General features: G+C 66.9%; 53 protein-coding genes (2 of these 53 running past the window's edge). 24 read left to right on the top strand and 29 right to left on the bottom strand.

Going from position 1 to position 56,020, the window contains the following annotated elements:
- The 3 genes from G4Z14_RS03785 to G4Z14_RS03795 all read left to right on the top strand — a co-directional run.
- A protein-coding gene (locus G4Z14_RS03785) for a hypothetical protein (protein ID WP_164623401.1) crosses the window boundary here: on the top strand, positions 1-714 show its 3' portion. The gene continues 288 nt to the left of window position 1, outside the view; only the last 714 of its 1,002 coding nucleotides appear in the window; its start codon lies beyond the left edge, outside the window; the stop codon is at positions 712-714.
- A 253-nt stretch (positions 715-967) separates the two neighbouring features.
- The gene (locus tag G4Z14_RS03790) at positions 968-2,245 is read left to right on the top strand and encodes a calcium-binding protein (protein ID WP_164623402.1); all 1,278 of its coding nucleotides are present in this window, start codon (positions 968-970) and stop codon (positions 2,243-2,245) included.
- A 72-nt stretch (positions 2,246-2,317) separates the two neighbouring features.
- Positions 2,318-3,607, top strand: coding sequence for an O-acetylhomoserine aminocarboxypropyltransferase/cysteine synthase family protein (locus G4Z14_RS03795; RefSeq protein WP_164623403.1), 1,290 nt, complete (start codon positions 2,318-2,320; stop codon positions 3,605-3,607).
- A 120-nt stretch (positions 3,608-3,727) separates the two neighbouring features.
- On the opposite strand, the gene G4Z14_RS03800 is transcribed toward G4Z14_RS03795, so the two are convergent.
- The gene (locus G4Z14_RS03800; RefSeq protein ID WP_164623404.1) at positions 3,728-4,414 is read right to left on the bottom strand and encodes an SIMPL domain-containing protein; all 687 of its coding nucleotides are present in this window, start codon (positions 4,412-4,414) and stop codon (positions 3,728-3,730) included.
- Between the two features lie 277 nt (positions 4,415-4,691).
- Here G4Z14_RS03800 and G4Z14_RS03805 point away from each other — a divergent pair, with 277 nt between their 5' ends.
- Entirely contained in the window at positions 4,692-7,676 is a 2,985-nt protein-coding gene (locus tag G4Z14_RS03805; protein WP_164623405.1) for a hypothetical protein, read from the top strand.
- Between the two features lie 55 nt (positions 7,677-7,731).
- Here the strand turns inward: G4Z14_RS03805 and hppD are convergent, their stop codons facing one another.
- Complete coding sequence (gene hppD, locus G4Z14_RS03810) at positions 7,732-8,826, bottom strand: 4-hydroxyphenylpyruvate dioxygenase (protein ID WP_164623406.1); 1,095 nt, start codon at positions 8,824-8,826, stop codon at positions 7,732-7,734.
- A 131-nt stretch (positions 8,827-8,957) separates the two neighbouring features.
- Here hppD and G4Z14_RS03815 point away from each other — a divergent pair, with 131 nt between their 5' ends.
- Together G4Z14_RS03815 and G4Z14_RS03820 are read left to right on the top strand one after the other, a co-directional pair.
- Positions 8,958-9,413, top strand: coding sequence for an Lrp/AsnC family transcriptional regulator (locus tag G4Z14_RS03815; RefSeq protein ID WP_164623407.1), 456 nt, complete (start codon positions 8,958-8,960; stop codon positions 9,411-9,413).
- 21 nt (positions 9,414-9,434) lie between these two features.
- Positions 9,435-11,435, top strand: a complete 2,001-nt coding sequence (locus G4Z14_RS03820; RefSeq protein WP_164623408.1) for a cation:proton antiporter domain-containing protein — start codon at positions 9,435-9,437, stop codon at positions 11,433-11,435.
- Here G4Z14_RS03820 and cobT read toward each other — a convergent pair.
- Complete coding sequence (cobT, locus tag G4Z14_RS03825) at positions 11,387-12,394, bottom strand: nicotinate-nucleotide--dimethylbenzimidazole phosphoribosyltransferase (protein ID WP_164623409.1); 1,008 nt, start codon at positions 12,392-12,394, stop codon at positions 11,387-11,389. The genes G4Z14_RS03820 and cobT overlap by 49 nt on opposite strands.
- Before the next feature lie 70 nt (positions 12,395-12,464).
- On the opposite strand from cobT, the gene G4Z14_RS03830 reads away from it, so the two are divergent.
- Entirely contained in the window at positions 12,465-13,223 is a 759-nt protein-coding gene (locus G4Z14_RS03830) for an adenosylcobinamide-GDP ribazoletransferase (RefSeq protein ID WP_164623410.1), read from the top strand.
- 48 nt (positions 13,224-13,271) lie between these two features.
- Here the strand turns inward: G4Z14_RS03830 and G4Z14_RS03835 are convergent, their stop codons facing one another.
- The 5 genes from G4Z14_RS03835 to G4Z14_RS03855 form a co-directional block, all read right to left on the bottom strand.
- A complete protein-coding gene (locus G4Z14_RS03835) occupies positions 13,272-13,781 on the bottom strand; it encodes a CarD family transcriptional regulator (RefSeq protein ID WP_164623411.1) in 510 nt (169 codons plus the stop codon).
- A 289-nt stretch (positions 13,782-14,070) separates the two neighbouring features.
- The gene (gene fdxA / locus G4Z14_RS03840) at positions 14,071-14,409 is read right to left on the bottom strand and encodes a ferredoxin FdxA (RefSeq protein ID WP_164623412.1); all 339 of its coding nucleotides are present in this window, start codon (positions 14,407-14,409) and stop codon (positions 14,071-14,073) included.
- A 69-nt stretch (positions 14,410-14,478) separates the two neighbouring features.
- The gene (locus G4Z14_RS03845) at positions 14,479-14,796 is read right to left on the bottom strand and encodes an RNA-binding S4 domain-containing protein (RefSeq protein WP_164623413.1); all 318 of its coding nucleotides are present in this window, start codon (positions 14,794-14,796) and stop codon (positions 14,479-14,481) included.
- Positions 14,797-17,730 carry a helicase-related protein gene (locus G4Z14_RS03850; RefSeq protein ID WP_164623414.1) on the bottom strand — a complete coding sequence of 978 codons (2,934 nt, stop codon included), beginning with the start codon at positions 17,728-17,730 and terminating at the stop codon, positions 14,797-14,799.
- An 11-nt stretch (positions 17,731-17,741) separates the two neighbouring features.
- Positions 17,742-18,248, bottom strand: coding sequence for a tetratricopeptide repeat protein (locus G4Z14_RS03855; protein WP_164623415.1), 507 nt, complete (start codon positions 18,246-18,248; stop codon positions 17,742-17,744).
- Between the two features lie 128 nt (positions 18,249-18,376).
- Between G4Z14_RS03855 and G4Z14_RS03860 the strand changes: the two genes are divergently transcribed.
- Both G4Z14_RS03860 and G4Z14_RS03865 read left to right on the top strand, forming a co-directional pair.
- On the top strand, positions 18,377-18,667 hold the full coding sequence (locus G4Z14_RS03860; protein WP_164623416.1) for an SCP2 sterol-binding domain-containing protein: 291 nt from the start codon (positions 18,377-18,379) through the stop codon (positions 18,665-18,667).
- Positions 18,664-19,599 carry an alpha/beta hydrolase gene (locus tag G4Z14_RS03865; protein WP_164623417.1) on the top strand — a complete coding sequence of 312 codons (936 nt, stop codon included), beginning with the start codon at positions 18,664-18,666 and terminating at the stop codon, positions 19,597-19,599. Before G4Z14_RS03860 ends, G4Z14_RS03865 begins: the two co-directional genes overlap by 4 nt.
- Positions 19,600-19,654: 55 nt before the next feature.
- Here G4Z14_RS03865 and G4Z14_RS03870 read toward each other — a convergent pair whose 3' ends face one another.
- The 4 genes from G4Z14_RS03870 to G4Z14_RS03885 are packed head-to-tail and all read right to left on the bottom strand — an operon-like array spanning position 19,655 to position 23,595.
- Positions 19,655-20,386, bottom strand: a complete 732-nt coding sequence (locus tag G4Z14_RS03870; RefSeq protein WP_164623418.1) for a proteasome-type protease — start codon at positions 20,384-20,386, stop codon at positions 19,655-19,657.
- A gap of 28 nt (positions 20,387-20,414) precedes the next feature.
- The gene (locus G4Z14_RS03875) at positions 20,415-21,221 is read right to left on the bottom strand and encodes a transglutaminase family protein (RefSeq protein ID WP_164623419.1); all 807 of its coding nucleotides are present in this window, start codon (positions 21,219-21,221) and stop codon (positions 20,415-20,417) included.
- On the bottom strand, positions 21,221-22,165 hold the full coding sequence (locus tag G4Z14_RS03880) for an alpha-E domain-containing protein (protein WP_164623420.1): 945 nt from the start codon (positions 22,163-22,165) through the stop codon (positions 21,221-21,223). Before G4Z14_RS03880 ends, G4Z14_RS03875 begins: the two co-directional genes overlap by 1 nt.
- 17 nt (positions 22,166-22,182) lie before the next feature.
- Complete coding sequence (locus G4Z14_RS03885; RefSeq protein ID WP_164623421.1) at positions 22,183-23,595, bottom strand: circularly permuted type 2 ATP-grasp protein; 1,413 nt, start codon at positions 23,593-23,595, stop codon at positions 22,183-22,185.
- 194 nt (positions 23,596-23,789) lie between these two features.
- On the opposite strand from G4Z14_RS03885, the gene G4Z14_RS03890 reads away from it, so the two are divergent.
- The gene (locus tag G4Z14_RS03890) at positions 23,790-25,628 is read left to right on the top strand and encodes a M3 family oligoendopeptidase (RefSeq protein ID WP_164623422.1); all 1,839 of its coding nucleotides are present in this window, start codon (positions 23,790-23,792) and stop codon (positions 25,626-25,628) included.
- A 63-nt stretch (positions 25,629-25,691) separates the two neighbouring features.
- On the opposite strand, the gene G4Z14_RS03895 is transcribed toward G4Z14_RS03890, so the two are convergent.
- From G4Z14_RS03895 to G4Z14_RS03935, 9 genes are all read right to left on the bottom strand, one after another.
- A complete protein-coding gene (locus G4Z14_RS03895; RefSeq protein ID WP_164623423.1) occupies positions 25,692-26,978 on the bottom strand; it encodes a S1C family serine protease in 1,287 nt (428 codons plus the stop codon).
- Positions 26,979-27,161: 183 nt separating this feature from the next.
- A complete protein-coding gene (locus tag G4Z14_RS03900; protein ID WP_164623424.1) occupies positions 27,162-27,596 on the bottom strand; it encodes a host attachment protein in 435 nt (144 codons plus the stop codon).
- 121 nt (positions 27,597-27,717) lie between these two features.
- Positions 27,718-28,677, bottom strand: a complete 960-nt coding sequence (locus G4Z14_RS03905) for a capsular polysaccharide export protein, LipB/KpsS family (protein WP_164623425.1) — start codon at positions 28,675-28,677, stop codon at positions 27,718-27,720.
- Positions 28,674-29,663, bottom strand: coding sequence for a Gfo/Idh/MocA family protein (locus G4Z14_RS03910; RefSeq protein ID WP_164623426.1), 990 nt, complete (start codon positions 29,661-29,663; stop codon positions 28,674-28,676). Before G4Z14_RS03910 ends, G4Z14_RS03905 begins: the two co-directional genes overlap by 4 nt.
- Positions 29,664-29,716: 53 nt before the next feature.
- Positions 29,717-30,493: a CDP-alcohol phosphatidyltransferase family protein gene (locus tag G4Z14_RS03915; RefSeq protein WP_164623427.1), complete on the bottom strand. Its 777-nt coding sequence runs from the start codon at positions 30,491-30,493 to the stop codon at positions 29,717-29,719.
- A gap of 1 nt (position 30,494) precedes the next feature.
- Positions 30,495-31,187, bottom strand: a complete 693-nt coding sequence (locus G4Z14_RS03920) for a phosphatidylserine decarboxylase (RefSeq protein WP_407703786.1) — start codon at positions 31,185-31,187, stop codon at positions 30,495-30,497.
- Between the two features lie 199 nt (positions 31,188-31,386).
- A complete protein-coding gene (rpoH, locus tag G4Z14_RS03925; RefSeq protein ID WP_164623428.1) occupies positions 31,387-32,283 on the bottom strand; it encodes an RNA polymerase sigma factor RpoH in 897 nt (298 codons plus the stop codon).
- A 183-nt stretch (positions 32,284-32,466) separates the two neighbouring features.
- On the bottom strand, positions 32,467-34,455 hold the full coding sequence (locus tag G4Z14_RS03930; protein WP_164623429.1) for a potassium transporter Kup: 1,989 nt from the start codon (positions 34,453-34,455) through the stop codon (positions 32,467-32,469).
- A 198-nt stretch (positions 34,456-34,653) separates the two neighbouring features.
- The gene (locus G4Z14_RS03935) at positions 34,654-35,685 is read right to left on the bottom strand and encodes an RluA family pseudouridine synthase (protein ID WP_164623430.1); all 1,032 of its coding nucleotides are present in this window, start codon (positions 35,683-35,685) and stop codon (positions 34,654-34,656) included.
- On the opposite strand from G4Z14_RS03935, the gene G4Z14_RS03940 reads away from it, so the two are divergent.
- The 10 genes from G4Z14_RS03940 (at position 35,684) to G4Z14_RS03985 (ending at position 46,594) form a co-directional block, all read left to right on the top strand.
- A complete protein-coding gene (locus tag G4Z14_RS03940; protein WP_164623431.1) occupies positions 35,684-36,001 on the top strand; it encodes a DUF6476 family protein in 318 nt (105 codons plus the stop codon). The genes G4Z14_RS03935 and G4Z14_RS03940 overlap by 2 nt on opposite strands.
- 84 nt (positions 36,002-36,085) lie before the next feature.
- Positions 36,086-37,507 (top strand): sensor histidine kinase, encoded by a 1,422-nt coding sequence (locus G4Z14_RS03945; RefSeq protein WP_164623432.1) that lies wholly within the window; start codon positions 36,086-36,088, stop codon positions 37,505-37,507.
- Positions 37,491-37,868 (top strand): response regulator, encoded by a 378-nt coding sequence (locus tag G4Z14_RS03950; protein ID WP_164623433.1) that lies wholly within the window; start codon positions 37,491-37,493, stop codon positions 37,866-37,868. Before G4Z14_RS03945 ends, G4Z14_RS03950 begins: the two co-directional genes overlap by 17 nt.
- Positions 37,869-38,423: 555 nt before the next feature.
- Positions 38,424-39,860 carry an amidase gene (locus G4Z14_RS03955; RefSeq protein ID WP_164623434.1) on the top strand — a complete coding sequence of 479 codons (1,437 nt, stop codon included), beginning with the start codon at positions 38,424-38,426 and terminating at the stop codon, positions 39,858-39,860.
- Between the two features lie 71 nt (positions 39,861-39,931).
- Complete coding sequence (locus tag G4Z14_RS03960) at positions 39,932-40,996, top strand: ABC transporter ATP-binding protein (protein ID WP_164623435.1); 1,065 nt, start codon at positions 39,932-39,934, stop codon at positions 40,994-40,996.
- Positions 40,997-41,000: 4 nt separating this feature from the next.
- A complete protein-coding gene (locus G4Z14_RS03965) occupies positions 41,001-41,924 on the top strand; it encodes an ABC transporter permease (RefSeq protein WP_227751489.1) in 924 nt (307 codons plus the stop codon).
- Entirely contained in the window at positions 41,917-42,720 is an 804-nt protein-coding gene (locus G4Z14_RS03970; protein WP_164623436.1) for an ABC transporter permease, read from the top strand. Before G4Z14_RS03965 ends, G4Z14_RS03970 begins: the two co-directional genes overlap by 8 nt.
- 44 nt (positions 42,721-42,764) lie before the next feature.
- The gene (locus G4Z14_RS03975; RefSeq protein ID WP_164623437.1) at positions 42,765-43,790 is read left to right on the top strand and encodes an extracellular solute-binding protein; all 1,026 of its coding nucleotides are present in this window, start codon (positions 42,765-42,767) and stop codon (positions 43,788-43,790) included.
- Positions 43,791-43,921: 131 nt separating this feature from the next.
- Entirely contained in the window at positions 43,922-45,331 is a 1,410-nt protein-coding gene (locus G4Z14_RS03980; protein WP_164623438.1) for an amidase, read from the top strand.
- A gap of 48 nt (positions 45,332-45,379) precedes the next feature.
- On the top strand, positions 45,380-46,594 hold the full coding sequence (locus tag G4Z14_RS03985; RefSeq protein WP_164623439.1) for a 3-deoxy-D-manno-octulosonic acid transferase: 1,215 nt from the start codon (positions 45,380-45,382) through the stop codon (positions 46,592-46,594).
- Here the strand turns inward: G4Z14_RS03985 and thpR are convergent.
- Together thpR and G4Z14_RS03995 are read right to left on the bottom strand one after the other, a co-directional pair.
- A complete protein-coding gene (thpR, locus tag G4Z14_RS03990) occupies positions 46,576-47,121 on the bottom strand; it encodes an RNA 2',3'-cyclic phosphodiesterase (RefSeq protein WP_164623440.1) in 546 nt (181 codons plus the stop codon). The genes G4Z14_RS03985 and thpR overlap by 19 nt on opposite strands.
- Positions 47,118-48,245, bottom strand: coding sequence for an arginase family protein (locus tag G4Z14_RS03995; protein ID WP_164623441.1), 1,128 nt, complete (start codon positions 48,243-48,245; stop codon positions 47,118-47,120). Before G4Z14_RS03995 ends, thpR begins: the two co-directional genes overlap by 4 nt.
- Positions 48,246-48,384: 139 nt before the next feature.
- Here G4Z14_RS03995 and G4Z14_RS04000 point away from each other — a divergent pair, with 139 nt between their 5' ends.
- Both G4Z14_RS04000 and G4Z14_RS04005 read left to right on the top strand, forming a co-directional pair.
- Positions 48,385-48,867, top strand: a complete 483-nt coding sequence (locus tag G4Z14_RS04000) for an NUDIX hydrolase (protein WP_164623442.1) — start codon at positions 48,385-48,387, stop codon at positions 48,865-48,867.
- A gap of 44 nt (positions 48,868-48,911) precedes the next feature.
- Positions 48,912-49,337, top strand: coding sequence for a DUF1178 family protein (locus tag G4Z14_RS04005; protein WP_164623443.1), 426 nt, complete (start codon positions 48,912-48,914; stop codon positions 49,335-49,337).
- Positions 49,338-49,401: 64 nt separating this feature from the next.
- Here the strand turns inward: G4Z14_RS04005 and G4Z14_RS04010 are convergent, their stop codons facing one another.
- A complete protein-coding gene (locus G4Z14_RS04010; protein ID WP_164623444.1) occupies positions 49,402-49,725 on the bottom strand; it encodes a 2Fe-2S iron-sulfur cluster-binding protein in 324 nt (107 codons plus the stop codon).
- Between the two features lie 208 nt (positions 49,726-49,933).
- Between G4Z14_RS04010 and G4Z14_RS04015 the strand changes: the two genes are divergently transcribed.
- Together G4Z14_RS04015 and G4Z14_RS04020 are read left to right on the top strand one after the other, a co-directional pair.
- Positions 49,934-50,470, top strand: a complete 537-nt coding sequence (locus G4Z14_RS04015; RefSeq protein WP_164623445.1) for a peptidoglycan-binding domain-containing protein — start codon at positions 49,934-49,936, stop codon at positions 50,468-50,470.
- Positions 50,467-51,114 (top strand): HD domain-containing protein, encoded by a 648-nt coding sequence (locus G4Z14_RS04020; RefSeq protein ID WP_164623446.1) that lies wholly within the window; start codon positions 50,467-50,469, stop codon positions 51,112-51,114. The genes G4Z14_RS04015 and G4Z14_RS04020 overlap by 4 nt, the downstream gene beginning before the upstream one ends.
- 683 nt (positions 51,115-51,797) lie before the next feature.
- On the opposite strand, the gene G4Z14_RS04025 is transcribed toward G4Z14_RS04020, so the two are convergent.
- From G4Z14_RS04025 to gor, 5 genes are all read right to left on the bottom strand, one after another.
- On the bottom strand, positions 51,798-53,177 hold the full coding sequence (locus G4Z14_RS04025; protein ID WP_407703793.1) for a DegQ family serine endoprotease: 1,380 nt from the start codon (positions 53,175-53,177) through the stop codon (positions 51,798-51,800).
- A gap of 252 nt (positions 53,178-53,429) precedes the next feature.
- Positions 53,430-53,624 (bottom strand): DUF2065 family protein, encoded by a 195-nt coding sequence (locus tag G4Z14_RS04030; protein WP_164623448.1) that lies wholly within the window; start codon positions 53,622-53,624, stop codon positions 53,430-53,432.
- Positions 53,621-54,517: a protease modulator HflC gene (gene hflC / locus G4Z14_RS04035; RefSeq protein ID WP_164623449.1), complete on the bottom strand. Its 897-nt coding sequence runs from the start codon at positions 54,515-54,517 to the stop codon at positions 53,621-53,623. Before hflC ends, G4Z14_RS04030 begins: the two co-directional genes overlap by 4 nt.
- On the bottom strand, positions 54,517-55,683 hold the full coding sequence (gene hflK, locus G4Z14_RS04040; RefSeq protein WP_164623450.1) for an FtsH protease activity modulator HflK: 1,167 nt from the start codon (positions 55,681-55,683) through the stop codon (positions 54,517-54,519). The genes hflC and hflK overlap by 1 nt, the downstream gene beginning before the upstream one ends.
- 97 nt (positions 55,684-55,780) lie before the next feature.
- Positions 55,781-56,020: the 3' portion of a glutathione-disulfide reductase gene (gor, locus tag G4Z14_RS04045; protein WP_164623451.1), read on the bottom strand. The gene runs 1,122 nt beyond the window's last position; 240 of the gene's 1,362 nt are visible here — the last part of the coding sequence; the start codon falls outside the window, past its right edge — the gene reads right to left on this strand; it ends in the stop codon at positions 55,781-55,783.

The following is a 56,020-nucleotide window of genomic DNA, read 5'->3' on the forward strand; positions in this document are numbered from 1 at the left end:
GCGCTGGCGGCGCTGCCCGATGAGCCGTTCCTGTTTCTTGACACCGACACGCTGGTGCTGGGTGACCTGCAAGGCGTCCCCTTCGATTTCGCGCGCCCCTCGGCCTCGATGCGGCGCGAAGGCAGCTGGCCCGAGCCACAGCTTTACCATGGCGGCTATGGCGAGATCTGGAAGTCGCTCTATGACCGCTTCGGGCTGGATTTCGCCAGTTCGCTCGACTTTGCGCAGCCCGACGACTATTGGCAGCGCTATCTTTACTTCAATGCCGGCTGGTTCTTTCACCAAAGCCCCCGCGCCTTTGGCGAGCGCTTCCTGACCTTCGCCCGCACCATCCGCGACGCCCCGCCCGATGCCTTGGCGGCGCAGTCGCTGGACCCCTGGCTCGATCAGGTCGCCCTGCCCTTGGTGATCCATTCCTTCGGCGGCGGGCGGCCGGGGCCAGAGCTTGCCGGGCTGGATGGCTCCGTCACCTGCCACTATCGGAGCCTTCCCCTGCTCTACGCCCGCGAAAGCGACCGTGTGGTCGAGGTGCTGGAAGAGGTGGCCGGGCAAAAAGACCTGCGCCGTCTCTTGCGCGACCATGAGCCGGCGCGGCTGATGATCTATCAGAACCGCGGCCGCAAGGCGCGGGCGCTGTTTGACCGCGACGACCTGCCCCGGCGCGAGCAGACCCTGCGCAGCGCACTGAAGAAGGCCGGGCTCTGGCTGCGATAGCGGGCGCCGACCTGGCGTTGTGGCAGGAGGCGCCTTGCCGGCGGCGCGTGCGCAGCCGCGTCTGATCGAATCAGCAGTCTTGCCACATTTCCCCAAGGTCCACCCCGGATTGTTGCGCGTCTGGCAGGGTCTGGCGGCCCCTGCCCAGCTTTGTCGCCGGATCGCGCGCTGATTGCGTCGACTTTGTGGCAGCCCTCTACCAATTGTGATATTTTTCAATTGTTTAACGAAACATCTGCAATTGGACCGCCTGATGCTGATTGAAGCCACCTCGCAAACAACACTCGGCCCGGTCTATACGCTGACCGGCACCGATGATCTTTTCGTCGGAGCGGATGTGACCATCCGCTGCACCTACAACGACCCGGTCAACCACACCGGAGCCGATGCGGTGATCTCGTGGGAGGGCACGCATTCCATCACTGTCGCCGGCACCATCATCGGCGAGGATGAGGCGATCAACCTCGTTGGCTGCCTGACCGCGCAGACCGTCACCATTCAGGCGACCGGCGTGCTGATTTCGGGCGGCGACGGCATGGTGCAGGACGCCGATGGCGTGATCCTCGACGGGCTCGGCTCGCATCTGCGCAATGCCGGCACGATCACCGCCTATGGTTCGGCGGTGTCGGTGATTGCGCCCGAGGGCGGGGTCACCTCCATCGTCAATCTCGGCAGCATGACGGGCCGGGTCTCGGGGATCTGGCACAAGTTCGGCAATGGCACGCTGTCTTTCACCAATTCCGGCACCGTCAGTTCCGACGCCTTTTCCTATCTGGGCAACAGCGGCGTCGACCGGCTGACCAACAGCGGGACGCTGAACGGCGATATCGCCCTTGGCGGCGGCGATGACCTTTTTGTCGGCAGCACCGGAACGGTGAACGGTCTGATCGACGGCGGTGACGGCGATGACACCTTCCGCCCCGGCAGCCATGCCGAGATCATGGACGGCGGCGACGGCATCGACCTGCTGGATTTCACCGCCGCGACAACCGCGGTCACGCTCAACCTGACCACGCCGGCACAGAACAGCGGGGCGCAGGTGGCGGGTGACAGCTACACGGGTTTTGAAAATGTTCTGGGCGGCGGCTTTTCCGACCGCCTCACCGGCGATGCCGGGGCGAACCGGCTGGAGGGCGCAGGCCGTCTCGACACGCTGGCCGGGGGCGCGGGCGACGACACGCTGATCGGCGGGCGCGGCGATGACCGCTGCTATGGCGGTCAGGGCGCGGACACCTTCCTGTTCCAGAACCTCAAGCATCTTGGCGACCGGATCTATGATTTCACCTCGGCGAGCGACGTGATTGCCTTCGAAGGCGAGCAATTCGGCTTTGGCAGCTTTGCCGGCGCGCTGGACGAAACCGCCTTCGTGGCCGGTCATGCCGCGCTGGATGCCGATGACCGTTTGCTGTTTGACGCGGCGACCCATCTGCTGTGGTTCGATGCCGATGGCAGCGGCGCATCCGCCGCGGTGGTGGTCGCCTCGCTCCAGAGCGGCGCCACGCTGACGGCGGCGGATATCCTTATTCTGTAAGCATCTTTGCGCAGGCTTCACAGCCCGCCAGCCTTGGCCTAGGCTGGCGCCGCATCAGTTGCGGAGGACAAGATGACCGACAGACCCATGGGCTTTGACACGCTCGCCATTCACGCGGGCGCCGCCCCTGACCCGGCAACCGGCGCGCGGCAGGTGCCGATCTACCAGACCACCGCCTATGTCTTTCGCGATGCCGACCACGCAGCGAAACTTTTCAACCTGCAGGAAGTGGGCTGGATCTATTCGCGGCTGACCAACCCCACCGTCTCGGCGCTGGCCAACCGCGTGACCGCGCTGGAAGGCGGCGCGGGGGGGATCGCATGCTCGTCCGGCCACGCCGCGCAGATCATGGCGCTGTTCCCGCTGATGGGGCCGGGCAAGAATATCGTTGCGTCCTCAAGGCTTTATGGCGGAACGATCACCCAGTTCAGCCAGACCATCAAGCGCTTTGGCTGGTCGGCGAAATTCGTCGACACCGACGATCTTGGCGCGGTATCGAAGGCCGTCGACAAGAACACCCGTGCGATTTTCTGCGAAACCATCGCCAATCCGGGCGGCTATGTCACCGACATTCCGGCGCTGGCCAAGATCGCCGACCGCAAGGGCATTCCGCTGATCGTCGACAACACCACCGCAACGCCGTGGCTGTGCAAGCCGATCGAGATGGGCGCGACGCTGGTGGTGCATTCGGCGACGAAATACCTGACCGGCAATGGCACGGTGACGGGCGGCATCGTGGTGGATTCGGGCAAGTTCGACTGGTCGCAGAACGACAAGTTCCCCTCGCTTTCCCAACCCGAACCCGCCTATCACGGCCTGACTTTCCATGCAGCCCTCGGGCCGATGGCCTATACCTTCCACTCCATCGCGGTCGGCCTGCGCGATCTCGGGATGACGATGAACCCGCAGGGCGCGCATTACACGCTGATGGGGATCGAAACCCTTGGCCTCCGGATGGAGCGCCATGTCGAGAACGCCCGCAAGGTTGCCGAATGGCTGGAGAAGGACCCGCGGGTGGATTACGTCACCTATGCCGGGCTGAAATCCTCGCCCTACCAGAAGCGGGCGAAGAAGATCGTGCCGAAAGGCGCCGGCGCGCTGTTCACCTTCGCGCTGAAGGGTGGCTATGACGCCTGCGTCAAGCTGATCGACAATGTGAAGCTGTTTTCGCATGTGGCCAATCTGGGCGACACCCGCAGCCTCATCATCCATTCGGCCTCCACCACCCACCGGCAATTGTCGGAAGCGCAACAGGTGGCGGCCGGAGCCTCGCCGAATGTGGTGCGGCTGTCGATCGGGATCGAGAACGTCGAGGACATCATCGCCGATCTGGATCAGGCGATGACCAAGGCCTTGGCCTGACAGGAAAAAGGGCCGCCCTTCGGGGCGGCCCCTGCTGCCCTCGCCGCACCTCCTCGAGCCCTTCGGGCACTCGTCGGGGTCAGCCTGCGAGGAGTGCCCGACGGGCTCGACGAGAGGCGGTTACTCGGCGATCTCGTAGGTCACCGTCACCTGCGCCTGCAGCGCGATCTGGCCTGCGGCGACCGGCACTGGCGAGGCGGCCTTGGCCTCCATGAACACCGGCATCGGCCCGCCGTAGTTCTGCACCTCGGCAATCGACGCGATCTTGCCCAGCGTCACCCCTGCGGCTTCGGCATAAAGCGTGGCCTTGGCGGTGGCGTCTCCCATGGCGGCCCGGCGTGCCTCATCCTGCACCGGGCGCGGCGCCGCCAGCTCAAAAGTGATGCCGTTCAAGGTGTTGGCCCCGTCGGCGATCGAGGCATCCAGCACCGAGCCAAGGTTTGCCAGATCGCGCACCCGCACATTCAGCATGTTCATCGCCATGTAATTCGCGATCTGCGGCGCGGCGCCGCTGTCATAGCCGGTCCAGTTCGGATTGAGCGACAGGTTCGCAGTCTGCAGATCGGTTTCCGCAATGCCCGCGCCCTGCAGCCGCTCGATCACCGCGGCCAGTGCCTTGGAATTCGCCGCCATCGCCTCGGCCGCCGTCGCGCCTTCGGTGGTCACACCCAGAGAGACGGTCGCCATGTCGGGCGTGGCGGCAATGCTTGCTTCGCCGGTGACGGTGATGGTGGCTTCGGCAAGGGCCGGGGCGGCAAGCGGCAGGGCAAGAGCGGTGGACAGGGCCAGAATTTGAAATGCGCGCATGAAAAACCTCCATAGGGTTGCACGTCACAGGTGTATCTCTGGAACGCGCGCCGCAAGGCATTCCTTGGGGGGAATTTCACAAAATCGGCGCCCGGGGCGACGGGGCCGCGATACCCCGACCCGCCGCGCCGCACAGGCGAGCGAAATTGCCGGCTTTGCCCGAAGTTCCGGCAATTCCTGCCGGCTTTTCTTTCTTTCGGCAAAAAGCTGCTGTAGGAAGGCGCCAAAGCGCTCGCGCGCGTTTTCGCGGGCCGGTCCCTTATGCTAGATGCGTGGAATGAAACCAGCTTTTGCCCTAGACTTCCGCAACGACGCCATCGCCCTGCTGCACCGCACGACGGGCGGCTGGCATCTGGTGGGCAGTGTCACTGTTGACGACCCCGACCTGCCCGCGGCCCTTGGTTACCTGCGCTCGACCGCGCTTGGCCTCAGCCCGCGGGGGCTGGCGACCAAGCTGGTTCTGCCCGATGACCAGATCCTGCTGACCACGGTAGAGGCGCCGGGGCCGGACGAGGCGACGCGCCTTGCCCAGATCCGCAGCGCGCTGGAGGGGCGGACGCCCTATGCGGTCGCCGATCTGGCCTTTGACTGGGAAGTCGTCGGCGGCGAAGTGCGCGTCGCCGTGATCGCGCGCGACACGCTGGCCGAGGCCGAGGCCTTTGCCAGTGAACACCGGTTCAACCCGGTCGCCTTTGTCGCCGCGCCCGCCGAAGGGTTCAGCGCCGAACCCTGGTTCGGGCCGACCGCGCAGGCCGTCGATCTGCTTGCCCCCGGCGAGAGGGTCGAACGCGATGGCGCACAGGTCGAGATCCTTGCCCGCAGCCAGAGCGACGAGGCCGCGAAGCCGGCCGCGTCCGGGATCCTGGCCGAGCCGGTGGCGGCCGCCGCCGCCGTCGCGCCTGTCGAACCCGGCCGGCCCGATGCCGCCTTTGACGCCTCCGACCATCTACCGGAACAGGAGCCTCCGAGCGAAGACCCGCCAGAGCCGCCCGCCGCGCCACTGCATGCCCCGAGCTTCGACCTTGCCGATAATGACTCCATCCCTGACGCGACCGGCCCGTCGGAGGCATTCCGCGGCGTAACGCAGGCCGGCCCTGCAGCCCCGCTGCCGGCGGATCTGGTTGATGACCTGCCCGAAGACATCGCGGCCCCCGCCGACGAGACCCCCGCAGACGAGGCCCCGATGGCGCTGGATGTCGAGGACGAGGACACGCCCGCGCCCCCGGTTGCGGCAAAGCCGGCCGTGCCCGATGATCTGCCGCCGCTGCCGGGTTTCAGCCCGTCGATGGGCTTTGCCAGCCGTCGCGCCTCGGCCGACCCCGGCCATGGCCACGCCCCGAAACTTGCGGCCCCTCCGCGGCCAACTGTGGCGCGACCGGCTGCGGCCAAGCCCGCTCCGCAGCCCCCGGCCCCCAAGGCCGAACGTCCGATGGTGGATCGCCCGACGGCGGTCAACCTGTCGCCCCCCAAGGAAAGCAAGGGCTTGCGGGGGCTTGGGGCCTTCGTGACCGCACCGGGGCTGCCGGGCGGTTCCCGCAGGAAGCAGCAACCGCCCCCGGTGGTCGCGCCGGACGCGCCCGCAATGCGGCCTGCCGTGGCGCGGCCCGCCATGGCAGGGCCGGCTGTGACGGGGGATGCGGTGGCAGGGCCTGTTGTGACTGGGCCTGTTGCGACTGGGCCTGTTGCGACTGGGCCGACCGCCGCGCCCGCGCCTGCCGAAGCCCCCGTTTCGCCCCGCACCGCGGCGACGACGGCCAGACCGCAGACCCTTGAAAAGGGTCTTGGCGCCCGCCGGGTGCCCGTGCGCGGCAAGCCGCGCCATCTCGGGCTGATCCTGACCGCGCTGCTGCTGCTGGTTCTGGCCGTGATCGCGGCCTGGTCGACCAGCCTCGCCTTCCGCTCGGATGAGGGCGCGGAGGTGCAGGTTTCGGCAGCAGAGCTGCCCCTGCCCGAGGACGAGATGCTGGCGGATGGCGAAGACCCCGAGGCGCTGGCCGATGGCCCGGCGGCGGTCGACAGCGCCGCCGCGGACACCACCGCCCCCATCCCCGCCACGGCCAAAGACGAGATCCCGCCCGGACTTGCCGCCGTTGACCCGGCCCCGGACGGCGAACCGGCGGCCTCGCCCGGGCCGGCAGGCGATGAGATCGTGCTTGCCGCCAAGGATCAGGCGCCCGCCGCGCCTGCGCCGCTCAGCCCGCCCGAGGCCGTGACCCAGGGCGATCCGCTGCCGCTGGCACAGGCCCCGCCGCCGCCCTTCGGCACGGTCTACCAGTTCGACACCAAAGGCCTGATCGTCCCGACGCCCGAAGGCATCGTCACGCCCGAGGGCGTTCGCCTTGTTGCCGGCAAGCCGCCGCTGCTGCCGAAACCGCGCCCCGAAGGGCTGGTGCCAGTCATCACCCCCGACGCAACCGCCCCCCCCGCCGCCGAGACCGCCGAAGGCGCAATCGAGCCGGTTTTTGCCGATCCGGCGCTTGCCGGGTTCCGGCCGAAGGCCCGCCCCGAGGGTCTCAGCCCGCCCCCGGTGGAACTGAACGAAGACAGCGCCGCCCCCATCGTCAACGACAACCGCCTCGCCGGCAAGCGCCCGCTGGCGCGCCCCGAGGCGGTTCTCGTTGCCGGTGAAGCCGCCCGCGCCGCCGCCGCCGCTTCGGCGGCCAGCCTCGCGGCACAGGCCGAAACCGCCGCCGGTCTTGCCCCGGCCAGCCAGCTTGCCATCGCCATCAGCCGTCGCCCCGCCGCGCGCCCCGAGGATCTGAGCCGCGCGGTCGAAGCCGCCGTCGCCGCCGCCATCCGCGCCCCTGACCCGCAACCCGAGGCCGAGCCGCAGCCCGAACCGGAGCAAAGCGCCTCGCTGGTGCCGGCCATATCGCCCGAACCGCGACCCGAAATCGAAGAGACCGGCGCGGCGAAGAAAGCCTCGTCGAAATCCGTGCCGCGCGGCAAGGACGCAAAGACCGAAGTCGAAGCCGATGACGAACCCGAGGCCGAGGCCGCGGTTCCTTCCGGCACGCAGAATGGCTCGCTTGCCAAGCAGGCGACGTTCAAGAATGCCCTTGCGCTGGACAAGACCGCGCTGATCGGCGTCTACGGCACGCCGTCCAACCGCTATGCGATGATCCGCACGTCGGGCGGCCGCTACAAGAAGGTGACGATCGGCGACAGCATCGACGGCGGGCGGGTGCAGGCGATCACCGCCAGCGAGGTGCGCTATCAGAAGGGCTCTCGGCTGGTGACATTGGCCCTGCCGAAAGGCTGAAGCGCCCGCCAGCCGGCATCAGCCGAAGAGCGGGCGCCAGCCCGACGAAGCGGCGTCAATGCGCCGCGATCACGCCGCGTTCGATCTGGTCCTGCTCGATCGATTCGAAGAGCGCCTTGAAGTTGCCCTCACCGAACCCGTCATCGCCCTTGCGCTGGATGAATTCGAAGAAGATCGGCCCGATCACGGTTTTCGAGAAGATCTGCAACAGGATGCGGGTCTCGCCGCCGTCCACCACGCCTTCGCCGTCGATCAGGATGCCGTGCTTGGCCAGCCGGTCGATCGGCTCCTCATGGCCGACCACCCGGGTTTTCGACAGCTCGTAATAGGTCATCGGCGGTTTGGGCATGAACTTCAGCCCGCGTGCCGCGATTTCGTCGGTGGCGGCATAGATGTCGTCGCAGCCGACCGCGATGTGCTGGATGCCCTCGCCCTTGTAGCGCTTGAGGTATTCCACGATCTGCCCGGTCTCGCCGCGATCCTCGTTCACCGGAATGCGGATGCGACCGCAAGGCGAGGTCAGCGCCCGGCTGTAAAGCCCGGTGAACTTGCCTTCGATGTCGAAGAAGCGGATCTGCCTGAAGCCGAAGATGCCGCTGTAGAAGTCGAACCAGGTGTCCATGTTGCCCTTGTGGACATTGTGGGTCAGGTGGTCGAGATAGTGGAACCCCACGCCCTTGGGCTTCATCGGTTGGATGAAGTCAAACTCGGCATAGGGGTGGCGGCCCTCGCCATACTGGTCGACGAAATAGATCAGGCTGCCGCCGATCCCGACAATCGCCGGCACGTCCAGCACCTTGTCCGCGCCCTGATACTCCGTCGCGCCCTTGGTAGTGGCATGGGCAAGGGCATGGCCGGCATCGACCATCCGCCAGCCCATCGAAGGGGCGCAGGGCCCGTGCTCGGCGACAAAGCGCGCGGCATGGCTTTCGGGATCGTTGTTCAGGATATAGGTGATGTCGCCCTGCTGCCACAGCTCGATGTCGCGGCTCTTGTGGCGGGCAGCCAGCTCGAACCCCATGCGACCGAAAAGGTCGCGCAGTTCCTGCGGTTCGGGGTGGGCGAATTCGACGAATTCGAAGCCATCGGTGCCGGCCGGATTGGCGGCGCCGATGCTGGCTTTCGGTGCGGAATGTGGAAACGGGCCCATGGTGAACCTCCCTGTTGCGTTGACCCAAGAATAGCGCAGATGTGATGCGGATTTTGCGCGTTCTTGGCTTGAACCAGCGGGCATGACGCGCGATCATCGCATCCAATCCCAACAACGCGCGACAAATCCGCATGCTGGACGCCACTGATTCCCGATTGCTTGCGCTCTTGCAGGCCAATGCCATGCTGACGGCGCAGGATCTGGGCGAGGCCCTGAACCTGTCACCCAGTCAGGCCGCCCGCCGCCGCCAACGGCTTGAGGCCGAGGGCTATGTCACCGGCTATGCCGCGCGGCTGGATCCGGCCCGCGTCGGGCTGACGGTGCAGGCTTTCGTGCAGGTGCAGTTCTCGCGCCATGACCCCGAGCCGGCCCGCAGTTTCGCCAGCCTGATCGCCACCCTGCCCGAGGTCATCAGCGCCTGGACCCTGACCGGCGAGGCCGATTACCTCTTGCGGGTCTGGTGCGCCGATCTGCCGGGGCTGAACCGGCTGATCCACGACCGCCTTCTGCCCCACCCCGCCGTTGCCCGCGTGCAAAGCCAGATCGTCATGGATCAGCTGAAAGCCGACGCTCCCCTGCCCATTTGACTGCTGCCAAGCCGAGTTCCCATGGAAAATTTCCTTCTGCAAGCTTCGCTCTATCTGGGCACCGCGGTTCTCGTGGTGCCCTTGGCGGTGCGCGTGGGGCTTGGCTCGGTGCTGGGCTATCTGGCGGCGGGCATCCTTCTGGGACCGATCTTCGGACTGGCCGGGGCCGAAACGGCCGACCTGCAGCATTTCGCCGAATTCGGCGTGGTGCTGATGCTGTTCCTGATCGGGCTGGAACTGGAGCCGCGCACGCTGTGGGACATGCGCCACAAGCTTCTGGGTCTTGGCGGCGCGCAGGTGGTGTTGACCGGTCTGGCGCTTGGCGGCGGGTTGCTGGCGCTCGGCACCAGCCTGTCGGTCGCGGTGATCTGCGGCATGCTCGGGGCGCTGTCCTCCACCGCCATCGTGCTGCAGACCCTGTCGGAGAAAAGCCTGATGCGGACGCCGGGCGGGCGGTCGGCGTTTTCCGTGCTGCTGACGCAGGACATCGCGGTCATTCCGATGCTGGCGGCGATCCCGCTGCTGGCCCTGCCGGAAACCGATGCGATCGACGCCAGCGTCATCGGCGTGACCAACCCCGAAGACGCCGCCGCACAGGCTGAAAGCGCCGCCGAGCCCCTTGTGACATTGCTGCAAACCCTGCCGGGCTGGGCCGCCACGGCGCTGATGCTGGCCACCGTCGCGGTGATCGTGCTGGCCGGCCACTATCTGTCGCGCCCGATCTTCCGCTTTGTCCACGCCGCCAAACTGCCCGAGATGTCGACCTTCATCTCGCTCCTGATGGTGCTGGGCATCGCCTTCGTGATGATGCTGGTGGGGCTTTCCCCGGCGCTTGGCACCTTTGTCGCGGGCGTCGTGCTGGCCAACTCCGAGTTCCGTCACCAGCTGGAGGCCGACCTGAAGCCGTTCAAGGGCCTGCTGCTGGGCCTCTTTTTCATGACCGTCGGCGTCGGCATCAACTTTGCCATGCTGGCGCGCGAGCCTTTCGTGGTGCTGGGCCTGACGCTGGGGCTGATCGCGGTCAAGGCCGTGGTGCTGTTCGGCCTTGCGCTCGCGTTCAAGCTGCGCGGGCAGGACCGCTGGCTGTTCTCGCTGGGGCTGGCGCAGGCGGGCGAGTTCGGCTTTCTGATCGTCTCCTTCGCCCGCACCGAAGGCGCGCTGCCGCTGGCGGCCGGCCAGATGGCGCTTCTGGTCATCAGCCTGTCGATGCTGCTGACGCCGCTCCTGTTCATCACCCAGGAACAGCTGGCCCGCCGCTTCGCCCGCCGCCCGCCCGACCGCGCGCCCGACCAGATCGACGAGACGGGCCGCGTCATCATCGCCGGGATCGGGCGCTTCGGGCAGGTGGTGAACCGGCTGGTGCGAACCTCCGGCATCTCGACCGTGGTTCTGGACAGCGACATGCAGACCATCGAGACCATGCGGCGGTTCGGCGTGAAGGGCTTCTTCGGCGACCCCTCGCGGCCTGAACTGTTGCAGGCCGCGGGCCTTGCGGAGGCGCAGGTGCTGGTGGTGGCGGTGGATGACCGGCACAATGCCTCGAACATCGTGCGCTATGCCCGGCAGGTGCGGCCCGATATCCACATCGTCGCCCGCGCGGTGGACCGGGTGCATGTCTATGAGCTTTATCAGGCCGGCGCCAATGACACCGTGCGCGAGACCTTTGACTCAAGCGTGCGGGCGGGGCGCTATGTTCTGGAAAACATGGGGTTTTCGGAGTACGAGGCAGCCAAGCTTTCGCAGGCCTACTGGCGCATCGACCGCGCCGCGATGCGCGATCTGGCCCAGGTCTGGAAGCCCGGCCAGCCGATTCACGAGAATGCCGCCTATGTCGCCCGCGCCCGCCAGCTGGATGCCGATCTGGAAACCGCGCTGATCGACGTGCTTTACGACGTGCGCCCGATGGCGGCCGAGGAGACCGGCCCGCAGCATGGCCCCGGCGGCCATCCGCCGCCGGTGGAGCCGGAGCTGGATCAGCCCTCGGAAACCCCGGCTTCGGCAAAGGTCGCCATGCCCGAGTGACAGGCGACGGCGGCCTTGACCACGCCGATCGCCAGCGCCGCGCCCGACCCTTCGCCCAGCCGCAGGCCCAGCGACAGAAGCGGCTCCTTGCCCAAGGCGGCCAGAAGCCGGCCATGCGCGCCTTCGGCCGACAGGTGGCCCGCCACCGCATGATCCAGCGCCGCAGGCGTCACCGCATGCAGCACCAGACCTGCCGAGCAGGCGATGAAGCCGTCAAGGATCAGCGGAATGCGCGCCACCCGCGCCCGCGCCATGGCGCCGGCCATGGCGGCAATCTCGCGCCCGCCAAGGTTGGCCAGAACCTGCATCGGATCGCGCGAGCCGTGGCGGGCAAGCCCCGCGTCCACCACCTTGGCCTTGCGCGCAAGCCCGGCATTGTCGACCCCGGTGCCGCGGCCAACCCATTCCGCCCCGGTCCCGCCCAGCAGCGCCGCCGCCAGAGCCGCCGCGACCGTGGTGTTGCCGATGCCCATTTCGCCGACCACCAGCAGGTCGGCCTTGGGATCGACGGCATTCCAGCCGGTCTGCAGCGCCGCGACCGTCTCGGCCTCGGTCATCGCCGCGGTTTCGGTGAAGTCTCCGGTGGGCCGGTCCAGTTCCAGCGCATGCACCGCCATCGTGGCGCCGAAGGCCTTGGAGAGCTGGTTGATCGCCGCGCCGCCGTGCTGGAAGTTTGCCACCATCTGCACGGTGACTTCCGCCGGAAAGGCCGAAACGCCTTGGGCGCAGACGCCGTGGTTGCCGGCAAAGATCAGCACTTGCGGCGCGCTGATCGCCGGGCGGCCGTTGCCCTGCCACGAGGCGACCCAAAGTGCCAGATCCTCCAGCCGCCCCAGCGCGCCGGGCGGCTTGGTCAGCTGGCCGTTGCGGTCCGACGCGGCCTGATGCGCGGCGGCATCGGCGGCGGGGGCGTTGCGGAGAAGGGCGGCGAATTCGGCAAGCGAGGTGAAGGCGGGCATGGGAAATCCTTGATCGTCGGTCGCCACTTGGCTAGCGCTTGCATGACCTCTTGGCCAGACCGGAAAAGACATGACCGCCCCCATCCGCGACCCCCTTCGGCTTTATGCCTGCGACATAGTGGCAGGCTTCGGGCTTTTGACCCGGATCCCCGTGCCGTTCACCGCCCCCCGCCCCGAGGGCGTCTGGGCCTGGCCACTGGTCGGGCTGGTGACGACGGGGCTGGCGCTGGCGGTCGGCGCGGGGCTGCAGGCGGCGGGCGTGTCGGTGGGGGTGGCGGCGGCAGCGGTCATCGCGCTGCAGGCCGCGCTGACCGGCGGCCTGCACGAGGACGGGCTGGCCGATTGCGCCGACGGGTTCTGGGGCGGCCACGACAAGGCCCGGCGGCTGGAGATCATGAAGGACAGCCGGATCGGCAGCTATGGCGGCATCGCCCTGACGCTGGCGCTGCTGATGCGCTGGTCGGCGCTCGCCGCGTTGATGAGCGCAGGCGCCTGGGGGCTGGCGCTGGCCCCGGCGCTCTTGTCGCGAGCGGCGATGGGGCTGGTGATGGCGGCCCTGCCCAATGCCCGGGCGGGCGGGCTGTCGGCGGGGCATGGCCGGCCGCCGCTGCCGCAGGCGCTGGCGGGCAGCGCGCTGGCGCTGGCTCTGGGCTTGATCGTCGCGGGCTGGGCGGTGCTGGCGCTGGCACTGGTGGCCGGGATCATGGTCGCGGCGCTGGCCATGGTGGCCCGCGCCAAGATCGGCGGACAGACCGGCGATGTGCTGGGCGCGGCGCAGGTCATCGCCGAGATCGCGGCGCTGGCGGCGGCAACCTCGTTCCTGAAATGAAGAACGGCGGCCAAGGGGCCGCCGTTCAAGCTCAAGGTCCGGGAAAGATCAGGCGGCGCGGCTGGTCAGCACATCGCCGACCTTGCGCTGCGCGCCCGCCTCATCGACGCCCGAGACGGCGGCGACTTCGCGGGTCAGACGCTCCAGCGCCGCTTCGTAAAGCTGACGCTCGGAATAGGACTGCTCGCGCTGGTCGTCGTTGCGGTGCAGGTCGCGGACCACCTCGGCAATCGCCATCAGGTCGCCCGAGTTGATCTTCTGTTCATATTCCTGCGCCCGGCGCGACCACATCGCGCGCTTGACCTTGGCCTTGCCCTTCAGCGTATCCAGGGCCTTGGTCACGACATCGGGGGCCGAGAGCGCGCGCATGCCGATCTCGGTGGCCTTGTGGGTGGGAACCCGCAGGGTCATCTTGTCCTTTTCAAAGGAAATCACGAACAGTTCCAGATGGATACCGGCGATTTCCTGTTCCTCGATCGACATGATCTTGCCCACGCCATGCGCGGGGTACACCACGAACTCGTTCGGGCGGAAATCGGGCTTCTTCGATTTGGTCATTCTTGGGTGCTTCCTAAGCAAAAAGCCAGTTCCGGCAACATGCCATCCGATCCAAGAAAACCCGGATGCAGGACATCACGCGACAGGAATACCGTCTCAGGGCGAGCAGACCTGAGGCGCAGACAGGCATCCGTGTTGTTTGTGAACATTGTATAACACAAAAATACGCTGATTCCAACTGCGGCGATTCTCGGGGGAAGCCCCCGGAAGCCTTTGAAATCAGCGTCTTTTTACGACAATGCCCGATTCGTGAACGGCATCGACACGAATCAATGCTGCGAACGCAGCATCAGCCGCCCTGCCCCGGCTCCTCGGAGAAATACTTCTCCAGCTTGCCGGACTCGCCGTCACGCTCCTCATAGCCCGGCAGCGGATCGCGCTTGGTGGTGATGACCGGCCAGAGCTGGGCGTACTTGCGGTTGAACGTCACCCATTTGTCCATATCCGGCTCGGTATCCGGGCGAATGGCGTCGGCGGGGCATTCGGGTTCGCAAACGCCGCAGTCGATGCATTCGTCGGGGTGAATCACCAGCGTATTCTCACCCTCGTAGAAGCAGTCCACCGGACAGACCTCGACGCAGTCGGTGTATTTGCAGGCGATGCAATTGTCGGTCACGACATAGGTCATGGCACACCCCGTTTGGTTGCTTGGCCGCTGTTTATGCCAGCGGGCGGGATCATTCAAGCGCCCGTTCGGTCACAGGCTGGCGTCCTGCCCCGGCGCATCGAGATCGATATAAAGCGCCTGCGCCTCGGTCGCGGGGCCGCGGCGGTCCGACAGCGCCAGCACCCGCACGACGCGGATGCGGCCGCCCTGCGGAAAGGTCAGCACATCGCCCACCGCCAGCCCGTGACCGGGTTTCAGGCAGCGTTGCGCGTTGATGCGCAGATGGCCCTCTTCGACGCAGTCCTGCGCCAGCTCACGCGATTTGAAGAAGCGGGCATGAAACAGCCATTTGTCCAGCCGAAGCTTCGGCTGGACGCCGGGGTCAGGTCTGCCCGAAGGCCCCGCCAATCAGAGCTTGCCCTTGAGCGCCATCAGCGCGGCAAAGGGGTTGTCGGGATCGATCGGCTTTTCGGGCCGCGGCGGGCGGGCCTCGAAAGACTTCTGCCGCTCGTCGCGGTTCGGCTTGCCGCCCTTGCGGTCGCCCCGATCACCGCGATCTCCACGCTCGCCCTGCGGCTTGCCGCCGGGCTTGCCATGGCGGCGCTCGCCCTGGGGACGGTCGCCTTGGGGTCGGTCGCCCTGCGGCGCATCCCCATCTTTGCGGGGGCCGCGGTCGCCGCGCGGCTTGCGGTCGCCACGGGCTTCGCCCTGCGGGGCGTCGCCGTCGCGGCGCGGACCGCGGCCCTGCCCTTCTGGACGGGGGCCACGTTCAGGCCGCTGGAAGCGCGGCTTCGGTGCCCAGGTGAAGGTGTAGAAGCTTTCCATCTCGGGCGCCGCGGCCTCGGTCTCCGGAGCGGGCTCTTCCACCCGGACAAAGGCCGATTCCTCCTCGGTGATCGGGTTCACCGGGGCGTTCGGATCCACCTCGACCGGCACCAGCACCGGCGCGGCCTTGACCTTCACCCGCTCGGCCTTGTCGGCCTTGTAGCCGAGGCCCCCCATCAGGTCGGCGAATTGCTCCAGCGTCATGCCGGTGATCGACAGCATGTCGGGCGCAGCCTCGAACCCGGCTTTCGAATCCTTTTGCCGCAGGATGTCGGCCAGCCGTTCCAGCATGTCGATGCGGATCGCGCGGCTGCCCGCCGGGTGATAGCCGGCCAGCGTGTAATGCGCCTTCGGCACCTCGGCGATGTTCGGGATGGTGACAAGGCCCGGCGGCGGGCTTTCGGGGAATTCCCCAAGCCCGTTCCACAAGGACCACAGCACCAGCCGCAACCGGGTCGGCGCCGGCTTCAGCAGTGCGGGCTGGAACACCGTATACTGGCCAAAGCGCACGCCATGCTTGCGCAGCGCGCTGCGGGCGTCCTGATCCAGCTCCTTCACCTCGGCGGCAATCGCGCCGCGGTCGATGACGCCCAGCCCTTCGGCCAGACGATAGGCAAAGCCCTTGGCCAGCCCCTGCAGGGTTTCGTCGCGGCCAAGGGCGAGAAGCGGCTCGAACTGGGTCGTCACCTTGCGGTCGATGAAATGCTGCAGGCGGCGGCGGACCTTCTCGACCACCTCCTCGCCGGCTTCGTCATCGACAAAGGCCTCGACCGTCGGCTTGGTGATCTCGCCGCCCTTGACGAGCTTGCCGACCGCAAAGGTACCCCACATCAGGCCACCCTGTTCGGTGAAATCCATCTCGGTATCGGGGGCGTTGTAGAACCGGTCCGCCCGCAGGTGGAATTCCGGCCGCAGCGCCTGCAGGGCGGCGGTGCGCAGCACCCGCGCCTGATCGGGGCTGGCGGATGCGTCCTGTTGAAAGCGGAACCCCTCAAGACGGCCGGCAAATTCGCCTTCGACCGTCACTTCGCCTTTGTCATTCACCTCGGCCACGAGGGTCTCCTTCTGCTTCAACCGCCGCATCAGAACGCTGGTGCGGCGATCAACAAATCGTTGGGTCAGGGCTGCGTGCAGCGCATCTGACAGGCGGTCTTCTACAGCGCGGGTTTCCTCGCGCCAATGGCTTTCGTCTTCAACCCAGCCTTTTCGCTGGGCCACATAGGTCCAGGTGCGGATATAGGCCAGCCGTTTCGAGATGGTGTCAATGTCGCCGCCGGGTTTGTCGATGCGCTCGATGGCCTTTTTCAGCCATTCCGACGGCAGTTTTCCGCCACCGATGCCGCGCCCGACCAGAAAATCGAAAATCCGGGCCAGCAGACTGCTGTGATCGCCGCCGCCGGCATTGCGGAAATCGGGGATGCGGCAGACATCCCACAAAAGCTGCACCCGCTTCGGCCCGGTCAGCTTGTGCTGCACCTCGGGCATCGCGGCCAGCGCCTTGAGCGCCAGCACGTCATCGGCATCGCGGGCGCGGGTCAGCCAGGGGTCATGGGTATGGCGTTCAAGGCTGGCAATCAGCTTTTCCGCCGTGCCGAAATCAAGGTCAGGATTGCGCCAGTGCAGCTTGCGGACCGGATCGAAGCGGTGGCTTTCGATCGCCTCGATCACCTCTTCATCAAAGGGCCGCGCCTCGCCGGTCACGCCGAAGGTGCCGTTCTCGGTATGCCGCCCGGCCCGGCCGGCAATCTGCGCCAGTTCCTGCGGGTAAAGCTGGCGCATCCGGTGGCCGTCAAACTTGGCGGTGGCGGAAAATGCGATGTGCCTGATGTCGAGGTTCAGCCCCATGCCGATGGCGTCGGTGGCCACGAGGTAATCGACGTCGCCGTTCTGATACAAAGCCACCTGTGCGTTGCGGGTGCGCGGCGAAAGCGCCCCCATCACCACCGCGCAGCCGCCCTTGGTGCGGCGGATCAGCTCGGCGATGGCATAGACATTTTCCACCGAGAACCCGACGATGGCCGAGCGTTCCGGCATCCGGCTGATCTTTTTCGAGCCGGTATAGGTCAGTTCCGAAAACCGCTCGCGTTTGAGGAACGTCACCCCCGGCACCAGCGCCGCAATCGCCCCGCGCATGGTTTCGGCGCCGAGAAACAGCGTCTCATGCAGCCCCCGCGCCCGGAGAAGCCGGTCGGTGAAGACATGGCCGCGGTCGGGGTCGGCGCAAAGCTGGATCTCGTCCACCGCCACGAAATCGGCGCCGATGTCGACCGGCATCGCCTCCACCGTGCAGACCCAGTACTGGCAGCGGTCGGGCACGATGCGCTCTTCGCCCGTCACCAGCCCCACCACTGACGGGCCGCGCAAGGCGACGATGCGGTCATAGACCTCGCGCGCCAGAAGCCGCAGCGGCAGGCCGATCACCCCCGTCCGGTGCGCCAGCATGCGGTCGATGGCGTAGTGGGTCTTGCCGGTATTGGTCGGCCCAAGGACCGCCGTGACCCGGGCGCGGGCGTCCATCAGAGCGGTTCCTAAAGTTCGCGGCCTTCGAGATCGGTTTCGATCGCCTTGATGGCGTCCGATACCCCGGCGGCATGGGGATGTATAGCCTCGACCGCCTTCCAGACTTCCAGCGCCTTTTCGGGCTGGTTCAGCTCCTGAAAGATCATCGCAAGCCCGGAAAGCGCCCCGAAATGCCGGGGATTGAGCCGCAGGGTCTGGCCGATATCGGCAAGCGACGGGCCGATCTGGCCGATCTGGTAATAGGCCGTGGCGCGGGCATTCCAGCCTTCGGCAAACTCCGGGGCGTGGTCGATCAGCGCGGTGAAATGTTCGATCGCGGTGGCCATGTCGCCCTCGGCCATCGCCTGCTGCCCGCGTTCCAGCAAGAGATCCATCGCCGGCGAGCCGGATTTCGACCACTCGATCCAGATTTCCCGCTCGATTCGCGCCGCCTCCAGCGCGTCGGCGGTCTTCAGCTTGCCAAAGAGATCATCCAGCTTGTCGGTTTGACCAAGGGCCGGCGACACGGCCATCATCAGCGGCAGAAGTGCCGCAACGATACGGTTGTGAAGGCGTGACCAAACTTTCATAACCTGAACGTAATCTATGGGACGGAAAACTCCAGCCCCGGATGCCAGGCAAGCGCTTCACGATGGAGAGATGGATGAGCGATGTGATTTCGGCCGCGGTCAGCGCGTTGGCCGCCAAGATGTCGGACGGGTTTTCGGCGGGCGTGGCCAAGTTCGTCATTCCCGGCGAAGGCGCGATCATGGCCGATGCCGATGGCGTGCGCGCCGGCGATGACGCGGCCGATGTGACGCTGACCGCCGAGGCCGAAGTGTTCCGCGCCATTCTGGAAGGCGAGATGAACGCCACCACCGCCTTCATGACCGGCAAGCTGTCGGTGGATGGCTCGATGGGGCTGGCCATGCAGCTTGGCGCGGCGCTGTCTTGAGCGAGGCCCCCTTTCACGACCGGCTGGCCGATGGTCCGGCGGGCGGTTATGCCCGCTGGTTGCAGGCGGCGGACGGGGTGCAGATCCGCGTCGGGGTCTGGCCGCAGGAGGCGGCGAAGGGCACGGTGTTCCTGTTGCCGGGCCGCACGGAATACGTCGAGAAATATGGCCGCGCGGCTGGCGATCTGGCGCAGCGCGGCTATGCCACGCTGGCGATCGACTGGCGCGGTCAGGGGCTGGCCGACCGCGGGCTGGATGACCCGATGACCGGCCACGTCGGCGATTTCGCCGAATATCAGCTGGATATGGCTGCGGTGCTGACCTTTGCCCGGGTCGAGGGCTTGCCGCAACCGTGGTTCCTGATGGGGCATTCGATGGGCGGCTGCATCGGGCTTCGCACGCTGATGGGCGACCACCCGTTCAAGGCCGCCGCCTTTTCCGCGCCGATGTGGGGCATCCTGATTGCCGCCTGGATGCGGCCAATGGCGATTGCCCTGTCCACGGCCTCGCGCTGGCTGCGCTTCGACGACCGGCTGGTGCCGGGATCAAAGGAAGTGACCTATGTGCTGTCCAGCCCGTTTCTGGCCAATACCCTGACCACCGACCCCGAAATGTGGGACTACATGCGCCAGCAGGCGCTGGCCTGCCCGGATCTGGTGTTGGCGGGGCCATCGCTGGGCTGGCTGCAGGCGGCCTTGACGGAATGCCACGCACTCAGCCTGATGCCCTCGCCCGATCTGGCGATCGTCACCGCTCTCGGGCTGCAGGAACGCATCATCGACACCGCCCCGGTCCATGCCCGCATGGCGCGCTGGCCGAAGGGCATGCTGTCGCTTTACCCCGCCGCCGAACATGAGGTGATGATGGAGCGGCCGGCCACGCGGGAGCGGTTTTTCGACGAATCCTGCGCGCTTTTTGACCTGCACCTGTAAGGCAGCCGGAATTTTTTGCAAATTCCGGTCCGTTTTCTGTGTCAGAAAACGGCGCTCATGCCCCCAGCGTGATCTGGGTGAACCCGTCGCGCAGCGCCTTCGACCAGGCCTCCGACATCGCGCGGAAGCCGGGATCGCCGGCCTCGATCCGGCGTTGCCGCGTCACCGTGCAGGCGTCGCGCCGGATCACCGCCAGATCCAGCGGCATGCCGACCGACAGGTTGGAGCGCAGCGTCGAATCCATCGACAACAGCACTGCCTTTTCGGCATCGGCCAGCGGGGTGCCCGGTTTCACCACCCGGTCGAGAATCGGCTTGCCGTATTTGTGCTCGCCAATCTGCAGGAAGGGCGTGTCCTCGGTCGCCTCGATGAAGTTGCCTTCGGGATAGATCAGGAACAGCCGCATCGCGCCGCCCTTCCGTTGCCCCGCGACGATCATGCTGGCCGAGGCCGCCTGCTTCATCGTCGCCATCTTCTCGTCGATTTCCAGCCGGACCTGACACAGCATGCCGCCGATGATCGAGGCCACCTTCAGCATGGTCGGCGCCAGCATGATCGAGGTTTCCTCGGTGGCCCCGGGGTCTTCGATCGCCTCGCGCAACCGCGCCAGCGTGGTCTGCGTCACCGAGAGGCTGCCCGCCGTCATGATGGTGATGACCCGCTCGCCCGGTTCTTCGAAATGGAACATCTTGCGATAGGTGGAAATATTGTCGAGCCCGGCATTGGTGCGGGTATCCGACAGGCAGACCATGCCCTCGTTCAGAAGAAGTCCCACGCAATAGGTCATCGGCGTCTCCGGCTTGCTGGCGGCGACCCTATTGGGCCTGCGACTGGACCGCAACCGTCACGTCAAGGCTTTCGCAGCCCTGCCCGCGCGCAATGCCGCGGATCGGCGCGGCCTCCTTGGCATCCAGCCCCGAGCCGAGCCGGATATAGCGGGCGTCGGGGCAGGTGCGGTTGGCCGGGTCGAAGCCGATCCAGCCATAGCCCGGCACATGCAGCTCTGCCCAGGCGTGCGAGGCCTCATGCGGCTGGCCATCGTCGGAGGCAAACAGATAGCCCGCGACATAGCGCGCCGGCACCCCGAGCGCCCGGGCGCAGGCAATCAGCGCCTGGGCGTGGTCCTGACAGACGCCCTCGCCCTGGGCCAGCGCCTCGGCCGCCGTGGTGTGCGAATGGGTGGCGCCGGGGCGATAGGTGATGGCGCCGGCCACGGCAAAGGCCAGCGCATGCGCCTGGCTCAGCGGATCATCCTGCGCGGCACTGGCGGCCAGCGCCTGCAAGGCGGCGTCCGCCTCGGTCGCCGGGGTCGCGCGCAGATAGGCAAGGGGCGGCACCAGCTCGCGGTGGCCGCGCAGCACGCCGGCAAGGTCGGTGGTTTCCACCTGCCCCTGCACCCGCACCTCGATTTCCGAAACCGGCCCCTTCACCGTCCAGCCCTGCACCCAGTCGCCCGCCCCGTCGCGGAACGCCCCGCCCATCTCGCCGCCCGAGACGGTGACGGCCCAGGCCAGCACCTTTTGCCCGTCAAAGCGCGCCGGCGTCAGCCGGTGGCTTTGCACCACGGCGCGGACCGGCTGGTCATAGCGGTAGCGCGTCACATGATCGACGGTCAGCAGCATCACATGTCTCCCGAAAGATAGGCGTCATGGATCACCGCGCCCAATGCGGCGGATTCCGAGATGAAGCGGGTCAGGAACTCGTGCAGGCCCTCGTCGAAGATGTGGTCGGTCGACAGCCCCTCAAGGCCCGCAAGCAGATGCGCCGACGCCGCTTGCGCCGGGGTCTCGCGGCCATAGGCCTTGGCCAGCCGGGTCAGGTGATTGTTCAGCCCGGCCACGCAGGTAATCAGACTGCGCGGGCTTTGCGGGTTCAGGATCAGGAAATGCGCGATCTTGGCCGAGGTGACTTCGCCGCCATAGGCCCAGTGAAAGGCCCGGTGCGCGCCAAGCGCCCGCAGCAGCATCAGCCACTGGTCATTGTCCAGCCCGGTGCCGATATAGTCGGCGCGCGGCAACAGGACATAGTATTTCACATCCATCAGCCGCGCCGTGGCATCGCCGCGTTCCAGATAATAGCCGATGTTGAGGAAGTTGAACCCGTCGTTGCGCAGGATCGTGCCGTCAATGGCGCCGCGCACCATGGCGGCCTGTTTCATCACCCAGTCGGTCAGCCGGCTGAGTTCGGCCTTGTCGCGCCGCGCCGTGATCTGCCGCATTTCCTGAAACGCGGTGTTCAGCGCATCCCAGACCTGCGTCGTCAGCGCCGTGCGCACGATCCGGCCGTTTTCGCGCGCCGCCGTCAGGCAGGCGGCCACCGAATTGGGGTTGTCGCGGTCGAAGAACAGCCAGCTTTCGATGGCCTTCTGGTCCGGCACCCCGTATTTCGCGGCATAGCCGGTCGCGTTGCCAGACGCACGCAGCAGGCTGTCCCAATCGCTGCGATAACCGACGGCCGTGGGCAGCAGCGCGATGCGCGCGCCCACCTCCAGCAGCCGCGCGGCAGTTTCGGCGCGCTCCATGTAGCGGGCGATCCAGTAGAGGTTGTCTGCGGTCCGTGAAAGCATGCCAGTGACTCCCCCCCTTACTCCGCCAGAACCCAGGTATCCTTGACGCCGCCGCCCTGGGACGAGTTCACCACCAGCGAGCCGTCCTTGAGCGCCACCCGCGTCATGCCGCCGGGGACCAGTTCGATCTTTTCGCCCACCAGACAATAGGGCCGCAGGTCGACATGGCGCGGCGCGATGCCTTCCTCGACAAAGGTCGGCGTCGTCGACAAGGCCAGCGTCGGCTGGGCGATGTAATTGCCGGGATCGGCCACGATGCGGGCGCGGAACTCCTCGATTTCCGCCTTGGTGGATTTCGGCCCGACGAGCATGCCATAGCCGCCCGAGCCGTGAACCTCTTTCACCACCAGATCGCCAAGATTGGCCAGCACATGGCCCAGATCGTCCCTCTCGGCGCATTTCCAGGTGGGGACGTTGTTCAGGATCGGCTCCTCGCCCAGATAAAACCGCACCATTTCCGGCACATAGGTGTAAACCGCCTTGTCATCGGCCACGCCTGCGCCGGGGGCAGAGCAAATGGTGACGCCGCCCGAGCGATAGACATCCATCAGGCCGGGAATGCCCAGCATGCTGTCGGGGCGGAAGCACAGGGGATCAATGAAGGCGTCATCAATCCGGCGGTAGATCACATCCACCCGCTTCGGCCCCTGCGTCGTGCGCATGTAGACAAAGGCGCCGTCGACGAAAAGATCGGCGCCCTCCACCAGTTCCACCCCCATCAGGTCGGCCAGAAAGCTGTGTTCGTAATAGGCCGAGTTGTAATGGCCGGGCGTCAGGATCACGATGGTCGGGTCGCGCTCGCATTTGGCGGGCGCCACCGAGGCCAGCGTGCGGCGCAGGAGTTCGTGATAGCGGTCCACGGGTTCGATCCGGTTCTCGCGGAACAGGTCGGGGAACATCCGCATCATCATCTCGCGGGATTCCAGCATGTAGCTGACCCCCGAGGGCGTGCGGCAATTGTCCTCCAGCACATAGAAATCGGTCGGGCCAGTGCGCACGATGTCAATGCCGACGATGTGGGAATAGACCCCCTTCGGCGGCACGAACCCCACGACGGCACGCTCGAAGGCTTCGTTCTGATAGACCAGATGCGCCGGAATGCGGCCCGCCCGCACGATCTCGCCGCGGCCATAGACATCGACCAGAAAGGCATTCAGCGCCCGCGCCCGCTGCTTGATGCCGCGCTCCAGCTTGGCCCATTCGCCGCCGGTAAAGACGCGCGGGAACATGTCGAAGGGGATCAGCCGGTCGGGATCGCCGCCCTCGCCATAGACCGCAAAGGTGATGCCGATGCGGCGAAAGAGCGCCTCGGCCTCGGCCTGTTTTTCCAGCCGCCGGTCGGCAGGCATCGAGGCCATCCAGTCCGAAAGCCGGGCGTAGGGCGGGCGGACTTGTCCGCCGTCATACATCTCGTTGAAATAGGTGGTCATTCGTTTCCCCCTCTTCGCCCGACTTTGGCCCAGTAAAGGCGGGGGTTTTGCGTTGGTAAAGCCTTGCCCCGGCGGAAACTGCATTTTCCATGGCATTTGCGCAAAAAAGCGGCATTTCACGCCGTCGCAAGGCAGGCTCTTGCCGATCCCCCCCACCAGACCCTAGATGGAGCGCACAGAAACATGAGGTTCCCATGCATCCCCTGCCCCGTCTTGGCCAGAAGCGCCCGGTTTTCGATGCCCGCTCCGGCTCCAACAGCTTTGGCGATCTGCCGGAATGGAACCTGACCGACCTTTACCCCAGCCCCGAGGCCCCCGAGGTGGAGCGCGACATGGCTTGGGTCGAGGCGGAAACCGCCCGGTTCGAGGCGGCCTACAAGGGCAAGCTGGCGGGCCTTGACGCAGGCGCCCTGCTGGCCTGCGTTCAGGCTTATGAGGCGATCGACGTGACCGCCGGGCGGCTGATGTCCTACGCCGGCCTGCGCTATTACCAGAACACCATGGACAGCGAGCGCGCCAAGTTCATGGCCGACGCGCAGGACCGCATCACCAATGCCACCACCGCGCTGGTGTTCTTCAGCCTTGAGTTCAACCGGCTGGAGGACAGCCTTCTGTCCCGCCTGATGGCGGAAAACGCCGCCCTTGCCCGCTACAAGCCGGTGTTCGACCGCATGCGCGCCATGCGCCCGCACCAGTTGTCGGATGAGCTGGAAACTTACCTGCACGACGCCTCGGTGGTCGGCTCAAGCGCGTGGAACAAGCTTTTCGACGAAACCATGGCGGGGCTGATGTTCACCGTGGCGGGCGAGGAGGAGGAGCTGAACCTTGAGGCGACGCTGAACCTTCTGACCGACGCCGACCGTTCGAAGCGCGAGGCGGCGGCGCGGGCGCTGGCGGCGGTTTTCGACAAGAACATCAAGCTCTTCGCCCGGGTTCACAACACGCTGGCGAAAGAGAAGGAAATCGACGACCGCTGGCGCAAGATGCCCTCGGCCCAGCACAGCCGCCATCTGGCCAACCATGTCGAACCCGAAGTGGTCGAGGCGCTGCGCAACGCCGTGGTCGCGGCCTATCCGAAGCTTTCCCACCGCTATTACCGGCTGAAGGCGAAATGGCTGGGGCTGGAGCGGTTGCAGGTCTGGGACCGCAACGCGCCCCTGAACCTAGAGGCGCCGAAGCTGGTGAACTGGGCGGAGGCGACCGAGACCGTGCTGGGCGCCTATGCCGCCTTTGCTCCGGACATGGCCACCATCGCCAAGCCCTTCTTCACCGATGGCTGGATCGACGCCGGGGTGAAGCCCGGCAAGGCGCCGGGGGCCTTTGCCCATCCGACGGTCACCACGGTGCATCCCTATGTCATGCTGAATTACCTCGGCAAACCGCGCGACGTGATGACCTTGGCGCATGAGCTGGGGCATGGCGTGCATCAGGTGCTGGCGGCGGGTCAGGGCGAGCTGTTGTCCTCGACGCCCTTGACGCTGGCCGAAACCGCTTCGGTCTTTGGCGAGATGCTGACCTTCCGCCGCCTGCTCGACAACGCAAAGACCAAGGCCGAGAAAAAGACCCTGCTCGCCGGCAAGGTCGAGGACATGATCAACACGGTGGTCCGCCAGATCGCCTTTTACGATTTCGAATGCAAGCTGCACGCCGCGCGGCGCGAGGGCGAACTGACCCCCGACGACATCAACGCGCTGTGGATGTCGGTGCAGGCGCAGTCCTTGGGCGATGCCTTCGACTTCATGGACGGCTATGAAACCTTCTGGACCTATATTCCGCATTTCATCCACTCGCCGTTCTACGTCTATGCCTATGCCTTCGGCGACGGTCTGGTGAACGCGCTTTATGCCGCCTATGAGGCGGGCTTGCCCGACTTCGAGACCAAGTATTTCGACATGCTGAAGGCGGGCGGATCGAAGCACCACAAGGAGCTTCTGGCGCCTTTCGGCCTTGATGCCTCGGACCCGAAATTCTGGGACAAGGGCCTTTCCATGATCGCGGGCTTCATCGACGAGCTGGAAGCGATGGAGGATTGATCCGGGAGGCCGGATGGGCCGAACGGCCCGTCCGCGGCCGCGGTCAGGCCGGCCGCTCCGGGGTCAAGGTGTCGCGCTGACCTGAGCCATGCGGTAGGATTGCAGGTCCGCCGGCAGGATGGGCCGTTCGGGCAGCGTCACGTCTGCCTCGAACCTTTCGCCGTCGCGCAGGTAGACCAGCTGCACCTTGTCGCCCACCTTGAGATTGCGCACCACGTCCAGCGCGGTGTCGCGGTCGGTGATCCTTGTGCCGTTCACCTCGGTGATGATGTCACCGCCCAGCAGGAACGCGGTTCCGCCCCAGGTCACCGGCCAGACCCCGCCCTTCAAGCCGATCTGGTCTGCCGCACTGCCCGGCTCGACGGTTTCGACCAGAAAGCCCGAGCTGTCTTCCCAGAACAGGAACGGCACGCCAAGGATCATCAGGATGGGCGGCGTGGTCATCTGGCCGTAAAGCCCGTGCCACGGCCGCGAAATCTTGCCTTTGGCCTTCAATTCGCTGACGGCAGGCGCAAGGATATCAACCGGGATGGCAAAGGCCGTGTTCTCGCCGCGCGCCGGCGGGATTTGCCGGGCCACCATGCCCACGACCTTGCCGCAATCGTCCAAGAGCGGACCGCCCGAATTGCCCGGATTGACCGTGGCATCGGTCTGCAACATGGGGCTCATCCAGCTGGTGGTGGTATCGCGCCGGACCCGGTGCAGGCCGGTCAGGATGCCTTGGGTCACGGTCTTGCCAAGCCCCATCGGATAGCCCACTGCCCAGACCGGCTCGCCAAGCGCAATTGACGCCGGATCGGCGAAGTCCAGATGGGGAAGGCTGGCAGCGGGGTCGGTGGGCTCGGAAAGATCACCCGCAAGTTCGCGCAACACCGCCAGATCCAGGATGGGATCAAGAGCCACGATCTCGGCGCTCAGCGTCAGATCGTCAGCATAGATCACCACGTCCTTGGCATCGGCCACGACATGATAATTGGTCAGATACAGCCCATCGGCAGTGCGAAACCCCGTTCCGAAGCTGGGCAAGACCCGATGGTCCACCCGGAACTGATCAATGGTCAGCGAAAAGATCTCGACTACCGCGCCAGAGGCGGCGCCATAGATCTCCTCGGCGGTCTTGCCGCATCGTTCGGCGCCGGCCGCGTCGGCGGGTGCAGCAAGCGCCAGCAGGGCCAAAGCGCCGACGATTGCACCGCCCAAGGCACCGCGCATCTTGCCGCCCGCCGGGGCCAGCCACGCCCGCACCCGCGCCGCCGGCACAAGCTGCTGCCGGGCGCCTCCGTCCTTGCCGGCGCTCGGCAGCAGGGCCAACAATCCGGCGGAACGGCCCCCCTGAGACCACGTCGTCATCACAACCCCTCCCTCATGCCTGGGCATATGACGCCCAACCGCAAGGCTGCGCCTGCCTGACGGACCGCGCCCTGACCTTGTTCAACCCTTCCCGGTTCAACCCGGCCCGGTTCAACCCTGCGCGCGGCTCTTGCCACCGCCGTCACCGGCAAAGCCGCGCCTGCCCAATGACCCGTCTCCGGCTTAAGCCGTCAGGTGCCACGCCAATTCGCTTTCGGGCAGGTTCATGAGATCCTTGCGCAACTCGGTCGTCACTTTGGCGGCCAGCGCTTTCGGCAAGGCGTCGCGCAAGGCCCCAAGCATCTTTGGCCCCGCCGCAATCACAAGGGCATCCGCCTTTGCCACCGGCCAGACCCGTTCCACCGCCGCGACCGCATGGCGTGCCATGGCCGCCCGCCCCAGGGCCTCGCGGTCGCTTGCCTCGTTGCCGACCACAAAGCTCGCCCCCCCGGGGCCGCTGTGACTTTGCGAGCCTTCGCCGGAGAACGCCCGTTCGACATCGCCCAGGGATTCCGCCGTGCGATGGGCCAGCTTTTGCAACTCGCCCGGTCCGGGCCCGACATAAATCGAAAATTCCCCTTCAGAAGTCAGAAGGTAAAGGGTGGTGCGTCTGGTCATGACTGTCTCCTCCCGGCAGCACCGGCAAGAATGCCGATCTGCCAAGGATACCCCAAAACGGGCAGGAGCGCCTTGATCCGGCTCAAGTCGGCCGGTGCCCAAAGCCCGCCGGGCAGCCACTTCAGCGAAAGCCCGCCTGCGCCGCCTCCATCGCCCGCAGCTTGTCCAGCACCCGCCGCCCGAAATCGGGCGCGCGCGGGTCGTGGCACATGCGCCCGTAATACCAGCCGATATAGGCGCGGAAGGGCCAGTCACCCGCCGCCGCCCGCGCCTCGGCGCGGGCCAGCGCCGCGTCCAGGTCGCGCCGGCGCGTCACCACTTCGCAGATGTGGTGAAAATCGGTGTCGCCACACAGGACCACCGGCCGTTCGTGCAGCATGGCCTCGATTCCGACGGCGGAATTGATGGTAACGACCACATCAGCTTTGGCCAGCAAGTCATGGATATTGCCAAGGAATATCTGCAGTCGCGGCTCCTTGCGCGCCTGTCGTGTCAGCCAGTCCAGCGTCTCGAGGTTCTTTTCCTTGGGATGGGGTTTCACCACCACCGGGCGGGGATCGTCCCGCTCCAGCAACGCCTTGATCATGTGGCGCGGGCCGAGGTGGCAGGTCTCGCCCACGTCGCGGTTGTCCTCAGTTTGCAGAAAGACCGCGATGCAATGGTCGGGGGCCGGGATCACCTCTGCGGGCTGCTCGTAATGCGACTTGCGCGCGCCGACCATGCGGGCGCGGATGTCGTCAAAGACCGCGGCGTCCCGATCGGGGTCCGGACCGGGGCGGAAGGTCTCGGCGGCGATCGAGGAAAACAGCCGATAGCCCCAGGGGTCAAGCGTGAAGAACGGCTCGATATAGGCCTTGCCCGCGTTCAGGACGCGCGGATGGCGGATGCGGGCGTGATGGACGATGTGAAAGCCGTGGTCGGCCTCGATCCGCGCCAGCGTCCGCTCGGGATCGAGGGTGACAACCTCCACCGCCAGCCCTTCCCCCTGCAGCGCCTTGGCAAGCGTTCCGTAGAACTGCCGCATGGCCCAGGCCCGGGCGCGGATCGCCTCGGGCACATGCAGCGTGACATCCGCGATCAAATCGTGACGTCCACCGCCTCGCGATAGGCCCAGTCGATCATCGCCTGCGTGCCCTTGGCGTTCTCCAGCGTCCAGGCGAAAGGCACGCCCTCGCGCACCGAACGGCCAAAGGCCTCGACCTGCACCTGATACTGGTTCACCGTCGGGAACCGCTCGATCAGCGTGCGGTTCATGCCCTTGTGCAACTCGATCTCGGCCATGTCATGCACATTGGCGTTGAAGGGGCCGCCTTCCAGCCGGATCATGCCCGTGGTTCCCTGAAAGGTCACGACCTGCCGGTTGTAGGCGCGCATCGTGGTCATCGAATTGTAGGTGTAGCGGCCCAGCGGGCCCTGCATGGTGGCGGCCACCTGCGCCCAGATTTCCACGCCCTTTTCGCGGATCACCCGCGAGGACAGCTCCACCGGCTCGGCCCCGGTGGCAAAGCGCGCCGCGCCGAAGGTGTAGACCCCGATGTCGCGCAACGACCCCCCGCCGGTTTCCGGCCGGTTGCGGATATTGCCACTGTCGTCGAGGTAGAAGGAGAACTGCGCGTCGACATGGCGCAGCGTGCCGATCTCGCCGGCCGCGATCCATTCCCGGGCGCGCTGCCATTGCGGATGATGCACGATCATATAGGCCTCGGCCGCCACCAGCCCGCTGCGGTCGCGCGCGGCGATCAGGGCGTCGATTTCCGGGGCATGCAGCGCGATGGGCTTTTCGGTCAGCACATGCTTGCCCGCCTCCAGCGCCTTCAGCGTCCATTCGACATGCAGGTGGTTCGGCAGGGGCACATAGACCGCATCAATGCCCGGGTCCGACAACAGCGCCTCATAGGTCTTGGCGTGGCGCGCGGCGGGGGCAAAGGCCTGGAACTCCGCCACCTTTTCGGCGCTGGACGAGGCCACCGCCACCAGCTCCGCCCCATGGGCGGCGTGGATCGCCGGGCCCATCCGGTTCAGCGCGAAGTTCGACGCGCCGAGAATGCCCCATTTGACGGTTTTCATGGGCTTGCCCTCCTGTTTCCCCTCAAATTAGGGGAGCGGCAGGGTCAAGACAACTAGGCACGCGCCAGAAGCGCCTTGGCAAAGGCGAAAAGCAGGACCACGGCATAGCCGACTGCCACCACCGACATCACCGCCCAGGGGTCGCGCAACAACAGGACGACAAGGGCGATGACCGCGATGACGACAAAGGCGGCGCGGTCAGTCGGGACCCGGACGGATTTCAGCGACGGTGTGGGCAGGCGCGAGATCATCAGCAGACCCACCAGCACCAGCCAGCCGGCAAGCACAGGCCAGGGCGCCATCGGCCAGTCGGGGAATTGCCAGGCAATGTAAAGCGGCGTCATGGACAGCATCGCCCCCGCAGGCGAGGGCACGCCCTGAAACTTGCCAAGCCGGGCCAGCCCCGCCGCCATCTCGTTGCCGATGTTGAAGCGCGCCAGCCGCAAGACGGTGCAGACGACATAGATCAGCACTGCGCCCCAGCCGAAATCATTGCCGGCCGGGAAGGCCCAGTAATACATCAGCATTCCCGGCGCGACACCGAAGTTCAGGAAATCGGCCAGCGAATCCAGTTCCGCCCCAAGCGGGCTTTCGCTTTTCAAGAACCGCGCCAGCCGCCCGTCGAGCCCGTCCAGCACCCCGGCCAGCAGGATCATCACCACCGCGGCCGAAAAGAACCCCGCCGCCGAGAAGCGGATCGAGGCCAGCCCCGCGCACAGGGCGCCGACTGTCATCATGTTCGGCAAGAGCTGCACCAGCGACATGTCGCGCCGCGCCCCCGGCCAGCGCTTCAGGTCGGGCTTTTCCTCGGGGTCCGGCAGCACGCCCATCTTATTCACTCCGCGCCAGACGCGGGGCCAGATCGCGCGTCAGGTCCGCAATCACGGTTTCGCCCGCCACCATGGTCTGGCCCAGCGCCACCTGCGGCTCTACCCCTTCGGGCAGATAGACATCCAGCCGCGAGCCGAAGCGGATCAGGCCAAAGCGGTCGCCCATGCGCAGGGATTGCCCGACGCGGGCAAAGCAGACGATGCGGCGCGCGACCAGCCCGGCGATCTGCACCACGGCCACCTTGCGGCCATCGGCCAGCCGGATCGCCAGCGAATTGCGTTCGTTGTCCGACGAGGCCTTGTCGAGCGAGGCGTTCAGGAATTTCCCCGGCCGATAGGCGATGGCGTCGATCTGGCCTGCGACCGGCATGCGGTTCACATGGCAGTTGAAGACGTTCATGAACACCGAGACGCGCAAGAGCGCCTCCGGTCCCATGCCCAGCTCTTCCGGCGGAACCGCGCGTTCGATCAGCGAGATCACCCCGTCGGCGGGCGAGACGATCAGGCCCTCGTCCAGGGGCACCGAGCGGACAGGATCGCGGAAGAAGTAATAGCACCAGACCGTCAGACCGAGGCCAAGCCAGCCCAAGGGCTCCCACAGCCAGAACAGCACCAGCGTCACCGCGCCGAAGATGGCGACAAAGCGCCAGCCCTCGGGATGCATGGGTTTGATAAACGTGTCGAGCATGTTCATGGGCAGGGACCTTGCGTTGTTGCGGCGGTCCTAGCGGTTGCGGGCGCGCGGAGCAAGAAAAACCCCGCAGGAACGTGGCGCAACGGAATTTGTCGCAAATTCCGGCGCCGATTTCTGGCGCAGAAATCGGGGCGCCCTGCGGCGCGGAGTTTGCGCCAAACTCCGCGCCGATTTCCGCGCCGGAAATCGGTGGCCCGGCTCAGGCCGGAACCGTCATGCCCTTGCCCTTGGCCAGATCGCGCATGCGCGCCTGCAGCTTTTCAAAGGCCCGCACCTCGATCTGGCGGATGCGCTCGCGCGAGACGCCGTAGCTTTCCGACAGATCCTCCAGCGTCACCGGGTCTTCCGACAGCCGGCGCTTGACCAGAACATCGCGCTCGCGCTCGTTCAGCGCGTCCATGGCCTGGGTCAGAAGGCCAAGGCGGATGTCCATCTCGTCCTTTTCGGCATAGGCGCCGGCCTGATCGCTGTCCTCGTCCTCCAGCCAGTCCTGCCATTGGCTGCCGCCCTCGCCATCGGCGCCGACCTGCACGTTCAGGCTGGCATCCGAGCCGGCGAGCCGGCGGTTCATGTCGACGACATCGGCCTCGGAGACCGAGAGATCCTTGGCAATCCGGGCAAGGTTTTCCGGCCTGAGGTCGCCCTCTTCCAGCGCGCCGACCTTGGCCTTGGCCTTGCGCAGGTTGAAAAACAGCTTCTTCTGGGCGCTGGTCGTGCCCAGTTTCACCAGGCTCCAGGACCGCAGGATGTATTCCTGGATCGAGGCGCGGATCCACCACATCGCATAGGTCGCAAGGCGAAAGCCCTTTTCGGGATCAAAGCGCTTGACCGCCTGCATCAGCCCGACGTTGGCCTCGGAGATCACCTCGGCCTGCGGCAGGCCATAGCCGCGATAGCCCATGGCGATTTTCGCCGCCAGGCGCAGGTGGCTGGTCACCAGCCGATGCGCCGCCTGCGGATCCTGCCGGTCGGCCCAGGCCTTGGCCAGCATGTATTCTTCTTCCGGTTCCAGCATCGGGAACTTGCGGATGTCCTGCATGTAGCGGTTCAGCCCCTGTTCCGGGCTGGGTGCAGGCAGGTTTGCGTAGGTGCTCATGAGCCCCCTCATTGTTCATCGGGTCCGATTTCGGCCCCCGAAGACCGGAAACCTATGCCCCTTGCGCGCCGCATTCAAGGTTTGCGATATCACGCATTGATGAACGGAAGATGTGCATCTTTCCGTCGGGGGGAAGGGATGTAACAATTTCCTCGCGAAATTGTCAGGTTTGCGCCGCGCCGCTCAGATCGCCACCCGCTCGCCCAGTTCGACCACCCGGTCGCGCGGCAGATGGAAAAAGTCGGTCGGGTCGGCCGACATCCGGGCCAGCGCGGCGTAAAGCTGGTCGAGCATCCGGCCAAACCCGGCCGTGCCCGAGGCCACCGGGCGGCGCCGGCCCAGAAAGAAGGTCGAGGTCATGACGTCGAACTTCAGCCCGGCGCGGCGGGCATGGACCATGGCGCGGCTGACGTTCGGCGTCTCCATGAAGCCGAAGCGCAGGGTCAGAACGGCGAAACGGCCGTCCAGAACCTGGTACTCGACGCGTTCGTCCATCGTGGCATAGGGCACGCGCAGGGTCTCCACCGTCAGAAGCACGGTCTGGTCATGCAATACGCGGTTGTGCTTCAGGTTGTGCAGCAGCGCCGAGGGCACCACATCGGCATCCGGCGTCAGGAAAAACGCCGTACCGGGAATGACCTGCACCGAGGAATTGCGCATCGAGCGGACAAAGCTGGTCAACGGAATGGCCAGCTTGTGCAGCCGGGTGTTCACCCGCTGGCTGCCACGCCACCAGGCGGCCATGACAAGGCACAGCACGGCCGCGATCAGCACCGGCACATAGCCGCCATCGGCAATCTTCGCGGCGTTGGAGGCGAAGAACGCAAGTTCGACCACGATGACCGGCGCGATCAGCAGCAGGCTCAGGACAAGCGGCAGGCGTTTGACGCGCCACAGGAACAGCGCGCCCAGCGTGGTTTCCAGCACCATGCTGCCCGTCACCGAAATGCCGTAGGCCGAGGCCAGAGCCCCCGAGGAGCGGAACGACAGCACCAGCCACAGCACCCCGAACAGCAGCATCCAGTTGATCGCGCCGATATAGATCTGCCCCGACGAAGTTTCCGCCGTGTGCCGGATCGTCAGTCGCGGCAGGAATCCCAGCTGGATCGCGGCCCGCGCCATGGAAAACGCCCCCGAGATCACCGCCTGCGCCGCAATCACCGTCGCCGCCGTCGCAAGCACCACCAGCACGGGCAGGGCATGGCCAGAGGCCATCGAGAAGAACGGGCTTTCCAGCGCGGCGGGATTTGCCAGCACCAGCGCGCCCTGCCCCAGATAGTTCAGCACCAGCGCCGGGAAGATCAACGCGAACCAGGCGATGACGATCGGGCGGCGGCCGAAATGGCCAAGGTCGGCATAAAGCGCCTCGCCCCCGGTCACGGCCAGGAACACTGCGCCCAGCACCACAAAGGCCACGCCCTTGTGGGCCAGCAGGAAGCCGAAACCCCAGCCCGGGTTCAGCGCCGCAAGGATGCCGGGGTTGGCCGCCATGTGCCAGACCCCGAGCCCGCCCAGCGTGAGGAACCACAGCACGGTGATCGGCCCGAAGAAGCCCGCGATCTTGGCCGTGCCGCGCCGCTGTACCATGAACAGCGCCATCAGGATGCCGATGGAGACCGGCAGCACCCATTTGTTCAGGGCGGGCAGCACCAGCTCCATCCCCTCGACCGCCGACAGCACCGAAATCGCCGGGGTGATGACCGCATCACCGCCAAAAAGCGCCGCCGCCGCAATCGCCAGTGCCAGAATCGGCAGCGAGCGGCGGCCCAGCGCCAGCCGGACCAGCGTGTAAAGCGCCAGCACCCCACCCTCGCCGCGGTTGTCGACGCGCAGAAGCGCGAAGATGTATTTGACGGTGACGATCAGCACCAGCGTCCAGACCAGAAGCGACAAGAGGCCCAGAACCTCGGGACGGCCGGGCTGGGTGCCTTCGGCGGCGGTGGCGTGCAGCGCCTCGCGGAAGGCGTAAAGCGGCGAGGTGCCGATGTCGCCGTAGACCACCCCGATCGCCCCCACGACCAGCGCCGCCATGCCCTGCCGCTCATGTTCCGAATGGTGGATGTCGGCTTCGGCATCGGATTCGGCGCGCAGATAATCGGCGATGTCCAGCGCCTCTTCGTCGAAGAGCGGCAGTTGCTCGGGGTCCGCGGGGCGGACGGGATCGTGGATCATGGCATCCAGCTTTGATGTGGGGATCGGGAGGCCGTCAGCCGCCTGCAGATGGCGGATCAGGCAGGAAATCATGGGTGGTCTGGCAGACGACCCTTGCGAACACTCCGGCGCAACTGCCGATTCCGTCGGCATTGCGCGGACCCTACGCCGCTCACGCGGGCGTAACAAGAGGAAACAATGACGTGAGCAGGCGCCGGCTCAGCCGCCGCGCAGGGCGCTGAGCAGCCCGGCCATGTCAGCCGGAAGCGGCGAGGTGAACTCCAGCTCCTCGCCCGTCACCGGATGGTCAAAGCCCAGAGTGGCGGCATGCAGCGCCTGACGCGGAAAGCCGTTGGCCAGTGCCGCCGCCGCACCGAACAGCTTTTCCGGCAGCCGCCGCTTGCCGCCATAGGTCTGGTCTCCGATCAGCCCATGCCCGGCATAGGACATATGCACCCGGATCTGATGCGTGCGCCCGGTCTCCAGCCAGCAATCCATCAAGGCCGCCGCGCCCTGAAAGCTTTCGTCCACCCGCGCCCGCGTCACGGCGTGGCGGCCGTCCTGCCAGACTACGGCCTGCCGCTGGCGGTCGGTCTTGTGGCGGGCAAGGTTGGTGGCGACCTTCAGGATGCCGCCCGCTTCAAAGCTGATCCCGCGCAGACCGCGCAGGCGCGGATCATAGGCGTCGGGCACGCCATGGACCAGCGCAAGGTAATGGCGGTTGACCGAATGCGCCTCGAACTGGGCGGCAAGGCCATGATGCGCCCGGTCGGATTTCGCCACCACGAGAAGGCCGGTGGTATCCTTGTCGATGCGGTGGACGATGCCCGGCCGCCGCTCGCCGCCGATGCCCGACAGCGTGTCGCCGCAATGGGCCAGGAGCGCATTGACCAGGGTGCCAGAGGGCGTGCCGGGGGCGGGATGCACCACCATGCCGGCCGGCTTGTCGATGACGATCAGGTCGTTGTCTTCCCAGACCACGGTCAGCGGGATGTCCTCGGCCAGCGTCTCCACCTCCACCGCCGGGGCAAGGCGCAGGGCATAGATCTCGCCCTCGGCCACGCGGGCCTTGGGGTTCACCACCGCCACGCCGTTCAGGAACACGTCGCCCTCGTCGATCATCTTCATCAGCCGCGAGCGCGACAGCGCCGCTTCCTCTGGCACAAGGGCGGCAAGCGCCTTATCAAGGCGCGCGGGCGCCTCCTCGCCGATGGTGAGGTGCAGCCAGCCGCTTTCAGAAGGCATCGCCATGCAAGACACTCCAGACGCCCTGCCCGACCTGCCGCCGAGCCTGCGTTTTCTCAAGGGGTTGGTGATCGTGCTGATGATCACCATGATCGTCGGTGTCATAACGGTGGTCGGGCTGCTTGTCACCCGCATGCCGGATGGAAATGCGCGCCCCCTCCTGCCCGCGGCGGTCAGCCTGCCCGACGGGCTGGTGGCCGAGGCGGTGACCGCGGGCAAGGGCTGGTTCGCGGTGGTGACGACCGACCAGCAGATCCTTGTCTTCGGCCCTGACGGGGCGCTGGTGCAACAGGTGCGGATCGGCGCGACGCCCGCTCCCTGAGCCGCCGAAATCGTTGCTTGACGGGGGACGGTGGACTGCCGTCTATTCGGCGCAGCATCCCCTGAGTTGAGCCGGTCCCCCAACATGCCATTTGCGGTTTCACGGCGCTTTGCCGCCCATATCGCGGCAATCCCGGCCGAGGAAATTGCCCGGCAATACAGGCTGCTGACCGAAAGCGGCGCAACGCGGCGCGTTCTGACCTTTTTCATCTACATCATGGCCGCGTTCCTAAGTCCGCTGCCGGTGGCACTGCTGTGCTGCCTGCTGGATTTCGCCGCCGAATGGTTTGGCGCGCGCCAGATGAAGGGGCTGATCCCGGCCAGCCAACCGCGGCGCTACCTTGCCACGCTGGTCGCGCTGGTCGTGTCGCAGGCAAGTTTCACCACGATGCTGGGCTTTGTCTATCAATCCCCCGCCCCGCTGGCCGCGCCCTTTGCCGCGGGTGTGCTGACGCTGACCATGCTGCAACTCGCCTCGATCCGGGTGATCCATCTGCCCTATGCCGTGACGGGCCTTGCGACCACCTTCTGCGTGGCGCTTGGCGCCGTGGTCTGGAACTGGCCCAGCCGGTCGGGTCCGGCGGGGCTGGCGCTGACCCTTCTCAGCCTGATGGCCGCCGCCTATTTCATTCATTCGGTGGTGCGCGCCAACCATGCGCTGCATGCCGGCATCGCGCAGGAGCGCGAGGCGGCGCGGCTGGCCGATCTGGCGAAATCGCGGTTTCTGGCGCAGATGAGCCATGAGCTGCGCACCCCCCTGAACGCCATCCTCGGCCTTGGTCATGCCGAGATGATGCAGGCGCGCGATCCCGAGGCGGTCGAGCGGATGCGGCTGGTGACCGAGGCCGCGCGCGGGCTGGCGGTCATTCTGGACGACATTCTGGACATGGCGGCGATCGAGGCAGGCCACTTGCCGATCCGCCCGGTGATCTGCGACCCGGCCCGCGAAATCGCTGCGGCGGCAGAGCTGTACCGCCCGCTGTTCGAAGCGCAGGGCCTTGCGGTCAGGCTGGAGATCTCCCCGGCTTTCCCCGCCCATGTGGTGCTGGATTCGCAGCGCCTGCGGCAATGCCTGTCGAACCTCTTTTCCAACGCGCTGAAGCACACGGCGCACGGCGGGGTCACGCTGGAGGCGCGTCTTGCCGAAGCGACGGGGGCGCAGGGCAGGATCGAGATCCGCGTCAGCGATACCGGGCCGGGCATTCCGCCAGACGAGACCGAGCGCATCTTCCAGCCCTTCCAGCGCGGCACCAGCAGCCAGCCCGGCACCGGGCTTGGCCTGTCGATCACGCGCGCGCTGGCGCGCTCGATGGGCGGCGATCTGGTTCTGGTTCCGGGCAGCGAGGGCGCGCAGTTCCTGATGACGCTGGCATTCGCCACGCCGCAGGCAGGACCGGCCCGGCCCGCCCTTCGTTGCCCCGGCCCTCACTGCCCCGGCCCTCGCTGCCCCGTCCTTTGCTGCCCCGTCCCGCCCCGCCCGAACCGCCCGCGTGCTGATCGTCGATGACATCGCCACCAACCGGCTGGTCGCGCGCGCCCATCTGCGGCTTCTGGGCGTTGCGACCGACGAGGCGGCCTCGGGCGAGGCGGCAGTCGAAAGCATCCGGGCCGCCCCGCCCGACATGGTGTTTCTCGACATGAACATGCCGGGGATGGACGGCATGACCACGCTGCGCCAGATCCGCAAGCTGCCAAGCCGGGCCGCCCGCGTGCCCGTGATTGCCATGACCGCCGACGCCACCGAAGCGCATCGCCGCAAATATCTCGAAGCCGGGCTGGACGGCTATCTCGCCAAGCCCCTGACGCCCGAAGCCGTGGCCGAGATGGTCGCCCGCTTTGCACCCCGCGGTGACTTTGGCAGGCCCTGAAGGGCCGCGGTAGCAAGGACGATTGGCAAGTGCATGGGGTGGGGCTGGGGGCTCTCGCCAAGTCCCGGCCCCAGAAGCCTTGGCCCAAAGGATCGCCCGCTTTGCCCCCCGGGGGGAAGTGGCAGGCACCGGAGATCCGCCGGGCCGCCGGGGCCGGCGGTGGCAAGGACGCCTGTCGCTAGTGCATGGGGTGGGGCGCGACCACTCGCTCTCTACGCCCCGGCCCCCGCAACGCCTTGGCCGAAAGGGTCGCGCTTCGCCACTTGGGGGCGGAAAGCGAGGCCGTGCGGGTGGTGGCCATGCCCTGCCCGCGCCTCACATGACGCCCGGTCGCGAAGCCTTGCTCCAGGTGACGGCGAGGGCGCCGCGCCGGGGGCAATCGCCTTGCGTCACCCTCCCTTTTCATCCGGAGCCAATTGGAACCGAAGCTGCAGCCCCGGGCAAGACCTCGCCCCCCGCGGCCCGCCAAAACCGACATGGCGCGCGGCGCGGGCGGGCAGGACATTCGCCGGGCGCGCGGTCAGGCTTCCGGAAAAATTGCGGGGGAAGGGTGACATGATCGGCGATCTTGGGGCGAAGGATGCAAGCGAACTGGCGGGCTGGGTGGCCTCTCGGCAGGTTTCGCCGGGCGAGCTGCTTGACGCGGCGCTTGCAGCGGTCGAGGCGCGCAACCCGGCCCTGAACGCCGTGGTGCAGCTGCAGGAAGGTGTTGCCCGCAAGGCCATTGCCGATGGCCTGCCGCGCGGACCGTTCCGCGGCGTGCCGTTTCTGCTCAAGGATCTTGGCTGCGAGGCGGTCGATTTTCCCGGCCACAACGGCAGCCGGCTGCTGGCAAACACCCGGTATTCCCGCGATTCGGCGATCTATGAGCGCATCCGCGCCACCGGCGTCGTGACCTTCGGCCGCACCACCAGCCCGGAAGGCGGGATTGGGGCTGCGACCGAGGCCGCGGTCTATGGCGGGCCGACGCGGAACCCGTGGAACACCGACCACACGCCGGGCGGCTCGTCCGGCGGGTCGGGCGCGGCGGTGGCGGCGGGCATCGTCGCCATGGCGCATGGCTCGGACGGCGGCGGGTCGGTGCGCATTCCGGCGGCAAGCTGCGGCCTCTTTGGCTTCAAGCCCACGCGCGCCCGGCTGCCCGACGGGCCCTTCGCCGGCGAGGGCTGGGCGGGCATGGCGATTGACGGCTTTCTCACCCGCTCGGTGCGCGACACGGCGCGGATGCTCGACGCCTGCGCCGGACCCGACCTTGGCGCGCCCTATGTCGCACCGCCCCTTGCCACCAGCCATGCCGATGCCATCTCGCGCCCGCCGCGCCGGCTCAGGGTGGCGCTTTGCGACACCAGCTTCACCGGCACGCCCATTCACCCCGAAGTGGCCGAAGCGGTGCGCGCCGTCGGGCGGCTGCTGGAAAGCCTTGGCCACCATGTCGAGCCGGGTTGCCCTGTGGCGGATGTGCCAATGATGATGCGGGCCTGGACCGATATCGTCGGCGTTGGCACGGCGCTGGGCATAAGGAAGGCCCTGCAAGGCCGCCCGCTGTCGCCCGATCTGGTCGAGGGCGTCAGCCGGGGCGCGGTGGCCCATGCCGACCGGCTGCACCCGACGCGCTATCTGGAAGCAGTGGGCGAAATTCACGCCTTCGGCCGCCAGATGGCCGGATATTTCGACACCGGCCCCGACATCCTGTTGTCAGCCACGCTGGCCGAACCGCCGGCCCGCATCGGCCGCTTCAACCACGACACCGAGGATTATGTCGGCTATCGCACCGGCCCGACCGGCATCTTTGCCTATTCGCCGTTCTGCGCCGTGTTCAACGCCTCGGGCCAGCCCGCCGCCTCGTTGCCGCTGGCCATGTCGCAATCGGGGCTGCCGATCGGCATCCATCTGGCCTCGGCTTTCGGAACCGATGAGCAATTGATCGCGCTTTGCGCAGAACTTGAGCTTGCACAACCCTGGGCTGCGCGGCGCGCGCCAGTTGCGGTTTGATCAAAGGTTTTTGTTGCGCGGATGGGAATTCCCGGGCCAGATATGATCAAAATAACGGGGAGCGAGTCATCATGACGGCAACGAACGCCATCGAGGCGCGGAACGTGGTGAAGGCGTTTGGTCAGGGTGATGCGACGGTTCGGGCTCTGGACGATGTGTCGGTCGAAATCCGCAAGGGCGAATTCTTTACCCTGCTTGGCCCCTCGGGCTGCGGCAAGACCACGCTTCTGCGCCTGATCGCAGGGTTCGAGATGCCGACCGGCGGGCATATTCTGCTTGACGGGCAGGACATCACCTATCTGCCGCCGAACAAGCGGCCGGTGAACACGGTATTCCAGTCCTATGCGCTGTTTCCGCACCTGACGGTGGCACAGAACATCTCCTTCGGGCTGGAGATGCTGGGCAAGCCCAAGGCGGAAATCGCGGCGCGCACCGAAAAGATGCTGGCCCTTGTGAAGCTCGAGGCGATGGCCGGGCGCAAGACCAGCCAGTTGTCGGGCGGCCAGCAACAGCGGGTGGCGCTGGCGCGGGCGCTGGCGCCGCAGCCGAAGGTGCTGTTGCTGGACGAACCCCTGTCGGCGCTGGACCTGAAGCTGCGGCAGGCGATGCAGATCGAGCTGAAACGGCTGCAACAGGAAACCGGCATCACCTTTGTCTTCGTCACCCACGATCAGGAAGAGGCGCTGACCATGTCCGACCGGATCGGGGTCATGTCGCAGGGCAAGTTGCAGCAGGTCGGCACAGCGAAGGAAATCTACACCAGGCCACGAAACCGTTTCGTGGCCTCTTTCATCGGCGAGACGAATTTCCTGACGGCCCGGGCAGAAGGCACCAAGGCCCGGCTGGCCTCGGGCGATGTGGTCGATCTCGACGTGCCGGCCACCGGGGACAAGACGCTGACCGTGCGTCCCGAACAGGTGCGGCTGGTGGCGGCGAACGAAGCGGGGGCGCTGGTCGCGACCATCGCCAATCTGGTCTATTTCGGCACCGATACCCATGTGCATCTGGCGCTGTCGGACGGCACCGAGGTGACAGCGCGGGTGCAAAGCCCGGCCACTGGCGATGCGGGGCTGGAAAAGGGCGCCAAGACCGGCCTGCGCTTTGCCCCCGGCGCGGTTCAGATCGTGGGAGACTGAGCCGATGACCCCGCCCCCGATGAGCGCCGCCGAAGCGGCCCAGATCAACGCCTCGGTCCGCAATGGCTGGCTCTTGTCGCTGCCGGCGCTGGTGGTGCTGGCGGTGGCCGCCGTCGGCCCCCTGTTGATCGTGCTGGTCTATTCCTTCCTTGAGGCCGGCAAGCACGGCAATGTCGTCGGCAATTTCTCGACCGGGGGCTGGTCGGGCATCCTGTGGACCAGGGACATCTTCACCGACAGCTATGTGCTGGCCGATGCGCATCTGACAATCTTCTGGCGCTCGATCAAGCTGTCGTTCCTGACTACGCTGACCACCTTTGCCGTGGGCTTTCCGACCGCCTGGTTCATCGCCACCCGCCCACCCAAGGCCCGCGCACTGTGGCTGTTTCTCATCACCATCCCGTTCTGGACCAACCTCCTGATCCGCACCTATGCCATCAACGAGGTGATCCGCACCGAGGGCCTGCTGAACCTTGCCTTGATGAAGGTCGGGATCATTTCCGAACCGCTGAAGCTGATCTATACCGACATCGCGGTGTTCATCGGCATGACCTATGTCTACCTGCCGCTGATGGTGCTGCCGCTGTTTGCCGCCATCGACCGCTTTGACCTGCGGCTGCTGGAAGCCGGCTATGACCTTTACGCCAGCCGCTGGCGGGTGTTGCGCCGTGTCGTGCTGCCGATCGTCAAGCCCGGCATCATCGCCGGCTCCATCCTTGTCTTCGTGCCCTCGCTTGGTGCCTATGTCACGCCGCGCGTTCTGGGCGGCGGCAAGCAGATGATGATCGGCAACCTGATCGAACTGCAATTCCTTGCCGGCAAGAACTGGCCGCTTGGCGCGGCGCTGTCGATGACGCTTCTCATCGTCGTGACCATCGCGCTGCTGTTCTATGTCCGCGCGGCAAACGGGGAGAAAACCCATGGCTGAGCGCCGCTTCTCTGCCACCCGCCTGCCGGGCTTTGCCACGATCGCCATGCTGGCCTTTCTGGCGCTCTACATCCCGATCCTGACCTTGGTGGTCTATTCCTTCAATTCCGAAGTCACCATGGGCAACTGGGGCACCGCCACGCTTGACTGGTACGCCAAGGCCTGGGCCAATGCCGACGTCAAGGACGCCACCCTGCGGTCGCTGACGATTGCCGGCTTTGCCGCCGTGATCTCGACGGCGCTGGCCACGATGGCCGCGCTTGGCACCACGCGCCGCCGGGCGTTCAAGGGCCAGACCTTCATCTATGTGATGATCAACCAGCCGCTGATGGTGCCGGAAATCGTGACCGCCGTGGCGCTGATGATCCTGTTTGGCCTCATCAAGACTGTGACCGGCGTGCATGGCCTTGGGTATCTGATCCTGGCCCATGCGGCCTTCTGCATCCCCTTTGCCTATCTGCCGATCCGGGCGCGGCTGGAGGGCATGGACCTGACGCTGGAAACCGCCGCGGCCGATCTTTACGCCAGCCACTGGCACACCTTCCGCCGCGTCACGCTGCCGATCCTGATGCCCGGCGTGATCGCGGGCGCGATGCTGGCCTTCGTTGTCAGCCTTGATGACGTGGTGATCACCGAATTCGTGAAATCGGCGGGGCAGGACACCCTGCCGACCTACATGCTCGGCCAGATGCGGCGCCAGTTGACCCCGGAAATCAACGCGATTTCCACAGGTCTCCTGCTGGTCACGATCGCGATGCTGACCGCCTTTTTCCTGCTGACACGCAAGAAAGACTGACGACCCGAAAACCGTTGCAACAAAACCACCTGGGAGACTGACTGATGCAAAGACTTCTGACCGCAACCGCGCTTTTGCTGGCCTCGACCGGCCTGGCCTCCGCCGAAGGCGTGCTGCAGCTTTACAACTGGGGCAACTACACCAGCCCCGAGCTTCTGGAGAAGTTCGAAAAGGAAACCGGCATCAAGGTGACGGTGACGGACTATGACAGCAACGACACCGCGCTGGCCAAGATCGAGGCCGGTGGCCACGGCTTTGACCTTGTGGTGCCGTCGGCCAACTATGTGCAGATCTTCAGCGAAAAGGGCCTGACGGTGCCGCTGGATCTGTCGAAACTGCCGAACCACGCCAATATCGCGCCGGAATGGAAGGATGTGGTCTGGGATCCGGGCCGCACCAATTCGGTGCCGTGGCAGTGGGGCTCGGTCGGCATCGCGGTTGATACCGAAGTCTACAAGGGCGACGTCAACACTTCGGCCGTCTGGCTGGAAGTGCCCGACGAGCTGAAGGGCAAGATCAACGTCGTGCCCGAAATGAACGACATCGTGTCGCTGGCCACGATGTATTACGGCGGCCAGCCCTGCTCGGAAGACCTTGAGGTGCTGAAGAAGGCCCGCGACGGCCTTCTGGCGGCGAAACCGAACTGGATTTCGATGGATTACGGCGCCACCGAAAAGATGTCGAACGGCGACTGGGCAGCGTCGGTCAACTGGAACGGCTCGTCCATGCGCATCCGCGAAGCCAAGGGGTCGGTGGTCTATGGCTATCCGAAAGAGGGCTACACGCTGTGGATGGACAGCGTGATGCTGTTGAAGGACGCCCAGAACGTCGAGGAAGCCTACAAGTTCCTTGACTTCATCATGGCGCCGGAAAATGCCGCGCTGATCTCGAACTTCGCCAAATATGCCAATGGCATCGCGGGTTCCGAGGCGTTCATGGACCCCGCCATGGCGACCGCGCCCGAGGTGGTGATCCCGGAAGAGTTCAAGGCGGCAGGCGTGTTCATGCCGGTCTGCAGCGAGAAGTCGCGCGAGTACATGACTGCAATCTGGACAGAACTGCAGAAGTGAACTTCCATGCGGCGGGGGGTCCCCTCCCCCGCCGCAGTCCTTTTCGGCGCCGCGGCGCATCACAGGGGCGTCCCGCCCCTCCGGGCTTCGCCTCCCCCCTGCGGAAACCTGGGCACAGAGGATTAACCGGCATGGAACTGCATGAATATTCGGCCTCGGATCTGGCGCGCATGATCGGCGCGCGCCAGGTCGCGCCCTCCGAAGTGATGGCGGCCCATCTCGACCGGATCGAGGCGGTCAACGGCGCGGTGAATGCGGTCGTGTCGCTGCGCGACCGCGCGGAGCTGATGGCCGAGGCGCGGGCGGCGGACGATGCCGCGCCGGCGGGCTGGCTGCACGGCCTGCCTCTGGCGGTGAAGGATCTCTGCGCCACCAAGGGCGTGCGGACAACCTGGGGCAGCCCGCTCTTTGCCGATTTCGTGCCAAAGGCCGATGACCTGCTGGCGGCCCGGATGCGGGCGGCAGGGGCGATCTTCATCGGCAAGACCAACACGCCGGAATGGGGACATGGCAGCCACAGCTTCAATCCGGTGTTCGGCGTCACGCGCAACCCCTATGACCTGAGCCGCACGGCGGGCGGTTCGTCCGGCGGGGCGGCGGCGGCGCTGGCGGCGCGCATGGTGCCGGTGGCTGACGGCAGCGACATGATGGGCAGCCTGCGCAACCCGGCCGCCTTCTGCAATGTCTACGGCTTTCGTCCCTCCTGGGGCCTCGTGCCGGCAGATGCCGAGGGCGACACCCATCTGGCGACGCTGGCCACCGAAGGCCCGATGGGGCGCACGATCGAGGACATGGCGCGGCTGTTGCAGGTGCAGGCCGGTGTGAACCCCGAGGTGCCCTTTGGCCGCGCGGCGCAGGATTACGTTGCGGGGCTTGCGGGTGCCAGCCTGAAGGGCAAGCGCATCGGCTGGCTGGCCGATTGGGGCGGCGCCTATGAGACCGAGCCGGGGATTCTGGAGATCTGCGAGGCGGGCTTGCGGCAGATGGAGGCCATGGGCGCGATTGTCGAGCCCTTGCCCGCGCCCTTCCCGGCCGAAAAGCTCTGGGCGGCCTGGACCACCCTCAGGGCCATGCTGAATGCGGGCGGGTTCAAGGCGATCCATGATGCGCCGGACCGCCGGGCGCTGCTGAAACCCGAAACGCTGTGGGAGATCGAGCGCGGGCAGGCGCTGAGCGCGCAGGCGGTCTATGAGGCCAGTGTGATCCGGTCGCGCTATTACGCCCATATGGCGCGGCTGTTCACCCGATTTGACGCGGTGGCCCTGCCCACGGCGCAGGTCTGGCCCTTCCCGGCCGACTGGCGCTGGCCGCAAGAGATCAACGGGCAGAAGATGGACACCTATCACCGCTGGATGGAGATCGTGATTCCCGTCAGCCTGATCGGCCTGCCCGCGCTGTCGCTGCCCATGGGCTTTGGCGACAAGGGGTTGCCGATGGGGATGCAACTCGCAGGACCGGTGGGCGCCGATGCCGCGGTCCTTGCCATGGGGCAGGCCTGGCATGAGGCGACGGACTGGCCGGGCAAACGCCCTCCATCCTGACGCGAGGCGGCTTGCCTGCCGCGCCGCGCGCCCTTAAGGCTGGGCAGCATGACGCTTTACCAGATTGTCATGGCTTTCGCGCTGGTGGTCACGCTGGCGCATCAGGCGCTGCGCGGGGCAAAGGGCGCGCTGGCCGAACGGCTGGGCTTCGGGTCGGCGCCTGCAGCCGGGCCGAAGCTGTGGCTGCATGCGGCCTCGGTCGGGGAAGTGACCTCGGCGCGCTGGGTGATCGAGGCGGTGCTGGCCGCCCGGCCCGGGCTTCAGGTGCTGGTGACCACGAACACCGCCACCGGGCGGGAGCGGGTGCGCGGCTGGGGTCTGCCCGGCGTGCAGCCTGTGCTGGCGCCGTTTGACAGCGCAGGGGCGGCGGCGCGGGTGCTGGACCGCTGGCAACCGCAGGCGCTGGTGGTGGTGGAAAACGAATTGTGGCCGGCGCGGCTGGCAGCCTGCGACAATCGGGGGGTGCCGGTTCTGGTGATCGGTGCGCGGATGTCGGCCCGCAGCGCGGCGCGCTGGCGGCTGTTGCGCGGGCTGGTCGGCCCGATGCTGGCGCGGATCGACTGGCTTTCGGCGCAGGATGCCGACAGCCGCGCCCGGTTTCTGACGCTGGGGCTGCCGCCCAAGGCCGCGGGGCCGGTCATGGCGCTGAAATCGCTGGGCCATGCGCAGCCTGGCCCGCCGCCCTTTGCCCCGCCCGCGCCGCGCGAGGCGACGCTGCTGGCCGCCTCCACCCATGAGGGCGAGGAGGCGCTGGTGCTGGATGCCTTTGCCGGCCAGAGCCGCTTTGCCCATCTGATCCTTGCACCACGCCATCCCAGACGCGGCGACGACCTGGCCGCCCTGATGGCCGCGCGCGGCCTGACTGTGGCGCGGCGCTCAAAGCGCGAAATTCCCGCCCCCGCCGCCCCGGTCTATCTGGCCGACACACTGGGCGACATGGCGCATTGGTATGCCATGGCGGGCGCGACGGTGATCGGCGGCTCTTTCGCGGCCAAGGGCGGGCATACGCCCTGGGAGCCTGCCCGGCAGGGCTCGGCCATCCTGCACGGCGGCTCTGTCCACAACTTCTCGGCGCCTTTCGCGGCGCTGGACCGGGCGGGCGGGGCCTTGGCCGTGGCGGACGCTGCGGAACTGGCGCGGGCGCTTCAGGGTCTTGATGGCATGGCGCAGGCCCGAATGGCCGCAGTCGCGGCCGAGGTTCTGGCCCCCGAGGCCGACGGCGCCGAGGTGGTGGCCGCCATCCTTCAGGTGGTCAGGGGATAGCGGGCCAGCGGCACATAGCGCGCGCCCTTGCCGCCAGACAGGCTTTCGAACAGCACCATCTCGCGCAGGGCAAAGGCCGGGGGCGCAAAGCCCGCGCCCATGGCGACGGCGCGCTCCAGCCGCATGGTCACGGCGGGGGGCGGTGGCGGAAACCGGCCCAGCGTGATGTGGGGGGTAAAGCGGCGGGCCTCGGGGCTGGCCCCGGCACGGCGGGCGGCCTGCTCGACCTTGGCCTGCAGCGCCATCAGCGCGGGGTTCGGGGCAAGCGCAGCATAACAGACGCGCGGCCGATCACCGCCGAACAGGCCAAAGCCCTGGATTTGCAGGGAAAAGGCAGGCACATGCAACACGTCCCAAGCCTCATGCACCGCCTCCAGCAAAGGCAGCGGCACCTCGCCCAGAAAGACCCGCGTCAGATGGAAGGTCTCGGGCGGGCGCCGGCGTGGCATCGGCAGCAGGAATTGCTGCACCGCCAGCGCGGCGCGGATGTCGTCGGGCAGATCAAGGCCCAGGAACACCCGTTTCATCGTGCCGCCAGCCTTGCCAGCCGGTCGCGGAGTTCCGCCCGCACCGGACCCTCGCGCGGCGGGTCGTGCAACCGGGTCAACAACGCCTCGGACGGCCCCGCCCGGCTGCCGCCCAGCCAGCTCAGCGCGCGCAAGACCGCCTCGGCGGCCTCGGGCAGGCGGTCCGGCACCCCCTGCCCCGAGAGATCGGCCCACAAGAGCGTCCAGAGCCGCCCGACAGTCCACGGATTGTAGCCGCCCCCGCCCAGAAGCAGCAAGCGCGGGGCAAGCGGGCGCAGGGCGCGCAAGACGTCGCGGTGGGCGTTGTTCGACAGGGCCAGCCGCGACAGCGGGTCTTCCAAAAGCGCATCGGCTCCGGCCTGCAACACGATCAGGTCAGGGCGAAAGGCCGCGACGCGGGGCAGGATCAGCCCTTCCAGCACCGCCCGCATCTCGCTGTCATTGAAGCCGCGCGGCACCGGCAGGTTGAAACAGGTGCCGCCGCCGTCGTCGGTCAGGAGCCCCTTGAACGGCCAGCGGTTCTCCTCATGCACCGAGATCAGCAGCACCGACGGATCGCCGGCCAGCCCGGCCTCCACCCCGTCGGCGTGATGGGCGTCGATGTCGACATAGGCCACGCGCGCCAGCCCGGCGCGGCGGGCGGCAAGGATGCCAAGGACGGGGTCGTTCAGATAGCAAAAGCCGTTGGCGCGGTCGCGCAGCCCGTGATGCGTGCCGCCGCCGGGCACATGCACTGCGCCGGCAGCCTGACCGGCCAGCAATTCAGCGGCCAGCATCACCCCGCCGGCCCCGGTCGCCGGACGGCGGAACATCTCGGGGAAAACCGGGTTCGACAGAGTGCCAAGGCCATGCCGCGCCGTGACCTCGGGCGAAACCGCGCCTTCGGCCTCGGCGCGGACAAGGGCAGCGATATAGGCCGGGTCGTGCCACAGGCTCAGCGCCGCCGGCTTGGCGCGCGGGCTGGTGCGGAAGCGCCCCGGCGGCAACAGACCAAGGGCGCGCGACAGGTCCATCACGGTGGAAACCCGCGGCACGCGCAACGGATGACGGTCGCCATAGCTCGAGCCGCGGTAGATCTCGGAGCCGATGAAAAGCGGGCCGGTGGGCGTGGCGTGGCTGTGCATGACGGAAAAGTTAGGCCAGACGCGGGGTTCGGGCAAGAAATCCGGCGGCTTTCCCCCTTTTTCCAATCCCGGATTCATGGAATACTCACCGAAACCACATAAGACGGGACAAGCCCGTTTCAGGATTGGCAGGCAGGCTATGGCCAATGACAGCACGGTTGCCCCGCTTGCGGGGGGGGATATCCGCATCCAGTACGGGGCGGTCTGTTGGCGTCTGCACCGCGGCAAGGTCGAAGTGCTGCTCGTCACCTCGCGCGATACCGGGCGATGGATCATTCCCAAAGGCTGGCCGATCAACGGCCTGACCCCGGCCGACACCGCCGCACGCGAGGCCTGGGAAGAGGCGGGCGTGCAGGGCGAAGTGGTGGCGGGCGATCTTGGCGCCTATGGCTATGCCAAGGCGCTGGACGTGAACCACTCCATCCCCTGTTCGGTGCAGGTCTTTGGTCTGCGCGTGGCCCGGCTGCGCGACAAGTTCCCCGAGCGCAAGGAGCGCCGCCGCAAATGGTTCGGCGTCGAGAAGGCCGCGCGCAAGGTGGCCGAGCCGGAGTTGCGGGCGCTGCTGCTCAGCCTGCCGGAGCGGCTTGAACCCAATGACGCCGGCCCCCTTGCCGCCGCCTGATCCTTCCCCCACATTGGAAGGACAAGGCAACCCCGTGCAAGACCATGATCCACTATGACCTGAAATGCCCGCAAGGCCACGAGTTCGACAGCTGGTTCCAGTCTGCCGAGGCCTTTGACGCGCTGCGCGTGGCGGGGCATCTGGCCTGCGCCATCTGCGGCGCGACCGGGGTGGAAAAGCGCATCATGGCGCCCTCGGTGCGGCCCGCGCGCAAGGCGGGCGACAGGCCGAAGCTGCACGAGCCGCAGAACGAGCTTGAGGCCGCCATGGCCGAGATGCGCCGCAAGATCGAGGCGCATTCGGATTATGTCGGGCTGAATTTCGCCGCCGAGGCGCGGCGCATGCATGAAGGCGAGATCGAGGAGCGCGCGATCTATGGCGAGGCCAGGGCCGATGACGCCCGCGCCCTGCTGGAAGACGGCATTCCGGTGGCACCGCTGCCGTTCCTGCCGAAGCGTCAGGCCAATTAGGGCGATTTCCCTGCGGAAATCACAGGCGGAATTCGGGCGAATTCCGCCGCCCGGTGACGGCGGGTCAGATCTGCTTTTCGGGCAGTTGCACGCGCAGCCCGTCCATTTCGGCCGTGACCTTGATCTGGCAGGTCAGCCGCGAGGTCGCCGGATCGGGGTTCCAGGCGAAATCCAGCATGTCCTCTTCCATGGCGTCCTTTTTCGGCAAGCGCCCGACCCAGGCCGGGTCGACGTAGACATGGCAGGTGGAACAGGCGCAGGCGCCGCCGCAATCGGCCTCGATCCCCGGAATGCCGTTGTCGCGCGCGCCTTCCATCACGGTCAGGCCGGGGGCCACATCGACCACATGTTCCTTGCCGCCATGTTCAACGTAAGTGATCTTCGCCATCGTCCTTGATCCTGCCTTGAATGCCCAGTTGAGTGCCCAGCAATCGGGGGTGGGCCAGACATAGGGCAAGGCCGCAGGATTTGCCAGAGGGGCCGCGCGGGGGGGGGCGCGCGCGGGGGGGCCGGGGCTAGGCAACCTGCGGTTTTGCGGCTAGATTGCCGGCCGATCACCAAATCGGGGCCGAACCCCGGTGGCAAACGGGCAGCAGATGCACAGACAGTTCCTTCTCGGCCTTGTGCTGGCGGCGACGCTTGGCGGCTGCGGCGGCGCCCGGGTCGAGGCGCCCGGTCAGGCGCTGCTGTCGCGCGAGCTGGTGCGGCTGCGTGGCGACGGCCCGCCGCCCTCGCCCGACGGCGAATGCTGGGCCAGTTCGGTGACGCCGGCGGTGATCGAGACCGTGACCGAACAGGTGCTTGTGACCGAGGAGGTCCGCGACGGCTCCGGGGCGGTGGTGGAGCCGGCAAGTTATCGCACGCAGACCCAGCAGCGCATGGTGCAGGACCGCGAGCAGGTCTGGTTCCGCGCGCCCTGCCCGGCCGATCAGACCGTGCAATTCGTGGCCAGCCTGCAGCGGGCGCTGAAGGCGCGCGGCCTTTATCTCTGGCCCGTGACCGGAGAGATGGATGCCGAGACCGCCGAGGCGGTGCGGCGCTTTCAGGCCGAGCGTGGGCTTGACAGCCCGGTGCTGTCGCTGGCGGCCGCGCGGGAGCTGGGGCTTGCGGCCACTGCGCTGGACGATCTGTGACCGCCGCCGCATCCTGCGCCGACCGCTACCGCGCCCATGTGACCGCCGTCTGGGCGCAAGAACCCGCGGACGGGGCGCATGACATCGGGCATCTGTCCCGGGTCTGGGCCAATGCCCGGACCATCGCTCTGGATGAGGCTCAGGTGGATTGGCAGGTGCTGGAGGCCGCAGTCTGGTTCCACGATCTGGTGAACCTGCCGAAAGACAGCCCCGACCGGGCCCGCGCTTCCACGCTTTCGGCCGCGGCGGCGGTGGAGTTCCTGCGCCGCGACGGCTTTCCCGAGCAGAAGCTTGCCGCCGTTGCCCATGCCATCGCTGCCCACAGCTTTTCCGCCGGCATCGCGCCCGACACGGCCGAGGCGCGCATCCTGCAGGACGCCGACCGGCTGGAGGCCCTGGGTGCGGTGGGCCTTGCCCGGATGTTCCTGATTTCCGGCCGGATGGGCCGCGCCATCCTGGACATGGACGACCCGCTGGCGCTGAAGCGGCCGCTGGATGACCGGCGGTTCGCGCTGGATCATCTGGAGACCAAGCTTTTCGGGCTACCCGAAACGATGCAGACCCGCACGGGCCGGAGGCTGGCCGAGGAACGCGCGGAGTGGATGATGTCGTTCCGCACCCGGCTGCTGGCCGAGATCGGCTGAGGGCGCGGACCCGCCGCGCCTTTCGGGGCGGAGTTCCGGGGGCCCCTGCCGGCAGCCCTGACCTGATTGGCCTCGCGCCCGACAGGTGCCGGGTTGACGGCAGCCGGGGGCGCCGGGTCTCCCCCTGCAACGTGAAGGGAACCGACGTGCCGGCGGTTGGAACCCTCCCGGACCGGCCCGCCGCTTTCTCCACCTTGCCGAACGCGCGTCTTGCCGCCTGACGCCCCCCTCCCCATCCCTCCCCCACATAGGGGGGAGGGAGCCGCCCTTCCGGCCAAAGTTGCCGTCAGCCGCAACCAGATCGCCTCTCCCCTCCCCCTTTTGGGGAGGGGCCGGGGGTGGGGGATGGCGCGGGTGCCGGCGGCCAAGGGCGGGAGCGGGCCTTCCGACCAAGGGTCCCGGCATACCCGGTCGGATTGCCGACTGGTCCCCCTCCCCAAACCCTCTGCTACAAAGAGACGAGGCAGCCGTCCACCCCGCCAGAGGTGCCACCATCCCCGACCAGATCGCCCCTCCCCTCCCCCTTGAGGGCGGGGGCATGGGCCGGGGGTGGGGGGATGGGGCGGGTGCCGGCGGGCAAGGGTTCATCTTGCCGCGGGTAGACCGCCTTCCGCAGGGAGGCCGGAAAGCGAGAGGGCGGCGAGGTGGTCCCCGCCGCCCATCCTTTGCCAACCGGCTTCAGATCACTCGATCGACAGCGCCACGAAGCGCGGGTCGCCGTCGCGGCGCACGAGCAGCAAGAGCGACTTGCGGCCGCCCTCCCTGGCCTCGTCGATCCGGTCGGTCAGGTCCTTCAGCGAGGTGACCGGGCGCTGGCCGGCCTCGACGATGATGTCGCCGCGCGCCAGACCCTTCTCGGCGGCCTCCGAGACCGGATCGACCTTGACGACGGCCAGACCCTCGCTGCCCTGCGGCAGGCCCAGTTCCTCGGCGATCTCGGCATCCAGCGCCTTGAGCGACAGGCCCAGAAGCTCGGCCTGTTCCGGAGCGGCCGGGGCCTCACCCGGTTGCTCCTGCGGCGTGCTTTCGCCCTCTGCAGTTTCCCGGCGGCCCAGCGTGACGTCGATCGTCATCTCCGCGCCTTCGCGCTGCACCACCACGGGCACAGCCTCGCCGATCGGGCTGTCGGCCACAGTGCGGGTCAGGTCGCGGGTATCGGAAACCGGCTTGCCGTTGAAGGTGGTGATGACGTCCCCCGCAAGCAGGCCCGCCTCTCTGGCCGGTCCCTCCGGAACATCGGTGATGAGGGCGCCGGAGGCCACCGTGAGGCCCATGGCTTCGGCCACGTCCGGCGTCACGTCCTGAATGCGCACCCCGAGCCAGCCGCGCCGGGTCTCGCCGAATTCCTTCAGCTGGTTGACCACCTTGGCCACCACGTTCGAGGCCATGGAAAAACCGATGCCGATGGAGCCGCCGGTGGGCGACAGGATGGCGGTGTTCACGCCCACCACCTGACCTTCCATGTTGAACAAGGGCCCGCCCGAGTTGCCCTTGTTGATGGCGGCGTCGGTCTGCAGGAAGTCGTCATAGCTGCCCGACAATTCGCGCCCACGGGCCGAAATGATCCCGGCCGAGACGGAAAAGCCCTGCCCCAGCGGGTTGCCCATCGCCATGACCCAGTCGCCGACCCGCATGCCGTCGCTGTCGCCGAAACTGACAAAGGGCAGGTCCTGATCGCCCTCCACCTTCAGCAGCGCAATGTCAGTCTTGGGGTCCTTGCCGACCAGCTTGGCCTTGAGCCGGGTCTTGTCGAAGAATTCGATCTCGATCTCGTCGGCGCCTTCGATGACGTGGTTGTTGGTCACGATGTAGCCATCAGCGGAAATCACGAAGCCCGAGCCCAGCGCCTGCTGGCGCTGCGGCTCGCCGCCGCCGCCCTGACCGTCAGGCCCCATGAAATCCTCGAAGAAATCCTGAAAGGGCGAGCCCTCGGGCACGATCGGCCCGCCGCCGGTGGGCGCGGCGACCACGGCGGAGGTGGTGATGTTCACCACCGCGGGGCTGATCTCGGCGGCCAGATCGGCAAAGCTTTCGGGCGCGCCACGGGCAAAGGCGGCCTCCATCGGCGCCAGCGCCAACGAAAGCCCGAGGCCAAGCGCAAGGAGCGCCCGCGCGGGGCGGCGTCTGGCGGGCAAAAGACCGGAAATCGGAGCGGGAAGGGTAAGCACGGGTCGAACTCCTTGATCGGGCCGCGCGGCGCATCTGCCTTGCGGAAACATGACGCATCATCAGGTAATGAGCCGCACATGCAATGCAATCCCGCTCGCGGCTGCTCAATCGGTTGTGAAAATCATGTCACGCCGCGCCGGCCGGCATCAAGCGCCAAGGTAGCGCGCCAGCAGCACAAGGCCGGTCCCGACCGCAACGGCCAGCAATCCCATCACGCGGCGCTGGTCTTGCGACAGGCCCGCCAAGAGCCGCAGCATGTCCTCCATGCGCAAAGGGGCCAGTGCAAGCACCAGCCCCTCGATCACGAGCACCAGACCAAGGCCCAGCAGCAGCAGGGTCATTGCCCCGCCGCAGGAACTTCCGGCGCCACAGGCGCGGTGACGCCGTTCATGTAGTCGAAGAACTCGGAATTCGGCGACAGCACGATCGAGGAATTGCCCGATTGCATGGCGCGTTCGTAAGAGGTCAGCGAGCGGGTGAAGGCGAAGAACTCGGGGTCGCGGCCGAAGGCTTCGGCGTAGATCGCGTTGCGCTGCGCGTCGGCCTCGCCGCGGACGATCTCGGCGTTCTTGCGCGCCTCGGAGGTGACTTCCACCTGCTCGCGGTCCGCTGCCGCCCGCACGCGCTGCGCCGCCTCGTTGCCGCGGGCAATCTCGTCGGCCGCCTCGCGCTGACGCTCGGCCCGCATGCGGGCGAAGGTCGCCTCAAGGTTCTGCTCCGGCAGGTCGGTCCGGGTCAGGCGGACGTCGATCACCTCGACCCCGAGAGAGCCGGATTCGCGGCGCGCAATGTCGCGGATGCGGTTCATCAGCGCGGTGCGGTCCTCGGACAACACGGCGGTCGACGGCACGCCGCCCATGATCTCGCGGATCGCGGCGTTGATGATGCGGTCAAGGCGCTGGCGGGCGACCTCCTCGCCGCCTGCGCCCACCGCCTGCCGGAACTTCACCAGATCGGTGATGCGCCAGCGGGCGAAGGCATCGACCACCAGACGGCGGTCGTCGGCGGGGGTGACTTCGATCGGTTGGGTCGGCAGGCCAAGGATGCGGTCCTCATAGCTGACGACCTCCTGGATGAAGGGCAGCTTGAAGCCGAGACCCGGCTCTTCGACCACCTGTTTCACCTGACCGAATTGCAGCACAAGGGCCTGCTTGCGTTCATCGACGATATAGACCGAGGACAGCGCCACGACGCCGGCGACGAAGAGGGCGGGAAGGATATAGACAGCGCGCATCAGTTGGTCCCCTCGGTGGCGGCGGCCCCTGTGGACATGCGGCCAAGCTCGTTCAGCGGCAGGAAGGGCACGACGCCCTGACCGCTTTGTCCGTCGACGCCGTCAAGGATCACCTTGTTCATGCCACCGAGAACTTTCTCCATGGTTTCCAGATACATGCGCTTGCGCGTCACATCCGGGGCCTTCACATATTCATTGTAGACCGCAAGGAAGCGGCTGGCCTCGCCCTGGGCGTTGTTCACCACCTGGGCGCGGTAGGCCTCGGCCTCTTCCAGAAGCTGGGCAGCCTGGCCGCGGGCGCCGGCCGTCACCTTGTTGGCATAGGCATCGGCCTCTTTCTCCAGCCGGTCGCGTTCCTGCTGGGCGGCCTGCACTTCGCGGAAGGCGTCGATCACCTCGCGGGGGGGGTCGGCCTTGGCAAGGTTCACCCGCACGATGTTGATGCCGGCATCATAGGTATCCAGCGTGCCTTGCACGGCAGCCAGAAGATCGGTCGCAATCCGGCCGCGGTCGCGGTTCAAGACCGGCGCCAGTTCGCTGCGCGCGATGATGTCGCGCATGGCGCTTTCCGACACCGCCTTGATGGTGTCATTCGGATCGGCAAGGTTGAACAGATACTTGGCCGGATCCTCGATGTTCCAGACGACCTGGAATTCCATGTCCACGATGTTCTGGTCGCGGGTCAGCATGAGGCCGGTGTCCATCTCGCCGCCAGCGCCCGAGCCGACTTCGGTGGTGCGCTCGCCCGTGACCTGCACGATTTCGGCCTGCACCAGCGGCCAGGGGGCGAAGTTCAGGCCCGGATTGCCGACAGCGCTGAATTCGCCAAGGAACAGCTCGACCGACTGTTCTTCGGGCTTGACGGTGTAGAAGGACATGTAGCCCCAAAGCGCCACGGCGGCGAAGGCGCCCAGCACAAGGCCCTGTCGCGAAAAGAGGTTCGGCCCCGGCCCGCCGGCCTGCGACGGCGGGCGACCGCCGCCCCGGCCACCGCCCATCAGCACGCGCAGCTGTTCCTGCCCCTTGCGGACCAGCTCGTCGATCTCGGGGATCTGCGGGCCTTCTCCGGGACGGCGCGGGCCGCCCTTGCGGCCTTCGTCCTTGTTCTCGCGCCCGTCACCATCCTGATTGCCGCCGCCACCCCAGGGCCCACCGCCACCCGCCATCGAGAAAACCTCACTTGCATTTCCGTTCCCTCTGACTTGGGGCGGATGGCACGGGAAATCAAGCCGCGAATTGGCTTTGCCGCCCTGCCGCCGGGTGTCAGACGATGCGCGCCGGCTTGCGCATCGTCACCAGTTCCTCGGCCATGGTCGGATGCACGGCGACAGTGCGGTCGAAATCCTCCTTGGTCGCCCCCATGCCGATGGCGATGGCGACAAGCTGGATCATCTCGCCCGCGCCCTCGCCGACGATATGGCAGCCCAGAACCTTGCGGGTTTCGACACTGACCAGAAGCTTCATCAGCACCCGGTCCTGACGGCCGGCGAACAGCGTCTTCAT

The organism is Tabrizicola oligotrophica (assembly GCF_011008935.1).
GTDB classification, from domain to species: domain Bacteria; phylum Pseudomonadota; class Alphaproteobacteria; order Rhodobacterales; family Rhodobacteraceae; genus Tabrizicola_A; species Tabrizicola_A oligotrophica.

Excerpts from the sequence above, each read along its gene's own strand:
- G4Z14_RS03870 (WP_164623418.1), bottom strand. The coding sequence starts at position 20,386 with ATGACCTATTGCGTGGGACTTCTTCTGAACGAGGGCATGGTCTGCCTG.
- G4Z14_RS03805 (WP_164623405.1), top strand. The coding sequence starts at position 4,692 with ATGAAACCAGCTTTTGCCCTAGACTTCCGCAACGACGCCATCGCCCTG.
- G4Z14_RS03955 (WP_164623434.1), top strand. The coding sequence starts at position 38,424 with ATGATCGGCGATCTTGGGGCGAAGGATGCAAGCGAACTGGCGGGCTGG.
- G4Z14_RS03880 (WP_164623420.1), bottom strand. The coding sequence starts at position 22,165 with ATGCTTTCACGGACCGCAGACAACCTCTACTGGATCGCCCGCTACATG.
- G4Z14_RS03885 (WP_164623421.1), bottom strand. The coding sequence starts at position 23,595 with ATGACCACCTATTTCAACGAGATGTATGACGGCGGACAAGTCCGCCCG.
- G4Z14_RS03800 (WP_164623404.1), bottom strand. The coding sequence starts at position 4,414 with ATGCGCGCATTTCAAATTCTGGCCCTGTCCACCGCTCTTGCCCTGCCG.
- fdxA (WP_164623412.1), bottom strand. The coding sequence starts at position 14,409 with ATGACCTATGTCGTGACCGACAATTGCATCGCCTGCAAATACACCGAC.
- G4Z14_RS04015 (WP_164623445.1), top strand. The coding sequence starts at position 49,934 with ATGCACAGACAGTTCCTTCTCGGCCTTGTGCTGGCGGCGACGCTTGGC.
- G4Z14_RS03995 (WP_164623441.1), bottom strand. The coding sequence starts at position 48,245 with ATGCACAGCCACGCCACGCCCACCGGCCCGCTTTTCATCGGCTCCGAG.
- G4Z14_RS03895 (WP_164623423.1), bottom strand. The coding sequence starts at position 26,978 with ATGACGACGTGGTCTCAGGGGGGCCGTTCCGCCGGATTGTTGGCCCTG.
- rpoH (WP_164623428.1), bottom strand. The coding sequence starts at position 32,283 with ATGAGCACCTACGCAAACCTGCCTGCACCCAGCCCGGAACAGGGGCTG.
- G4Z14_RS04025 (WP_407703793.1), bottom strand. The coding sequence starts at position 53,177 with ATGGAGGCCGCCTTTGCCCGTGGCGCGCCCGAAAGCTTTGCCGATCTG.
- G4Z14_RS04030 (WP_164623448.1), bottom strand. The coding sequence starts at position 53,624 with ATGACCCTGCTGCTGCTGGGCCTTGGTCTGGTGCTCGTGATCGAGGGG.
- G4Z14_RS03900 (WP_164623424.1), bottom strand. The coding sequence starts at position 27,596 with ATGACCAGACGCACCACCCTTTACCTTCTGACTTCTGAAGGGGAATTT.
- hflK (WP_164623450.1), bottom strand. The coding sequence starts at position 55,683 with ATGGCGGGTGGCGGTGGGCCCTGGGGTGGCGGCGGCAATCAGGATGGT.
- G4Z14_RS03835 (WP_164623411.1), bottom strand. The coding sequence starts at position 13,781 with ATGACCAAATCGAAGAAGCCCGATTTCCGCCCGAACGAGTTCGTGGTG.
- G4Z14_RS03985 (WP_164623439.1), top strand. The coding sequence starts at position 45,380 with ATGACGCTTTACCAGATTGTCATGGCTTTCGCGCTGGTGGTCACGCTG.
- G4Z14_RS03850 (WP_164623414.1), bottom strand. The coding sequence starts at position 17,730 with ATGGACGCCCGCGCCCGGGTCACGGCGGTCCTTGGGCCGACCAATACC.
- cobT (WP_164623409.1), bottom strand. The coding sequence starts at position 12,394 with ATGCCCGCCTTCACCTCGCTTGCCGAATTCGCCGCCCTTCTCCGCAAC.
- G4Z14_RS03915 (WP_164623427.1), bottom strand. The coding sequence starts at position 30,493 with ATGGGCGTGCTGCCGGACCCCGAGGAAAAGCCCGACCTGAAGCGCTGG.
- G4Z14_RS03935 (WP_164623430.1), bottom strand. The coding sequence starts at position 35,685 with ATGGCGATGCCTTCTGAAAGCGGCTGGCTGCACCTCACCATCGGCGAG.
- G4Z14_RS03940 (WP_164623431.1), top strand. The coding sequence starts at position 35,684 with ATGCAAGACACTCCAGACGCCCTGCCCGACCTGCCGCCGAGCCTGCGT.
- G4Z14_RS03820 (WP_164623408.1), top strand. The coding sequence starts at position 9,435 with ATGGAAAATTTCCTTCTGCAAGCTTCGCTCTATCTGGGCACCGCGGTT.
- G4Z14_RS03970 (WP_164623436.1), top strand. The coding sequence starts at position 41,917 with ATGGCTGAGCGCCGCTTCTCTGCCACCCGCCTGCCGGGCTTTGCCACG.
- G4Z14_RS03855 (WP_164623415.1), bottom strand. The coding sequence starts at position 18,248 with ATGATGGCCGTGTCGCCGGCCCTTGGTCAAACCGACAAGCTGGATGAT.
- G4Z14_RS04010 (WP_164623444.1), bottom strand. The coding sequence starts at position 49,725 with ATGGCGAAGATCACTTACGTTGAACATGGCGGCAAGGAACATGTGGTC.
- hflC (WP_164623449.1), bottom strand. The coding sequence starts at position 54,517 with ATGCGCGCTGTCTATATCCTTCCCGCCCTCTTCGTCGCCGGCGTCGTG.
- G4Z14_RS03945 (WP_164623432.1), top strand. The coding sequence starts at position 36,086 with ATGCCATTTGCGGTTTCACGGCGCTTTGCCGCCCATATCGCGGCAATC.
- G4Z14_RS04005 (WP_164623443.1), top strand. The coding sequence starts at position 48,912 with ATGATCCACTATGACCTGAAATGCCCGCAAGGCCACGAGTTCGACAGC.
- G4Z14_RS03975 (WP_164623437.1), top strand. The coding sequence starts at position 42,765 with ATGCAAAGACTTCTGACCGCAACCGCGCTTTTGCTGGCCTCGACCGGC.
- G4Z14_RS03980 (WP_164623438.1), top strand. The coding sequence starts at position 43,922 with ATGGAACTGCATGAATATTCGGCCTCGGATCTGGCGCGCATGATCGGC.
- G4Z14_RS03890 (WP_164623422.1), top strand. The coding sequence starts at position 23,790 with ATGCATCCCCTGCCCCGTCTTGGCCAGAAGCGCCCGGTTTTCGATGCC.
- G4Z14_RS03795 (WP_164623403.1), top strand. The coding sequence starts at position 2,318 with ATGACCGACAGACCCATGGGCTTTGACACGCTCGCCATTCACGCGGGC.
- G4Z14_RS03910 (WP_164623426.1), bottom strand. The coding sequence starts at position 29,663 with ATGAAAACCGTCAAATGGGGCATTCTCGGCGCGTCGAACTTCGCGCTG.
- G4Z14_RS03965 (WP_227751489.1), top strand. The coding sequence starts at position 41,001 with ATGACCCCGCCCCCGATGAGCGCCGCCGAAGCGGCCCAGATCAACGCC.
- G4Z14_RS03860 (WP_164623416.1), top strand. The coding sequence starts at position 18,377 with ATGAGCGATGTGATTTCGGCCGCGGTCAGCGCGTTGGCCGCCAAGATG.
- G4Z14_RS03930 (WP_164623429.1), bottom strand. The coding sequence starts at position 34,455 with ATGATCCACGATCCCGTCCGCCCCGCGGACCCCGAGCAACTGCCGCTC.
- hppD (WP_164623406.1), bottom strand. The coding sequence starts at position 8,826 with ATGGGCCCGTTTCCACATTCCGCACCGAAAGCCAGCATCGGCGCCGCC.
- G4Z14_RS03790 (WP_164623402.1), top strand. The coding sequence starts at position 968 with ATGCTGATTGAAGCCACCTCGCAAACAACACTCGGCCCGGTCTATACG.
- G4Z14_RS03815 (WP_164623407.1), top strand. The coding sequence starts at position 8,958 with ATGCTGGACGCCACTGATTCCCGATTGCTTGCGCTCTTGCAGGCCAAT.
- G4Z14_RS04000 (WP_164623442.1), top strand. The coding sequence starts at position 48,385 with ATGGCCAATGACAGCACGGTTGCCCCGCTTGCGGGGGGGGATATCCGC.
- G4Z14_RS03875 (WP_164623419.1), bottom strand. The coding sequence starts at position 21,221 with ATGCTGCTGACCGTCGATCATGTGACGCGCTACCGCTATGACCAGCCG.
- G4Z14_RS03960 (WP_164623435.1), top strand. The coding sequence starts at position 39,932 with ATGACGGCAACGAACGCCATCGAGGCGCGGAACGTGGTGAAGGCGTTT.
- G4Z14_RS03830 (WP_164623410.1), top strand. The coding sequence starts at position 12,465 with ATGACCGCCCCCATCCGCGACCCCCTTCGGCTTTATGCCTGCGACATA.
- G4Z14_RS03920 (WP_407703786.1), bottom strand. The coding sequence starts at position 31,187 with ATGAACATGCTCGACACGTTTATCAAACCCATGCATCCCGAGGGCTGG.
- thpR (WP_164623440.1), bottom strand. The coding sequence starts at position 47,121 with ATGAAACGGGTGTTCCTGGGCCTTGATCTGCCCGACGACATCCGCGCC.